Below are 57,671 nucleotides of genomic sequence, written 5' to 3' on the forward strand. Positions count from 1 at the left end.
CAATTGCCAGCACCCAAGTTGTTACTTCGTAATTGGAACATGACAATATCCGCTGTTCATCCACCAGAACACATGGATTATCATCGCTTGAATTTAATTGTATGAGCAGATTTTGTTCAGTATAATCGATCGCATCCCTAACAGCGCCGTGCACGGCAAAAGCTCCTCTGAAGCTTAGCGGATCCTGAAGCGGCCGATTTAAGTGCTGCAACGACAAATAGCTTCCTTCAAGACAAGCCTTTATTAATCCGGCACTTGCTAAATTTCCAGGGAAAGGCCGTATTCTTAAAACAGACTCATCTAAAGGGGAAATATTGCCGTTCAACCCTTCGAGAGAAAGAGCAAATACAATGTCGGACAAGTCGATTAATTGTTTAACTTCATTCAGCAGCAGCGATGCCTTGGCTGCAGCAAAAGCATTAGAGCTGGCAATGGCTAAGCCATCTTTCGGACCGAGAACAATCGATTTTATGCCCGCCTTCTTCAGCGCCTCGCTTGCATTCATTCTTTTTCCCCGATAAATGACTTCTCCCTCGCCGATCATAGCTAATCCGATATGAGCTAGATTTCCCAAATCCGCTGCCCCAACAGAGGCTCTTTCTGGTATGACCGGATGAATTCCCTCATTTAAAAAGCGTTTGTACATTTGTGCTATTTCCGGCTGTACGCCGGTATAACCTAATAACAATGTATTTAAACGAATGAGCATCGCGGCTCTAACCGTCTTCTCATCTGCTTCCGGCTTTACACCAATACAGTGGGAAAAAATTAAACTTCTATTGAATTGCTCATATTGTTTTTCATGCACCTGACGATCTTTATTAATCCCAACCCCTGTATTAAATCCATAAACAGGGGCATGGACCGAATCCCAATTCAACACTAACTCTCTGGCAGCACGAAGCCGTTCCATAGCCTCCTGGCTGATTTCTACTTCAGCCTTTTGTTCAGCAACTTGAGCAACTTGTTGAATCGTGAGTGACTTGCCATCGAGGATAATTGTTTGTTGCCCCATGAAAAACCCTCTCTTTTATGAATGTTTTATAGCTGCCCTTTCGCTTTTAATGCCAAACGGTTCTCAATTCTTAACAAAATATAGTTCGTTATGAGCGCTAAGGTGGAAACGAGTATAGTCCCAATGATAATCTTATGAGTTGAATTTTGGTAAAGACCTTCAAATAAAAGAACTCCTAAGCCGCCGGCGTTTATCCATGCTGCAATCGTTCCAATGCCAATAATCGCAACAGCTGCAATCCGTACGCCGCCAAGAATAATTGGCAACGCTAGAGGCAACTCTATTTTCCAAAATAAATGAAACCAATTAAGCCCCATTCCCTTACCCGCCTCAATAATCGCTTGATCAATTGATTGAAAACCAACCATTACATTACGCACCAAAATCAGCTGACTGTAAGCGACAAGCGCAAAGATAGCCGGCTTCATGCCCAATCCTAAAAAAGGAATGAGCAAAGCAAAAAATGCCATGCTGGGAATAACATAAATAATTCCCAATATTGACAATACCAGTACAGAAAGACTCTTCCAGCGAGTCAAAAGATAACCTACTGGAAGAGCAAATAATAGGGCAATTGCCAGCGCACCAAACGTCAAGCGAAGGTGATCAAGAAACAGCGCCAAAATAGTGTCATAATAATTAGTAATATAATTTACCATAGGCTTCACCTGCTTACCGAATATAAGGAATCCTGATCCTTTATTTTCAATTGCTCCAGACCAATTTGTCCTACAGGTTTGTTTTGATTGTCGACGACAACCACATTGTCTATATCCTTTTTCAGCAACAGAGAAAGAACCGTTTTAAGATTTGTTTCCGTTGAAACTTCCACACTTTTTTCATGCATTTCCCCTTGCAACGGAACCATTGCTTTTTCTGCATTCAAAAAAGAAAGTAATTGGAAAACATCGTCTGATTTCACGAGTTGGCTGACAAATTCATTAGCTGGGTTCATAAGGATGTTAATCGGCGTATCAAATTGCTGGACTTTTCCTTCATTCATCACAATAATTTTGTCCCCTAGCTTGAGCGCCTCCTCAATATCATGAGTCACAAAAAGAATCGTTTTGCGCATCTTTTTTTGAATTGCCAGCAGTTCATCCTGTAAACTGGAACGGGTAATGGCGTCAATTGCACCAAAAGGTTCATCCATTAATAAAATATCTGGATCACTAGCCATCGCTCTGGCAATCCCCACTCGCTGTTGCTGTCCTCCAGACAATTGTCTTGGATATCGATCACGAAAATCCTCAGGCGGCAGATGAACAAGCCTTAAAAGAAAATCTACGCGCTCGTTGATCTTTTCTCCATCCCATTTCAAAATTCTCGGTACTGTTGCTATATTTTCTTTGACAGTCATATGAGGAAACAGACCGATTTGCTGAATGACATACCCTATTTTACGCCTAAGTTGTGTCACTGGAACTTTTGTAATATCTTCTCCTTGAACAAAAATTTTTCCTGATGAAGGCTCATGAATTCTGTTTATCATTTTTAATAATGTCGTCTTTCCTGATCCCGATGTTCCCAAAATGGTGATGAAGCTTCCTTCTTCTATTGATAAGCTAGTTTCATAGACAGAAGGTTTGCTGGCTTTAGGGAACGTCTTGCTCACCTTATCAAACTGAATGATTATGTTTGACACGAAACCACCGCCTTTGAAAGTTCCTGGTTTCACTCGGATTTAGGCATAATTACTTTTTAATAATGCCTTTTTCTTCAAGGAACTCTTTTGCTACTTCAGTGTATTCACGTTTTTGAATATCAACCTCAGCATTCAAATTTTGCACAACCTTATTATTCAAGTGTTTGGAAACTTTATTCAGCACTTCCTCAATTTTCGGATCTTTTTCCAAAGTTTCTTCACGAATGACAGGTGCTACATAATATGGAGGCCAAAACTTTTTGTCGTCCTCAAGCAGTACCAATTCCTCATTAGTCAAATCGCCGTCAGTCGTAAATCCAACTGTCACATCCGCTTCATCATTAAGGATTACGCGATATTTAATTCCGTAGTCAAATAATTGCACCGATTTAAACTGAAACCCGCCGTAAAATTTTTGCAAACCTTTTAAACCGTCATCGCGTTCTTCAAATTCTGGAACAGCCGCCAGTCTTAATTTTGGAGCGACTTCCGCCAATTTCGACAAAGTCGTTACTCCGTACTTTTCTGCTACTTTTTTTGTCGTGACTAAAGCTTGGGAATTGTTTACATCTGTTGGTTCTAGCCAAACAAGATTAAACTTCTCTTTATATTTTTGGGATACAAGATCATATACTTTTTGCGGATCAGACATAGGTTTTTCTTGTAAAACATTGATTAGCCCTGTACCCGTATATTCCGGATACATATCAATTTCTCCCTCTTTCAATGCTGTATGAGCAACCATTGTACCGCCTAAATTTAATTTTCTTTCAACTTTATAACCAGCTTCCTCCAAAGCTAGAGAATAAATCTCTCCTAAAATAAGCGATTCTGTAAAGTTTTTCGATCCAACTTTGATAGTCGTCTCATTTTTATCACTTGTGTTTTCTGATTCTTTTTGACCGCCGCAAGCAGCCGTGGATATTAGTAAAACGACTAAAGTAAATAAAAGAATAAGTCTTTTTTTCATGATAATTCCTCCTATTTTCATAACAGAAAGTAAAATACATAGTATTCAGATCAATCAACTTACGTTTCCTCTAATCCCTTTGATAGCGCGTGACCAAACGCTCTACAGCTGCGAAGCAAACTTCGGAACAGATAGCCAAAAAAGCAACTGGCAATGCTCCGACTAGCAACAGAGGAATGTTATACATTCCCATTCCGTTAACAATGAATGTTCCTAATCCTCCGCCTCCAATAAAGGCAGCTAAGGTTGCGCTAGCAATAATCTCTACTGCAGCTGTTCGACAGCCAGCAATGATGACTGGAAGAGCGAGAGGAATTTCTATTTTGGTCAAAATTTGTTTGCTGTCCATCCCCATACCAGACGCAGCTTCAATAATGGAAGAATCAATTCCTCGAAATCCTAAAAAGGTATTGATCGTAATCGGCGGACATGCCAGAATGATCAAAGCGATTAATGCAGGATAAAATCCCATTCCCATGATTGGCAATATGATCACAATAATAGCCAAGCTAGGAATAACTCGTAAAGAATTGAATACATTCATAATCAATCCTGAAAGCTTTGGCTTTTTGGCACATACGATCCCCAATGGAATACAAATTAACATTGATATCAATAACGCGATAAAACTAAGCCCCAAATGAACCTGCAAAGCCTCCAAAAAACGATCTGAATTTTCAAAAATATAGGTCACGGTGTCTTTTAAGTACTCCATCCCTATCCACACTTTCGTTTTTTCATTTTTTTACCGGCATTTTAGTCCAGCTGCTGGTCAAACAGCAGCAACGCCTTCAACAATGCTTGCACACCTAAAGCTACATCTTCATAATCAGTCCATTCTTCAGGACAGTGGCTTCTGCCGTTTTTACTCGGCACAAAGATCATACCGATTGGAGCAATACGAGCTATTTGATTGGCATCATGGCCGGCACCGCTCGATAAAAACATCGTGGGTGCCACCTCTTTGCATGCCTGCTCAATTACACTGCGGACATTATTTTGTACAAGAATCGGTTCTGATTGTGACAAGCAGTCAAATTGAACAGAAACCCCGCGTCGCTTTGAAATTTGCAAGGCAGCATGATGGAGCTGAGTTATGATCATGTCTTGAATATCTTTATCCAACGAGCGAATCTCTAGTTCGCAAGTCACCTTTCCTGGTATGACATTCGCTGCATTCGGTTCATTCATGAGTTTTCCAACGGTTCCTACAACTTCTTCCGTGTAGGTTTCCTGGCAAAGCTGTTCGAAACAAAGAATGATCTCAGCAGCTGCAGTAAGCGCATCTTTTCTTAGGTTCATAGGTGTTGTTCCAGCATGATTCGGTTCCCCTTCAACAGTGAGGCGATAACGCTGAATACCTGCAATGCCTCGAACAACACCAAGCTGATGGTTTGTCTGCTCAAGCACCGGACCTTGTTCAATGTGCAACTCTAAATATAGAGCTACATCTCCCGGTTTACGCGCTTCAAGCGTCAATCGCTCTGGATTTCCTCCAGATCTCTTTAATGCTTCCCGCAGAGTAATTCCTTGCAAATCTTTCCTAAGCAGCATTGTTTCCGGCAAATTATTCACCATTCCTCGACTGCCGATCGTTGAAATGCCAAACTCACTTGGTTCTTCCGCTGTAAAATCAACCACTTGCAACGGATGACGCAGCTGTATCCCATTTTCTTTAAGCAAACGAACAATCTCTAGACCGGCGACAACCCCGATGATGCCGTCAAATCTTCCGCCGCCTTTGACGGTATCAATATGAGAACCGATCATGATGACAGGAAGATGCTTTTCTTTTCCGGGAAGAGTTCCAATCACATTGGCTGCGGCATCAACATTAACCTCTAAATTTAATGATTTCATTTTATCCTTGAGCCAGCCCCTTGCCTCTTCGTAAAACGGTGTAAAGGCCCTTCTTGTCCAACCAATCTGACTTTTGTCGACAAAATTAGCCAAAGCTTCAATATCTTCTTTCAAACGCTCAGTATTGACTCTCATTGAACAGAGCACCTCACTGTATCGCTTTGCAATGATTTTTTAACCGCATCGTGCTCTGCGTGGATGAACTTGCCATCACCCGGATTTCCGATGACTGTTCCATCATATACAAGCTTTCCTCTTACAAATGTGTTAATAATTTTCCCTTGAACAGTAAAACCATGATAAGGACTCCATCCGGCATGAGAGTGCAACTCAGACTCATTTAATACCCAGCTTTGGTTGGGATCTAATACCACTAAATCAGCATCCATCCCTTCCTCTATCCTTCCTTTACAGTGCGATAAACCAAACGTCTTGGCTGGATTCTCACTAAGTAGATGGACAAGTGTAAGCATAGATATTCTTCCTTTTGCAACCCCTTCGCTGTAAAGCAGCGGCAACAGCGTTTCAACTCCCGGGGCCCCTGATGAGTTTTGGAAAATATCCGCATGATTTTTTCGGTCAATCGTCCAAGGAGCGTGATCTGAAGTGACCAAATCGATCATTCCTTGTGAAAGCTGAATCCATAATTGTTCCACATCTTCCTTTGTCCGCAACGGCGGATTTATTTTTCCCCTTGCGTGCAAGGAAGGCATATCTTCTTCGGATAAAATCAAATAGTGAGTGCACGTCTCTGCGGTCACTTTAGTGCCTTGTTGGCGGAACCATTGAACCAGCTCAAAAATGCGCGGAAACGTACAGTGATATATGTGTAAGTGAACTCCAGTCCAGTAAGCTAGTTCTAACGCCGTTAAAACCGCGGTAGACTCTGCGACTTTCGGACGACTCCAGCAATGAGCGCGTGGGTCTGTCTCTCCTTTTTGTTTGTATTTTTCTATATATTTTCTAACAATTTCGTCCGTTTCTGCATGAACACCAACTGGACAACCGGTTTTCGCTATGAGAGAAAAAGCTTCCAACAGCTCACCGTCATCAATGCGTGGAAAACGGACGGAATCCGTATTAAACATAGAAACTTTGAAGCCGCATGCTCCTTCTTCAGCAAGAAGAGGAATTTGATCAAGCCCGTTTTTCGGTTTAATCGTTGCCAGCATCGCTACATCCACTACTGCCTCTTTGGACAGCTTTTGTTTTTTTGCGGCATATCTTTCTTTTGTGCATATAAGTTGATCAGCATCATATGGCATTTCGATAATCGTGGTTACTCCCCCTGCAGCAGCAGAGCGGGTGGCGGCTGCAAAGCCTTCTGTCAAAGCGCTGTAGCTATGAACATGAGCGTCAATCGCTCCTGGAAGAACATATTTTCCATGAGCTTTCAAAACTTTATGTGATCTCCGTTCATGGCTGATTTTAGAAACAGATGCGATCTTTCCATCTTTGATAGCAACTGAACCATTATATAGCACCCGATCAGGGAGCACGATATTTCCCTCAATTACGAGATCATACACTTTCTGCTCCATTTGCACTCCCTCTTCCTGACCATGATCAAAAAGTAGCTGTTTCGATAAATTTTTGCGATACTTGATGAGCAGCATCCGTTATTACACTAACGATGTTCTCTCTTGCTTCTAAGTCAATCCGTTCAGCAGGCCCTGCGACAGTCAAACTCGCTACAACTCGTCCCTGGTAATTGAAGATAGGCGCTGAAATTCCGCAAATGTCCGAATCTACTTCTCCTATCGTTATACAGTACCCTTGCTTCCTAATTTTTTCTAATTCAGAAATGAGCTGCTTCTTCTCCTGTTCACTCGAAAGTTTTTGCAATACTTGTTCTACTATTTTTTCATTTTCATATGCGAGAATAATTTTTCCAGATGCCCCCCGATGAAGAGGCAGCAATCTTCCATTCTCAATGGCAAATCGAATTAAGCGCGAGCTTGCGATACTTTCTATACAAATTACTTCAATCCCTGAACGAACTGCTAGAATCGATGTTTCATTCGTTTTCTCAGTAATTTTCTCCATTATCGGACGTGCAATTACGTTTAAATAACGATCCATTTGTTGCGTTAGACTGCGGGCTAATTCTAGAATGCGTAACCCAAGAGTTATTTGTCCTTTAGATTTCCTCTCAATAATTCCGTTATTCTCTAACGTTTGCAATAAACGATAGACAGTGCTCTCCGGAATTGAGGCTCGTTGAGCAATTTCACTGACAGATAATGGTGTTTCTGCTTCTCCTAGGACAAATAAAATGTCTAACGCTTTTTTTAACGTTTGCGAACCATTTAGCGACATTCACTACACCTTCCAGCTGGCTTTGTCTTAACTCTCATCAGTTGCCAAAGCATAATCAGCAATGCTGATACCTAATGCTTGCTCAACCTCTGGGTAAACTAAAGGATCCTTCACACTAGAACTCAATGGAATATTTGATTTGTTAATGCTAAATACAATGATGTCCATTCCTTCTTCTACATGTCCAACGCTGACAGGTTCCCCTGTATTTGGATTGAGTGTTGTAATGACGTCTGGATATGTTGTCAACCTGTTGCCTCTTTCGTCATCTACAGCCATATACTCATTCATGACATGAAGGGTGAGTTTTTTCCCCTCTCCTTCAACCAAAATTGTACCGATATCAAAGGCGCCTTTGTAATGGACATCTTTTTTGACCACTTTTCCGCTTCCTACAATATATCCTTTTGTCGTCTGACAAATCGTTTCTATTACCGCTTCAGCACCCTTCGGTTCCGCATTCATAATCGCGTACCCAAGCTCTAACGCTCGGCTTATGCCGCCGATAGCCGCATGCTGCTTCACATAACTAGCAGGTATAGGATGCCGCGCGCAAGCGATAAATCCTCCAGACATATCTGATGCTGTCCGCAAAATATTTGATGTTTTCGCAGGCGTCCCTTTGACTACTAACTCAATGTACGATCCAGTTTCTGGTTTTCCTCCGGCAACGGCCTGCACCGTTTCAAAATCCAAACGTCCAGCAAGCCCCATTGCCCCCATCTTACCAGTCGGATGAGCACGCATATCCCCAGTAGCATCAACCACAACCAAATCAAGTGCTGCGGCTGGAAGCCAACCATTAATGCTGCTGGACATTCCGTTTTGCGGGGTCATCAAACCGACAACTTTTCCATTATAGTTTTCTTGTACAAGCTGCACTGCTTTTATATAATCTTTTCCAAGCATTTGCCAATCAGTTGTTCCCGCTGGAGCACCGATGGCAGTTGCAGTGACAATAATGTCATCATCCTGCAATTCATCGACAGAAACTAACTTCGGCTTTCCTACTGCAATGGCCGCCATGCCAATTTCCAGACCATGATCAACCCAACCGCCGCCGCCGGAAGCAAAGACTGATCCTCCTTTTACAGCGGCCAATACGTCGTCTTTCGTTAATTGACGCACAACCATCATTCCTCCTAATCTATTTATCTGTTGCTGATCACTACTTTATGTCAATTCTCCGCAATCCTTTTTTCTCAACCTCATCCAATGCTTCTTCATATCCTGCATCAGCATAACGTAAAACACCGAGTCCTGTATCATTATCAAGCGTAAGATTTAATCTTATGCTTGCTTGCTCAGTACCGTCGGCTACTATCGTTACACCGGCGCTTGTCATATAACCGGTATAGCCACCTCCGCCTGAATGAATAGCGACTAAATCCGCCATTGAAGAGCAATTCAGCATAGCGTTCAGAAGCGGCCAATCGGCAATTGCATCACTTCCATCTTTCATTCGTTCCGTCATAATATTCGGGTGAGCCATCGATGCAGCATCGAGATGGTCACGAGTAAATGCAATCGGACCGCTCAATTGGCCTTTTTGCACCATTTCATTGACTGCTGTTGCCAGTTTTGTACGATCTCCGTGGCCAAACCAACCGATACGCGCCGGCAATCCTTGAAATGGAACATACTCTTTGGCCAGCCTAATCCAATTGGTCGCAATTTCATTGTCAGGAAAGTGTTCAAGAATATAGTCATCTATTTTGTAAATGTCTTCTGGATCCCCCGACAAAGCAATCCAACGAAATGGTCCAATTGCTCGACTAAATAATGGACGTAAAAATGCTTCGGTGAAAATGTCAATTTCGAACGCATCATGAACACCTTCTTGTGATGCCTGTGTCCGGATGTTATTCCCGTTATCAAAAACAATGGCGCCGCGCCGCTTAAATTCCAGCATAGCCCGAACTTCTTTTGCTATAGATTTGCGAGCATCAGCAGCCAGCTTTTTCGGGTTTAGCTTTCTTGCTTCATGTACTTCCTCGATCGTATAGTTTTCCGGGATATAGCCATACACAAGATCGTGAGCGGATGTTTGATCAGTCACAATATCAGGGATGATTCCCCGTTTTAAAATTTCCGGATAAACTTGGGCGGCATTGCCAACCAATCCAACAGATAAACTCTTTTTATCTCTTTTCGCTTGGTCAATCCATTGCAGCGCTTCATCCAAACTGTGTGTTTTCTTTTGCAAATATCCTGTTTCTATTCGTCTATCAATTCGATCTTCATCCACTTCTACACACAAGATGGCTGCGTTGGCCATTACACCTGCGAGCGGCTGTGCACCTCCCATTCCTCCTAAACCAGCCGTTAAAATAAAGCGGCCAGCCAAACTGCCGTGAAAATACTTGCGAGCAATAGTGGCGAATATTTCATAAGTTCCTTGAATAACCCCTTGAGAACCGATATACTGCCAGGCTCCAGCCGTTAAACCTCCCCAGGCAATCAATCCTTTCTCTTGAAGTTCATAGAAATTTTCGCTATTTGCCCATTTCCCTACTAAATTACAGTTCGCCATAACGACTAGCGGAGCATAAGCATGTGTCTTGAAAATACCAATCGGTTTACCAGACTGAATTACTAAAGTTTCATCTTCCTCTAAATTTTTTAATGCCTCGACAATCGCTTGATATGATCCCCTATTTCGAGCGGCTTTTCCTAATGCGGCATATACGACAAGCTCTTTAGGATTTTCCCCATTCTCTAGCACATTTTCTAATAATCGCAATAGGGCTTCCTGCCGCCATCCTTTACAACGAAGCTGGGGACCCCTTGCAGCTCGTATGGCTTCCATTTTCATCCCCCCTTACTTCATTTGAAACTCGATAATTATCAATAATTGATAATTAATTTTCATTTTTTAATAATATAACAGCAAATACCCATAAAATCAATAGAAATTATAATAATTATTTTAGAAATATTTTAAAGCCGACAGGCTCAAATTGAGAAATAGATTTTTAAAATCATTATGGAAAATAAGATTACAGCCTATCTTGTTGTTGTTAAGAAAACCTAATCAATTGAAAACTATGAATTTATTAAAAACTCTGTTGTTGCTTGAAGCCATTAGAGTAACACTAGTTAATTTAGAGTTTGTAATTTATTTTTCTTTCCAAATGCTAAAAGCGCACTGTACCGTTTTTGACATCATATTTTCTTAATCTCAACTGATGTAAACGCATATGGAAATGGAAATAGATGAGACTAATCGCTCTGCGTATATTTGGGGTTATATTGCAGAGACACTGCAAAAGGGAATCTCGCTTATCTCCAAATTCATATATCGAACGGAGATTAAAATTTTATTAAAAAATAAAAGCTTCTCTCTTACTTAAATTAACTGCTCAGCCTGTATTGAGTTTTTTAGATAAATTAAAACGCCGGACTTCGGATGCTCTAGCCAAACTGCCATAGGCAGCGGCCAGCAAACGAAACCCGGCGCGGGCTTAAAAACAAAAGATTCTATTTTAAATTCAGAATTAACCAGTAAGCGACGAATGATTTTTGTTTAAGGAAAGGAATTTTCGATAGGACGTACTGTAAGGCGTACTATAAAAAAGTTTAAAATGAGCTGGTTCATCACAAAAAATACATTCATGCTCCCAATATTTCTGCGATAATTTTTGTACGTGCGGTGTGTTGAGTAAGTTTATTCCGTTCTTAATATGTTTTTTACAAACGGTGATCATCAGCATCCCCTCGCTAAATTAAACGAATTCTGATTACGTTAAGAAAAGAAAAAATGGTTTTTGCACATATTGAAAGCAGGAAGCAGTACGTAAAAAATCCGCTTATTTATTCAAAAATTCTATTACTTGACCTGCAAAAAATTCTGTTTTTTCGATTTGCACCCAATGGCCGCAATTTGGAAAGACATGAAGTTGGGCGTCAGGAACAATTTGAGATAATTTCCAGCTTGTTTTGTCCAATGGGATCACCCGGTCTTCTCTTCCGTGAATGAGTAAAACCGGAATTTCTATTGCCCGAAATTGTTCCTCTGTAAGCGCCAAAGCATTCACATGTTTTTGTCTAGGCGGCGGAAACATTGCGGAATACGATTCTTGAAAACCTTCCTGAATGCTAGCTTCATAGCGCATTTTGACCAGGTTGTCATTTTCCCCCATGCTTGGATCATTTGACATAATGCCAATGATTTTTTTCATATTTTCAATGCTCGGCGTATATCCCCAAACGGCATCAAGTTCCTCTGTAATTGGAAATTCAATCCCTGCGCTTCCCATCAAAATTAACTTCTTAACAAGATCAGGGCGACGATTTGCAATATGCAGAGCTAAAGCTCCACCCATGGAATTTCCAATGATTGAAACCTTCTCAAGATTCATCGTCTCGACAAAGTTAATCATGTGTTCGACCCATACATTCACGGAATATTGAATATCTTTCGGCCTTTCCGTATAACCAAATCCTACGACATCTGGGGCATAAAGATGAAAATGCTGGGAAAGGAGCGGAAATACTAAACGCCAATTAGCCCATGCAGAAACCCCGGGACCAGAGCCATGAATAAGAAGAAGGGGTTCTCCTTTCCCGTCCTCGTGATAATGTGTTTTGATTCCTTTCACATCAGCATACTTTCCCGTTTCTATCATAATCAACCTCCCCCAATATTATTAAATCGATGCCTTTTATCATGCGAGATTTGTTGTCTTATTTTGACCGTAGTTGTAAGCATCCTGACGCAGCCATGAAACGATGTCTCGTTGATTGTCTTGTGATATTTCATGTCCAGCCGGATAAATGGTATACTTCACAGAAGCTGCATGTTTGCGCAAATAATCATAGTTTTCCTGTCCAATGTTTAAAGGAAAAATATGATCTGATTCTCCTTGAGTTAAAAACACAGACAACCGCTCGATAGACTTCAATGGATATTCTTCCTTCACAAACGATGGTATATATCCATTCATTGCAACAATCCCTTTTATTTTTTCGCCCAATATTAAAGCGAGTGTCATACTTAAGATTGCTCCTTGGCTAAAGCCAATCAAATATACTTTGTCAGAATCAATCGGGTATTTTTTTAGTGCAGCTTCAATAAAGTTCTTTAATTTATTTACACTAATATCGAACAATTCTCGTTCTGGCTTTCCATATTCTTTCAAATAATAATATGCGTATCCATCTTCATATGGAAGATCACCTCTAATGCCTATTAAAATAAATTCCTCTTTTAAATCTTCCACTAATGAAAGCATGTATTGTTCGTCATACCCTATGCCGTGCAATGCGAAAACAACAGGATACTTCTTTCCCTCTTCTGCGGTTGAAGGGAGGTGAATTTCATATTCATATGACAAGACATTATTCATCAAAATTCCTCCTTAAAAATGGAATGTTATTTTATAGATGAAATCTCATATACCGCCAGCAAGGCATCCGCATTCTTATTCTTTTACACTAAACGAAACATCTCCGAGTTGATCTAATTGCCCGATTACTGTATCTCCAGCTGTTAGATTGATCGCCTCAGTGATGCCCCCAGTTAAAATCATGTCGCCCGCTTTTAAACTCTCTCCTTTGCGCGCCAGCATATTAGCCAAAACAGCAGCAGAATTTGCCGGATGATTTAATACCGCTGCACCAGCTCCGCAAGCTTTTAATTCCCCATTTACATAAAGCGCTGCACCTATCAAATCTAAATCAATTTTTAACGTGTGGATTGGAGTCAATGTGCTCCCGATTACAACTCTTGACGAAGAAGCGTTATCTGCAACAACATCCGGCAAAGTAAACTTAAAATCTTTATAGCGGCTATCAATAATTTCTAAGGCCGGTGCGACATATTTTGTTGCCGACAGCACTTGTGTTCTCGTTACATTTGGGCCCTCTAAGTCCTCACCTAAAATAAAAGCAATCTCCACTTCTACCTTCGGATGTATAAATTCGCTCAAATGGACGACTCCGCCGTTTGGAACGAACATATAATCAAAAAGATATCCGTAAATCGGTTCTTTCACATTCATTTGCGTCATTTTCGCTTGACTTGTCAGCCCCATTTTCGAACCAATGATGCGATGACCGCTGTTTATTTTGATTTTGATGAGCTCCTTTTGTATCTTGTATGATTCCTCCACAGAAAGGTCCAAAATATCTTCTGTGATGCGAGTAATCTCCCTTTTTTCATATTCCGCTTCATTTAACAATTCAGCAAATTTTCGATAGTGACGAACTTTTACTGCCATTGCCCCAACACCTCCTTATGAAACTGGCGATTTTTCTCTCTTCTTCGCAATTTCTGTTGCTACGTCTACAATCATGTCTTCTTGACCGCCAACTACTTTGCGTTTGCCGAGTTCAACAAAAATATCGCGCGAGTCAATCCCTAATTTTTGGGCTATCCGCTTGGTGTGGAGCAGAAAGCTTGAATAAACACCGGCATATCCCAGCACAAGGCTGTCTCTTGTAATTTCTTGGGGAGCTGGAAGCATTGGCGCCACAATTTCTTCTGCAAGATCCATCATTTTATAAAGATCAATACCGGTTTCCTTTCCTAATCGATCCAACACAGCTACCAACACTTCCGTCTGGGTATTTCCTGCCCCTGCTCCCAAACATCGAACACTTCCATCAATGCGGGTCGCTCCTTCTTCGATGGCAACCAAGCTGTTCGCCATGGCCAGAGACAGGTTGTTATGGCCATGAAAGCCAATTTCCACTCCTACATGCTGCTTAAGGGCACGAATTCTATCCCTGACTTCATGCGGAAGAAGTGCTCCTGCTGAGTCAACGACATAAACGACATCCGCTCCGTAGCTTTCCATCAGCTTTGCTTGTTCTACCAGTTTTTCAACTGGCGCCATGTGGGCCATCATTAAAAATCCGACTGTTTCCATTCCAAGCTCTTTTGCCAGCCCAATGTGCTGGGCAGAAACGTCTGCTTCTGTTACATGAGTTGCAACCCGCGCCATCTTCGCCCCAAGCTCGGCAGCATGTTTTAAATCTTTCATCGTGCCGATTCCCGGCAGAAGCAAGACGGCGATTTTTGATTGCTTGCAAACCGACACGGCGGCCTCAATCAGCTCGAGCTCATTTGTGCGAGATAATCCATACTGCAAAGAAGAACCGGCCAATCCGTCTCCGTGTGCGACTTCGATGTATGGAACGTTCGCTTCATCTAAAGCTTTGGTGATTTTTGCGACTTGATCGACTGTGTATTGATGGGCAATGGCATGACTCCCGTCTCGCAAAGCTACTTCCGTAATTAATACATCACGTTTTTTTGCCATGCGGTTTTCCTCCTCTACGCCGTTTGTGCTGCTAATTGATGTTTTGCGAATTCTTCCGCAACCTTTACCGCAGCAGCCGTCATAATATCAAGATTTCCAGAATATTTCGGCAAATAATCGCCTGCTCCTTCTACTTCAAGGAAGACAGTGATTTTATTCCCATCAATGATTGGATCGGTACGTATCCGGTATCCCGGTACATACGATTGGACCGTTTCCACCATCTCTAAAATCGATTGAACAATGGCTTTTTCATTCATACTTGCTTCTTCTACTAGAGCATAAACAGTATTTCTCATAATAATAGGCGGCTCCGCCGGATTTAAAATGATGATGGCTTTTCCCTTTTTGGCTCCGCCAATTTTTTCAATGCCGCGTGCCGTCGTTTGTGTAAACTCATCAATGTTTGCCCTTGTTCCCGGTCCCGCACTTTTACTTGCAATGGTTGCGACAATTTCAGCATAATCAACTCGACTCACCCGATTAATTGCGTGGACAATCGGAATGGTCGCCTGGCCGCCGCATGTAATGAGATTCACGTTCCTTTCTTCGAGTTGTTCATGGAGATTTACAGACGGGATGACGAGTGCTCCGACAGCTGCAGGAGTCAAGTCAAGAACCATCTTACCCGCTTCCTTTAACAGCTTTGCATGACGGATATGCGCTTTAGCTGATGTTGCATCAAAGACGATATCAGCAAGTTCCGGATTCTTAAGAAAACCTTCGATTCCTGTGCTGATAACCGTATACCCTTTTTCTTTCGCACGGCGCAAACCATCTGATTCAGGATCAATCCCAATCATAGCTGTTAATTGCAAAATATTGGAACGTTCCAGCTTCAACATTAAATCTGTGCCGATATTTCCTGATCCAAGAATAGCGACGTTTACTTTAGTCATGAATATCACTCCGTTTCTATCACTCTTTTTTAACTGTTGCTAGCAAAAGCGAACGCTTACTTCGCCTAAATGAGCAAAACGGGCTTGAAAAAAATCGTCCGGCTCCGCATCGATGGCGGCGGAAAGAGCACCTGAAAGAATAATCTCTCCTGCATTAAGTGTTATTCCGTATTCAAACAGCTTATTGGCTAGCCAGGCTACACAGGTAGCTGGATTCCCCAAAGCTGCCGCCCCTGCTCCTGTGTTCATGACCTCTCCGTTTTTATATAACACCATTCCTATCCTTGATAAATCTAAAGAATCAACAGCCACTTGCTTGTCACCTAATACAAAAAAACCTGAAGAAGCATTGTCAGCAATCGTATCCTGCAATTTTATATTCCAATCGGCGATGCGGCTATCGACAATTTCTAAGGCTGAAGCTATATAATCTGTTGCTTGAAGTACATCCAGCTCTGTTACTCTTGGACCGATTAAATCTTTCTTTAAAACAAAGGCGATCTCTGCTTCTACTTTTGGCTGGAGAACCTTTTCATAAGGAAGAGCTCCTCTATTTTCCACCTTCATTTCATCCAATAAATGACCGTAGTCCGGTTCATTGACTCCTAACAGCTTTTGCATCGCCAAGGATGTTAATCCTATTTTTTTCCCTACGATTCGTTGTCCAGTGTTAGCTTTCCGTTGAATATTTACTAATTGAACTTTATATGCAGTCTCTACCGTGATTTCTTGATCGAGAGAAGTTAGCGGCTCAACAGCTTTCCTATTTTTTTCCGCTTCCATAAGGCAGTCAGCGAATTGAATCACTTTTTCATCAATAACCTGCATAATGGTATGCACCTCGTTTAGGTTTCTTCTACTTTTGCTAACGATTCGGATATCTGATTTTTCTATTCATGAAGACATATCATATGACAGCTTCTCTTTACATTCCTCTTGACTCGGCAAATCTTGCTGTTAATGGGTTGAAGAAATGTACAGGCATCCATTCGACAAAAATATAATCGTCTTGATTTAGAAAATACCGGCTGATTCCTAGAGAACCAAAAGCAGATGCTTGAAAGAATCATGTTTTTAGCAAGCTTAATATTTAATGATCCATTTATATCCGGAATTTCTCCAATATAGGCAGCTGCTGCAATTTCACGTGCCGTCCCAGTCTCCTTGACCATTTATTTAAAAAGAAAAGCTGTTCATCTTTCAGTCTCCAACAATCTCCTCTTTATCTAAATGCAAATCTAGGTCGATATTTAGTTCCCCCCAGTAGATGAGGAATCGAAGAGACAAAAACATCTGATAGCCTACGCTGGGAGAATTGATATCGATTTGCAAAATTTCATTTATCTTTTGCAGCCGATACCGCAAACCGCTTATAGAAAAATTCATAGCACGCGCTGTTTTATGAACATTGCTGCCGTTGCTCAAGTAATAATAAAGTGTTTTAGTGAATTCCATATTTCTGTTTTTATCTTCTTCAATTAACTTTCCTAATTTTTTATAAATGAACTTTTGAATCGGGTTTATATTTTTCATTTGGAAGATGATTCCTTCAATCCCTAAGGAATCAAAGAAAATAATCTTCTGATGACGGTTGGCGACCCTCAACGCTGACAGGCACTCTTCATACAGTTGAGATGCCTCTTCTATTGAACTGGTGTTTGAGCTGATTCCTACTTTAAATAAATATTGAGGATATTTATTGGAACAGTAATCAATTAATGATTTACAAAAGTTTTCCTTATTCATCTTGTTTTTTAACAACAGACATTCGGATAAAAGAATGATGACCTTTCCAGATTTTTGACCAAATAAAGCATTTAACCCTTGATTTTTCATAAATATGGAAATATCATTTATTAAATCATCGTTAAAGCCCATCTCTTCTTCAACTGATGGTTTTTGAAGCAAAGTATCGATTGCAATCATAAAGTACGGATCATTCAATTGAAAGCCTATATAATAGGCCCGCTTGGTCATTTCTTCAAAAGAAATTTGTTTAGATAAAATATCGTCCAAAAATTTTCTCTTAATCCGTTGCTCCGTATTAAAGCGAGTTCGCTCATTCAACAAATAAAGCGAACAAGCAAGCGCTCCATGTTGTATTATCAACTTATCCACTTCCTGCGGAGCTTTTTCTTCATAAAGAAAAGAGCAATACCCGACAATTTTTCGATCCAGATAGATCGGAGTAATCAGTCTTTTTTGTTTAGAGAAAGATTCTAAAAATAACGTTTGCTTTAAAGTTTTCAAATCTCTTAAGTATTTACTTTTTTGATGAATCCATTTTTTAAAGTTATCGGAAGCAAAAGAAGCATTTTGTTCTGGAAACCCCGCGAAAGCAATTAGATTGAAATTGACATCTTCTATGAGCACAGGTATCTTTGTGATTTGATGAAGAGCGTATGCAATCGAAGATAAGTCATTTTCCTTTAGAACCTCTTCCATCAGCTTTCGATGAACCTCGTACGCTTTACTAAGATTGTCTCTTTCTATTTTTAGCTTCTTAAACGTCTCATCAAGCTCGCCGATAATATTATCTGCCTTATAATATTTGAGCTCGCCATCTATTTCGCCATCCCATTCTTCAACAGTTCGACAGACAGCGTGGCAATATTCATGGCCCATTGCTTTGCATTTAACCTCTTTCGTTATGACTTTTTTGCCAAGAATAGTTGATAAATATCCGCTTGCATAGCCAACAAGTGTATGACAAACAGGCTCGTGAGCAAGCCCAAATCTTTGAAGATGTTCTTCAGCTTCATAAGAATTTTTCCAAATTGCTTCATGGTGCATCGTTCCATTGGAAAAGTCCACTTCTGCCACTAATACATCTACCTCTTCTAGATAGCCATGCAGCGTATGCATTCTCGGACCTACGAATAAAAGCTCCTTTTTGCTATCCCAGTCCATTTCTAACGCTTTTTGCGCATCTTTAACCCCGCAATGCCATCCATGACGCAGAAGGAACCCTTTCGTTCGCTCGTTTCCCAACGTTTCTATCAGCTCGTGGCGCAGCATCCCCATGGCGGCTGTTGGAATCGTAACTATTCGCTCTTGTGGATCGTCTTGATTGGTAAGAGTAGAGATTTTATAAATTTTCGTTAAGTCCAGTTCATCAGCTTTCATGTTTTCACCACCTAAGAAGAGTGAGTGACTTTAGATAGATCAATAAGAATCTTCATATCGGTTTTTGGATACGTCTTGCATGCTAATGTATAATTCACCGCTCTTTCCGTGTCAGGCAACACTGCTTTGGAACTGGTACCTCTTTCAAATTCTCCTTCCTCCACTTTAATTTTGCACATTCCACACCCACCGCCTTTACAAGCATAAGGAATTTTAATGCCCTTTCTATTAGCCGCATCAAGCAAGCTTTCCCGATCATGGCATAGCAATTCGCGGTTTCCTTCGCCATCATCGATCACCTGCACCTTAAACATGATTTTCCCTCCCCTCCTGCTTCTTACGCTTAAATTCTGTTTCATAACCATTAAATTTCCGTCGTTTCTATGACTATACGATGGTTCGGTTCGTAAAAAAGAGAGCTACTCGATCGCCCGTTGTTAGCACTATGATAAAGAAATTGAGCTCCCCTCTTTTCAACGGAATCGTTAACTATGGACGCTTTCTTTTAGAGATTTTAATTCGCGGTATTTTCCTTGGAAAAATATTAACGGTTCAGCATCTTCCTGAAAATGAACATCTGTAACTTCTCCAATAAACAATGTATGATCTCCTGCTTCATATTCTGCAACCACATTGCATGTCAAGGAAGCGATCGCTCCTTTTATCACAGGCATACCGTTCAACCAATCAAATTCAGCTTCACGATTTTCCTTGATTTGTCCGGCAAATTGCATAGATATTTCCTTTTGATTTTCAGCCAAAAAGCTCACGGCATATGTTTTAGATTTTTTAATGCGGTCAAGCATCTTAGCTTTTTCACCAATCGAAATAAGCACTAATTTTGGATTTAACGATACGGACATAAACGCATTTGCAGTCATACCGTGTATACTCCCATCGATCTCCGTCGTTATGACTGTCACCCCTGTTGCAAATTTCCCCATTACGTTGCGAAACAAACGATCATCCATCGGTATCAGTATCCTTTCCTTTTTCGGTAGTTTTCTGTTAAAATTCCCCATAATTGAACCATAAATATTGTGCTGGTCCCTCACAACTGTTAAGAATTGAATAACAACCATCCAGCTGGTTTTATTGGTCCGAGCTTTATGCGAAGTTGAACTCCCTCTACCTAAAACATTTCACACTCATAAAGAGTGATTTTAACTCCAATTACACACTCTGCCGCTCTCTTTACCAGACTGGATCACCCGGTAAACCAAATAATGTCCTTCCGTATGCAGCCATAGCGTCCTCCCACAGGGAGTTTGGATGAGCCGCCACAGCTAACAAATCTCGCGTGAACAGTTCGACCGGATCTCCTTTAAAGATCGAATTGCCTCCAAGTGTCAGCATTGTTCTCACAGCGATATTAGCTGACGTCTTTGCCACATATCCTCGCCATGCAAACAGTTGTTCTCTTTCCATATCGTTCATCACGGTCTTTCCTTCTTTTTGACAAGCCTCTAGCTGGCGAATATATTGTTCAACAATGCCCTCCATTGCATTTAATTCTGTTTTCATTTCAGCCAGTAACCGCTGACTGGCCGCAGAGTCCTTTTCCTTCGCACCGGCCTTGAAGACACGAATACGTTTCTCGGTGCGCTCTTGAAATAGTGACACCAGCCGTTCTGCCCCGCCCAAAGATACTAAAGGGAATCCCAGCAAGAAAAGCGGCATAAACGGTATACGATATACCGGATCATTCTCATCATAATCGCCCCCGACCGGTTTTCCATCAGCCATCACTCGACCAGCTGGTAGGATTCTATGCAATGGCACATAGGCGCCTTCGACAAGTACTCCATTGCTTCCAGAAGCACGGAGACCAATCGTATTCCAATTTTCTACGATTTTGACATCAGACTTGGGCAACGCCAACAGACAGTACTCTGGACCATTGCTGTCAGGCAGTTCCATCATGGCACCGAGAGCGATCCAATCACTATGGAGGACACCGCTGCAGAAGTTCCACTGCCCATAGAGACGGTAGCCTTCACCATCTTTCTCTACTCGGCCTACAGGGGCCACCACGTCAGCCAGCAATCCTCCTTGCCCAAAGATTTCTTCTCTGCCTTTTGGATCCAGATATGCAGCCCAAACTTCATGCATGGAGTAAAAGTATGTCAGCCAAGCACCGGCCACACTGTGGCGAGCCACTGTGCGGATAATCTCTCTATAAGTCCTTAAGTCTACTAAAAGCCCTCCGTACCGCTTGGGACGCAAAAGCTTGTGAAACTCTGCATCTTTAATGGCCTTAGCCACCCGATCAGAAAAACGGGCATTTCGATCAGCTTCGCTAGCTTCTTCCTCAGCAAGACGCCCTACCTCTTCTGCTTTGGCAAGAAGAGTAGCGATGTCCGGTTTATTCTCTAACAAAATTCTATTTTTTTCCATTCTAATTTTCCTCCCCCGACCTGTCATTTAAGGAGATTCAGCGTCTCCCTACATATCATTTAAGGTAAGGCAAACCGCTATTCGGTCTGCCTATTTCCATAAAAGATTAAAAATTTCTTGATAACGCTTACAAAATACACTTTTTAGTTTAAACACTGCGAAATCTGTTCCACACAGATATGAAAGAATCGTGAAAATTCTTTAAAAATACAAGAATTTCGATTATTTTCCTTTAGTTTGACTGAGTTTCTTTTGTGCTGATTCTCCGGAAATTCCCCAGTTTTCCGCAGGAAGCTCTTGAATCAGTACACGAATGGTGCTTAATGGCACATTTAAGGCATGGGCTGCTGCGTCCGATGTTTCTTTTATTAACGTCTCTTTTTGTTCTACTGTAAGACTTCCAAACAATTGAATTTGAATAATCGGCATGTTTTTATCCTCGCTTATGATCAGTTGTGCTTTTTCTTACGTCAATGCCTTGGCGAATGACTCCGTCAACTCTCTTCTGTGATAAAAAATTCCTTGACCGATTTTGTCTTCAGTCCATGTTATAGTTGGAAAATCAGGATAAGTAATGTAACCGCTCGCAAAAGCTTCATTGCGATTGCCTGAAGGATCAAAGAAATAAGTTGTTTGTCCTCGCGTAATGCCATGGCGTGTCGGTGTAACATCGAATTGGACATTATTTTTTGATAAAATATCTGCTGCCTTTAGCACATCATACCAATTGTCAACATAGAACGCGACATGGTGCATCTTCTTGTCCGGTCCTTTAATAAAGGCAACATCATGCGGTTTTCCATTTCTAGCATAAATAAAGCTCCCCACCATTTGTTCTCCATCTACTGTTGTAATTTTTTCACTAACGAACATATCCAGGACTTCAGTGAAAAATCTCGTTACAGTGTCTATATCATCTCCTGTTAATGCTAGGTGATCGAGACGATGCGGCGCAATTCCCCGCAGTCCATCCGGCCATGGGTGAGGATTCCAATCTCCTGTTTTCGTACCGACACGCTCGATTTTATGATACAATTCAACTTGGTGGCCTGTTGGAAGTTCAAAACGAATTGCTTCTCCTTCCGCAATTCTTGTTCCTTTTGAAACCCGTTTTAATGTACACCCGAATTGTTCAATCTTCTTTTCGTACTTGGCTAAATCTTCTTCGTTTTCTACTTTAAAAGCAATGTGATCAAGGCCAGGAGAGTCAGCCTCCTGAAGAATAAGGCTATGATGATCGAATTCATCCCACGCCTTTAAATAAACTCTCCCTTCACTTCTTCTCATCTCTTCAAGACCAATTACATTTGTGTAATACTTGACTGATTCTTCAAGATCCATGACTCTTATTTCAGCCTTGCCAACCCGCATAATAGCCATTTCAACCACTCCTTATATTTGATTTAATTTATGGAATAATTTTAACAATTTTTATTTTCTGATTATACAAACAATTGTGCTGTTTTACCTTTAAATTCTTTGCCATTTTCGCAATAATGTACTAAATTTTCATGTGGAGCTTCGAGAAATACTGAAAAACATATACTTATATGGTAAGAACGAAATCATTGATGATATGTTTGATAAATCCCTGCTGCTTTCAGTTCCTAATCGAAATTAATAAAAACGAAAAATATAATCGAAGTTTAAATTTGTAAAATATATGAAAATATTGGAATTTTTTATAATAGTGTGATATACTACTGAATGTTTGGAAATTTTGAATTTGTATAAAGTGGGGTAGAAAAATAATTTAAAAGTATTTGTTTGTTCTTCCAAGTATTTTTTTCATATTAGTCTTATTTCCGGTTTATGGTTCTGCCGAATCAAACAATACTGTAGAAAAAAATAATTCTCTAGAAAACTACACATATTTATTAAAAAGTCCTAAACAGGCTAAAGAAGTTTTAGAAATTATGAAAAACCAATACCCGTCTTTGAATGTAACAGCAATCGAAGATATTGGATTAATATATGTAGAGAATTCTAAAAATATAGATGTAAATAAAATTGAAAATAAAATAATAGAATATATAGATGTACAAGGGGAATTACCAGATCTCATTTCCCCTTACGAAGATGCCGTTACACCAAATAGAATTCTAAACGAAGTGAAGCAATTAACACTCGATGAGTTTAAAGAATCTAATCAATTTGACACTAATATCGAGTTTCCATCACTAAATTCTGAAACATTTACGCCTTTTAATTGGTATTTAAAAGATGTGACAAGTGATTATAAGAATTTATCTATTGATACAGGGGAACATTCCACAATTGCTTTAATAGATAGTGGAGTAGATATAGAACACCCATTGATAAAAGAAAATATTGATTTAACATTAGCAAAAAATTATGTCACAAATGACATGGATATTACTGATGAATTAGGTCATGGCACAACTATTGCTGGGATAATGTCAAGTATTGCTCCAGATACAACAATTGTTCCTTACAAAGTTATTGGAAATGAGGTAGGGAAATCAGTATGGGTGATAGAAGCTATTATTGATGCAGCTAATAATGATAATGATGTGATCAACTTAAGCGTCGGTACTTATTTTATTAAGTCAGAAAAAGAAGATAAGTTACTGATTAAGGCATATAAAAAAGCTGTAAAATATGCAGAAAGTAAAGGGGCTTGGAATTCCTCAAGGATACACACTAACTAAAGGAACAAGTTATACCGTAGCACAAGTCAGTGCTACGGCAGCTCTTATTATTTCAGAGTATACAGAACGAACAGGTAATAAGCCTTCTGTTAATAAAGTGCTTAAATATCTAGAGAAGGGAAGTTCTGATATCGGTAAGCCTGGTAGAGACAATTATTTTGGAGAAGGAAAAGTGAATGCATATAGTTCCTTAATGATGATAAATAAATAAAATTAGAAAAGAGACTTTCTCAAGTTCTTTATATATATAAATCATTTTTACTAATAATTGGTAATGATAATTACCTGTTCTAATTTAAAATATTGAGAAAAATAATTGAAGGAGGCAGTTCATATCAATAAATTTAAAACTGTAGGTATCTCTATTTCTATCGTACTGATAATATTACTCTTTATTGCTTTTTTTGAATACATCATTTTAAGAATAATAGGTTTCCAATATAATTCATTATTGGATTTAGTATTGTTCTTTATTTTGTATTTATTCCTTGAAATACCTCTTGCTTTTATTACAGATGCAATACCAAAAGCTTTAAAATCTGTTGGCATACTTCAAACGAGTAAAGGATGGCTACCATTTATTTTGAATACAACTCTTACCTTTTTATTGATTGAAGTAATAGATAATTTTATGGCAAATATTGAAATCGAATGGCAAGGTTCACTCATATTTGCGATGGTTACTGGATTTATTGGTTGGAAATTAAGAAAAGATGAGGATGAACCACCAGATATTGATAGTGAGGAATTTAAAGAAATAGATAATAAATTTAAACCCAAAAAATAAATCATTAAACATATGTGAATGCTTTATACAAATCTAGGTAACATAAAGCCAACTATGGGAAGTAATGAAAACCGCCAACCCCTTGATACGCAAGGAATTGGCGGTTTTCTGTTTTGACTCGTTTATGCAGGATTTTATACATCCTTGATGGATCAAGGGTTTTCCCCTTTTATGAAGCTCTAAATCTTGCATAAAAAAGGCGGATTTTATGCAGTCCTTCTCTCCCTTTTCCTCCTTACAGAACAGGTAAATGAATTATATCTGTCGAATGCTTCTAAAACGGATAGGAGAACGCTCTATATCCCGTCCCATCCCACTAGGAGGTTGAACGAATGAAATCGCAAGAACGAGCTTACAGTACCAAAGAAGTGAGCCATACCTTAGAAATTGGTGATAGTACATTACGAAAATGGTACCTAGCTTTGGAAAAGAACGGTTATACCTTCATCAAAAATGACCGAGCACAGCGATTATTTATTGAAAGCGACCTAGTCAAACTAAGACACTTCCAAACCCTTGTTCAACAACACAACATGCAGTTAGAGAACGCCGCGATCGTTGTCGTTGACCGGTTTGGGAAAGGGGCGTTCGAAGAAGTAACGGGCCACGTTCCAGCTGAAAAACCAAACGAAAATCGTTCGTTCCCTCATTCGGATGATCACATTTCTAAATTATTGAAACACATCGAGCAGCAAGAAACATTCAATCAAGAATTATCCTTCCAAGCTAGAAATATTTCCATAGCCTCTCACTCCTCGTATACTAAGTTTCAGAAAGTTTTTTTTATCGAATTTCCAGTCCATGCAACAAAAATAGAGTATGAACTTTTCAATTTAAAACATTTATTAATTTCTAAATTATATAAAAAAGATAATTTATATAAATGAATCTTAGTCTAATTCCAATAAAGAAGCGGCCAGCTCTTACTTCTAAAATAAAAAGGATGCCCTAAAGTTTTACTTTTTGGGACACCCCTAACTAATTGACTCGACCATTAAACTGTCATTTTCGCATGACTATTTTTTTAGATGCAATATTTCCCTTCATCTACAGTGTCTCTCCTATTTTAGCAATTAAAGTATTTTCAGGACGTTTTAGCCCTAAATGTTCTCGTAAAGTATTGCCCTCATATTCCGTGCGGAACAATCCCCGTTTTTGCAGTTCAGGTATCACTAAGTCAACGAAGTCTTCAAGTCCTCCGGGCAAATATGGCGGCATAATATTGAAGCCATCAGCTGCCCCATTTTCAAACCATTCTTGCAGTTGATCGGCAATTTGTTCAGGTGTTCCCTTAATTTCTCTATGCCCTCGTGCTCCTGCTATCCGTTGATATAGCTTACGAATCGTTAATCCTTCACGCTCAGCAAGGTCTTTTAACAGCTTAAAACGGCTTTTCCCTCCATTTATTTGTTCCAAATGAGGCAAATCAGGCAAGGGACCGTCGACAGGATACCCTGATAAATCAACACTTAACATTCCAGATAAAAGAGCAACTCCTGCTTCTTCAGGAATAAGTTCTTCCAGCAGCTTCTTATTCTTCTCAGCTACTTCTTCAGTACTTCCGATAACAGGAAAAACACCTGGCATAATCTTCAATTCATCTGGTGAACGCCCATATTTTTTCATTCTTCCTTTCACATCAGCATAAAAAGCTTGAGCCTCTTCAAGCGTCTGCCACGCTGTAAAAATAACCTCCGCGGTACGTGCGGCCAGCTCTTTTCCAGCTTCAGACGAACCTGCTTGGATCACAACCGGATGGCCTTGAACAGGACGGGAAACGTTTAAAGGTCCTTCTACAGAAAACCACTTTCCTTTATGATGAATGGCCTGTATTTTTGAGCCGTCCACAAATTGAGCCGATTCCTTATTAATCACTAAAGCGTCATCTTCCCAACTATCCCATAGCTTTTTCACTATATCTACAAATTCTTCAGCACGATCATAACGCTGTTCATGCGGAAGATGTTGCTCTAAGCTAAAGTTATGAGCTTCTGCTTCCGTATTGGATGTGACGACATTCCATGCTGCCCGGCCTTTGCTCAAATGATCAAGCGAGGCAAATCTTCGCGCTACATTAAAGGGTTCATTAAATGTGGTCGACACGGTAGCTGCAAGCCCAATGCGTTCGGTCACAGATGAAAGGGCTGATAACAGAGTAAATGGTTCAAAAAGTGTATTCACTGTCTGCTCAAATGCCTTGTGATTGCCTGTTCTTACTGCATACGTGTCCGCCAGAAAGATCATATCGAACTTTCCTCGTTCAGCCGTTTGCGCAAGCCTTTTGATAAAATCAAAGTTCATGACATTATGAGCTTCTGCATCAGGATGCCGCCAAGCTGCGACATGATGCCCCGGGATCATGAAAAATGCACCTAATTTCATTTCGCGCTTATTTGCCATCATTTTAATTTTCCCCTCTTTCCTTTATTATTGATTTGTCTTCCAAGCAGAGAACCGTTTTTCCAAAGATACTAAAATATAATTTAATACAAAGCCAAGTATGGCAATGGTAATAATACCGGCATACATTTCGGGAATTTGAAAATTCATTTGAGTATAATTAATTAAGTATCCTAATCCTTCTTTAGCCCCTACCATTTCAGCAGCAATTAATACGAGAATGGAAGCTGTTCCCGCCATACGTATTCCGGTAAAAATAGTCGGAATAGATGCAGGCAAAATAACTTGATAAAACAATTTATATGGCGGTAATCCCATTGATCTTGCCGATTTAATAAGTAACGGATCGACATTTCGAACGGCACTAATAGTATTTAGCAGAACAGGAAATGTACAAGCGAATAAGACAATCGCTACTTTCGATGTTTCACCAATGCCAAACACTAATATAAATACAGGCAATAACGCTAATGCAGCTGTGTTTCGGAATAATTCCAGCACCGGGTTTAACAAATCGCTAACGATCGGGTACCAGCCAATCAATAATCCGAGAGGAATAGCAATAAGCAGCGCAATTCCAAATCCAATAAATGAACGTACAATACTCGCTTGAAAGTGAGCCAATAATTCACCTGAGACAACTAATCCCCACCAGCCTTCAACTACTTTTGAAAAAGGCGGAAAGAACGTCGGATCGGTCACTCCAATGCGAGGCGCCACTTCCCAAAATAAAAGCAGCAGGATAATAACGGCTGTTTGCTTCACAAGTTTTTGAATCCAGTGAAAAGAAAAACGGATATGTTTTCTCGTTTCATATGTAGTTTGAATGGATTTGCTAACACTAGCCAATGTCATCACTCCTTTTATTAAATTTCCTAAGCTGAATGCTCTTTTTTATGATCATTTTGCGATTTACTGACCTCATCCCGCAGTAAATCCCAAATTTGATGGCGAGTCTTTACAAATTCCGGCGTGGAACGCGCATCGTCTTCCTTTGCTTGGGAATGAGCTGAGTTTGTAATAATTTGTTTTATCGTCCCCGGACGTGAAGTCATTACAGCGATACGCTGTCCTAAGTACACGGCTTCATCAATTCCATGAGTAATGAACACGATCGTCTTCTTTGTTTTTTCCCAGATACGAAGCAATTCGTTTTGCAATGTTTCGCGTGTTTGAGCATCCAAGGCCGCAAACGGTTCATCCATTAATAAAACGTCAGGGTCAAAAGCCAAACTTCTAGCAATAGCTACACGCTGCTTCATCCCGCCTGATAGTTCGTGGGGATAACGTTCTTCAAAGCCGGACAAGCCGACTAGCTCCAAAAAATGACGGGCGATTTCCGAACGTTCCTTTTTTGGCACACCTTTCGCTTTTAAACCAAACTCAATATTTCCCTTAGCTGTTTTCCAAGGAAACAAGGCGTACTGTTGAAAGACAATTGCTCGATCTAAACCGGGGCCGTCGATTTGCTTCCCATCTATTAAAATTTTCCCAGATGTTGGTTGAGACAATCCGCCGAGAAGATCAAGCAAAGTTGATTTTCCGCATCCTGACGGCCCGACTAACGTTAGAAATTCTCCATTTTTAACGGAAAAATGAACGTTCCTCAATGCGGTAAACTCTTTAAAGCTTCCTTTTCCCTTTTCAACATCCCGAATTTTAAAAATTTTTGTGACATGGTCAAATTGAATTTTATCTGTCACCTGTTGAACACCTCCTAAACATTTTTGTTCAAGCTTCCTTTAGTAAGGGTTGAATTCATTTGTGTATAAGTCATCCAGCCCAATTTCGCCTTTTTTCAACTCACCACTTTTTATTAGCCAATCGATCCACACTTGAAAATCTTTCTCCTGTATATAACCTCCTTTCGAGCCGATTCCTGTACTTTTCCAAAATTTAACTGTTTCACCATCTTCTTTTCGTTTTCTTTTTTCAATAATTGCTTCATAACGGGCAATGACTTCTTCTCTAGGGGTTGAACGCGCCCATTCAATTGCTTTCGCTGTTGCTTCAACGAATTTTCTCACAGTATTCGGATTTTCTTTAATGAATTTCTCAGTAAAAACATAACTGCCCGCATTAAAAGCACCAAACAAATCATAATCACTAAAGAGCTTCCGAATCCCGCCCCTTTCTAATGCCCGGTCTCGCAGCATTCCGCCTAACACAGCTACATCAATTTGTTTACTACGCAATGCTTGTTCTGCATTGACTGGCGGAATCACCACTATCGTTACTTTTTTAATTTCTTCCTCTGTTAATCCATTTTGACGCAAGTATTCTTTTAACACGAATTCATGGTGTGCACCGAGAGTATTCATCCCGACTTTTTTGCCAATTAAATCTCGCGCCTCTTTAATCGGACTATCCTCTAATGTATAAAACCCACTGAACGTATCTTCATCGCTGCCGTAATAACTGATCACGGCTTTAATCGGGGCGCCGCTGGCTTTTAATTTAATAATTGCTCCATTAAATGCACCGCCAAAATGAATTTCCCCTGTTGCAGCTGTTTGGATATCCTGTGGTCCACTCGTTGTATTTCCAACCCATTCAAGTTTGATTGGATCTAAATAACCTAAATCTTCCGCCAATTCCGGGAAAGTGACTTGTCCAGGAGATCCTTGATAGCGCAGTGTCAGCGTCTCATATTTGCCATCACCTCCGGCTTTGCCTTCTTTTTCAGCAACTGTTTTGTTCTGACAGCCAGCAGATAAAACAACTGTCCCTACTAACAATAAAATTCCTATCACTCTGCAATTCTTCAACAACTTCATCTTACTCCTCCCTTTTGATTTCAATTGAATAGGAAGAGGTGACTAACCCCCGACCTCTCACACAACCGTACGTACCGTTCGGTATACGGCAGTTCAATTAAGTCCATGCCAGCCCGCATAAAAAAGGTCTTTACATTTTCTGTAAAGACCTCCAGTGTACTGGTCGGCATATTCATCTATTAAAAAAATACCGGAGACATTTTGCAGCAATGTCTCCGGTTGACCGGTGGGAACAATCAATTAACCGATATTTCCTATTGAATTAGTATACATTAGTTATCCTTAATGTTACTGAGCAAATGAAAAATAGTCAAGCTAAAATTTACTGTAAAATATTAATTTTTTATAAATAAAAAATTTTTAAAATTTAATATTGACATTTTTTTCTTGTGAATCTAATATTTTTACTAAACCGATATGAATTCATCGGATTTACAACCTGGAATAAAAAGCTGACCAGCCATCTGGAAGCCGGAGCTCATCTGCTCTGGCTTTCTTGCTTATTATCGGTTTATTAAAATGGCTCACTCAACGAGCAAGGAGGTGGGGCTTCTATTAAGTGCCGATGAAATTTTGAGAAAGATGAATATTCCGTAGAATCATAAACTTTCTTGAGGAGGCGATCTCTATGACTGATGTCAAACAAGTACAAAATGAATCAGAGATTATTGTCAAACCAGTTGCCGGACGAATTGGCGCTGAAATATCAGGCATCAAACTTTCCGATAAACTAGATGCTGAAACAATTCAATTTATTCGCGAAGCGATCTTAAAGTACAAGGTAGTTTTCTTCCGAAATCAGCATCATCTAGATGATGCGGGGCAGGAAGCCTTTGCACAGCTGCTTGGCAATCCTGTTGTTCATCCAACTGTTCCAGCAAAAGACGGCTCCAATTATATTTTTGAGCTAGACTCTGATCGTGGCGACCGGGCCAATTCATGGCATACAGATGTTACATTTGTAGATGCATTTCCGAAATTCTCCATTTTACGGGGGGTTGTGATCCCTGAAGCAGGAGGGGATACTGTTTGGGCGAACACAGCTGCTGCCTATGAAACTCTGCCAACAGAACTGCGGAATCTTGCTGATCAATTGTGGGCAATCCATACAAATGCCTATGATTATGCAGCACTGCGATATAATATATCTCCTGAAGCAAAAAAGCACTATGACGAAGTATTCACTTCCACTTTATATGAAACCGAGCACCCCGTTGTCCATATACATCCTGAAACCGGTGAACGCAATCTTTTACTTGGTCATTTTGTCAAAAAATTTGTCGGACTTTCCACCTTCGATTCAGCCCAATTGTTCACTGTCCTGCAGCAGCATATTATACAATTAGAAAATACAGTTCGCTGGAAATGGAGTGCAGGAGATGTTGTGATTTGGGATAACCGTGCAACCCAGCATTATGCAATAAATGACTATGGCGACGAACAAAGAGTTGTGAGAAGAATTACAATTGCAGGAGATGTTCCTGTTAGTATAGACGGCCGCCGCAGCATTACACGAAAAATAGAAAAATAGTCCCATCAGGATTTTTCTAACCAATAATTTATAAAAGCCTTTCAGTTAAAAAGTTAAACTTCAAAAATTTTTATAACCAAATAAAAGCGGCATCTCCCTTATGTGAATATCAAGCTATATAAGATCGGAACCGTTTTACGCAGAATCGTCATCCTCTGATGCGAACACTGCCTTTTATCTAATAACCTTGGAATCGTTTTTATCGCTAATGACTTTTGAAAATTGGGCATCCCCCCTATTGCCCGGAAAAGAAAGTTTATTTGCAATTGGTCGACCATAAAAAGAAATGGATTTCACAATCTATTCAACAATCGTTTGCGGCATCAAAGAATACGGAAGAATCCGTTCACCACGTGAAACAGCGATGCCGCAATTTTACCTTATTATGGAATTTTTAAGACATAAAACTTAAACAGTAGAATAACGATCTAACAGCTTCTTTTTATGTGAATGAAATACTTCTTCCAAAGGAATATTGTATTTGTTTGCAATCACTATGATGTTTCCTAACACATCTCCCAGCTCTTCGATTAATGCCTGTTTATTTTCCTCAACTGAACCTGTTGATTCGTCTGGTCTGTCTCTGCCAATTTCAAGCGCTCTTATAGCTCGGGCAACTTCCCCTGTTTCTTCGGCTAAAAATCCAATGCGGACAAAAATATCTAATTCAGCCCAGCCCCTGCTGTCATAATACTCCTTCACCCATTGTTGAAACTCATTGATATCCATTTTGTTCACCTGCCCTTTCTCTCTTAAAAAGAGTCACATGAAAACTCTTTTCTTGTCAATATTCAAATTAGAGAATTCAAATGACTTTTGAAAAGATGGTAATTATGACCATTTTATATTGTGGTACTGTCAAGAATTTTGTATAATCTAAAATGAATCAGTGAATAAACGGTAAATTTTTTTGAGTTAAGTTAGTTATATGAATAACTAATAAGGAGTGATCATATGGCAAAGCCGAATGTTATTAGTAAAAATGAATTAATTCGTTCCGCGAAGAAGTGTTTAGTCAAAAACGGAATTGAAAAGTTCACATTGAGGGCAGTCGCCGAAACGGCAGGGGTTACGCAGGGGACTGTTTATTATCATTTTCGAACAAAAGAACAATTATTATTGGATATTGTAAAAGATATTTGCGACAGTTCTTGGGACGAATTATCGAAAAGTGACGGCAACATCATTAAACAAGCGATTGAGACAGCGAAAAGCCGTTGTTCTCATGATTCTTTTTTTCATAAATTGTTCTTAACGCTCGTCGTTTCAGGTTTTCATAATGATAAAATCAGGGAACAGCTTGAGGGGATTATTTTACAAGAAAATAAAGCTCTAGCGGAAAATTTATTAAAAATATGGCCTTCATCACCAATTAAAGGAATTTCGCTTGACACATGGGCGATCATTTTAAACGCTGTTGTAGACGGAATCGCCTTACAGGCTCTATTGTCAAAAAATTTTCCGGTAGAGAAAACATACGCAGAACTTGAGAAATTATTTATAGCATTGAGCGGCTTACAAGAGGTGGAGAACAAATGAAAGGATATTTGTACACAGCATGCTGGAGCGTTTTTGTTTGGTTTTTTGCCACAATGTTTTTTGTTATGTTTGGGGACAGCGTTCTTTTCAGACCGGGTACAGCGGAGTTTGCTGTCAGCCTCTCTTTGCTAATAGCTGGAACAGGGGTGTTATTGGCAGGAGCCACGTATTTATATGTATTGTTTGACAAAGCCGAAAATGCACCGCTGAAATTTGGATTCATCGGCACGATCGTTGGTTTAATTTTAGATACTTTTTCTTTATCCAACCACCAGCTGATTTTTCCTAAGCTTGATGAGCCGCAGGTTATCGCTTTTGCAGCATGGATGTCTTTTGCCTACGCATTGTATTTATTAATACCTGCCATAATAAATGAATTAATGAAAAAGAAGCTTAAAACCGAATGAATTAAAATGCAATCACAAAATGTGGGTGTCTAATAAGTCGTTTTTACGGCTTATTGACGCCCCCATTAATGTTTTAGAAATGTTGATATATCGTGGTTATCAATGACGATTTGACTTTCTAAGACAGCCCCTTTAGGGCATTGTATGACTGTTCGAATTTAAAGGGATTTCACCTTATCAAAACGTGAGTCTTTTCTTTTCCTTATTTAAGTAATCCATGCTGCCGCCTGCCTAATAACCGAATCAACATTTAGAAGAAAGCAAGATAGATGTTGAGGACGTCTTTCTCATTAAAAAGAATTTCAAAATGTCCTTTTACGCTATTTATAAGCTGCCGTCTACCTGATAAAACTCCGAAGAACCTTTTATTTTAACTTATACGTTTTGATCATCAATTTTATCATTGAAGCTAGACAAACTGTTCCAAATAAAACAACATATAAGAAGGCCGATTACTAAAATCATTCGTATTTAGAACAGCAAAAATTAAAACTGTAAAAGTGAGAGCCAGCAAAAAATACAAACTATATTTACCCAATAATTTTGAAATGAATCCTATTCCAACAACTAACAATAAGAATATGCCAATCTGGCAAAAAAAAATTCCAAGCTCCTCACTTCTCGCATAAAGTTTAGAATTCCAGCTGATGGCACTTTTCTAATCTTTAAATTGTTTTTCTTTTACAGGAAAACCAAGTGCACGGATTAAGATATTTTTTGTACTTGGCAGCGACTTCCCGACCTGCGATTGCCAGCCCGGCCCACCAAACGATTTCGCCAATTGCAATCAGCGCCGGAACAGCCGCCGCTTTTTGAGTAAGAGTGAGCGGAAGCAATGGGACAACGGCGGCTAGTCCATACAAAATAAACGAGGCGATAATAAGAATGACAGCAATCTTGCGGAGATAGCCTCTTTTATGCCTACTCGGCTTTTGCTGTCCGCCATCCTCTGTCCTGTAAAAAAATTGTTGAAGCATTTTTCCATATTTTCTCATCATGATAGCATCAGCCAGCTTCGGTGATATGGAGTTAAGCTTGGCAAAAAGGATCGTGGACATCCCTCCCATAATTCGTACTGTCTTCTTTTTTTCAATTGTTTTAAGCAAATCCTCTGCCACTTTTTCAACAGGCATAATGGAAACACCCATTTTCCTCCAAAGCGGATGAAATGGTCTTTCAGCTTCAGTATCTGCAGGACTTGGCGAAAAATAGGCAACCCTTGCTTGACTGCCTTCCAATTCCAATTCACGGTTTACAGCTTCAATAAATGTGAACAGCCCTGCACGTGATGCAGCATCGACACTATAATAAGGAAAAGCCAAGCGGCCATCTGCAAATCCCCCGATATGCACAATCGTGCTGCCTTTTTGTTCTCTCATATGCGGCAGGAATGCCTTCGTTATAAGAATCGCTCCTAAAAGATTGATATCAAGCGTGTTCTTCGCTTCTTCATAACTATGCTCAGCTAAAGACTTTCTCACGTCATAACCCGAAGCATTGACGACAATATCAATATGGGCCGACCACCTTTTTACAATATCTTTCAGTTCTTCAATCGATTGTAAATCAGTAATGTCAAAAACGGCTGTTGTTATATCTCCAGTTATTTGCTCTGCTGTCTTTTTAACCTTTTCTTCATTCCTTCCAACTAAAAGAAGCCTTGCACCTTTATCGGCAAAAGCTTTTGCAAAGCTTGAACCTAATCCCCCTGAAGCGCCTATGACAATAACGGATTTACCCTCAAAACTCCTTTTCATGAACAGCTCCTCCATGTAAGAATGTATATGATGCATTAGCGATCTGTTTTTTGCAAATAACGAACGATTTCTGCCAATAAAGTTTCCAGAAATTCATATTTATGATCGCTTCCTAAACACTCTTTTATTTGCAAGTCAATTTTCTTGTAGAGCTTTTCATCACCTTCGACAATGTTCTTTCCTTTTTCTGTAACACTTACATAATAAACTCGTTTGTCCTCCTGCGATTGTATTTTTTCTATAAGGCCCATTTTTGACAGCTTTCTAATCATCGCTGAAACAGCCGGCTTCGTGAGGTTCAAAGCTTCTGCCACCTGAGAAAAATTGGGTTTCCCCATATAGTAAATAGTCGTTAAATAATAGTAGTCATTGCTGCTGAATTTTTTAATCTCTGCCTCCGTCAAATGCATATGTAAATTTTTAATCGATTCCCTCCACAAATAATTTGCAATAAACGCAATGCTGTCTTTAACCATAAAATCCCCCAATAAATAGTTAAATATATTTAATTAAATATATTTAACTATTTACCATTATTTTTTGTCAATCACAAAAAAAATTTCCCCAAACATAAGCGTGGGGAATAGCACTTGACAAAATTTGAATTCGTTTCTCGTTTTAAAACATTATCTCATTCGGTTTCATATGCGCACAGTGATTGCATGATTCTTTGGCGGAGACCGAAAATTGGCTGGATAAAATTTCAGCTAGGAAAAAACTGTCTAAAACAAATTTTTTTTCATCACAATTCGATTGCTATTCACAGCATAACCATTTTTTCTGTAGAAGCTTTCTGCGAGTCCTCCAGTGGATGTTAAGAGGTAAATGCTTTTAACTTGTTTCTTTTGTAAATCTTTCTCTAAATATTGGAGAAGCTTAGAGCCATAGCCTTTACCTTGAATTTCATGATTGATGCATAATTCCGCTAAATAAAAAGTTATTCCTTGATATGTTTTCTTGCTGTTCCCTGCTATAAAACCAATGGGAGTTCCATCGATTTCCCAAAAAAATCCTGTAAATTTCGGAGTATGCAGCAAATCTGTAAGCCTTTCTTTAGCCGTTTCATATGTCCAGCTTTCATTCCAAGGGTCACGATTAAAAACTTTCATATATAGTTCAATACATTGTTCCAAATGTTTTGCCGTCATTGGTGCAATTGTTTCTGCCACAAAAATTTCCCCCTATAGTAAATAGCTGGGGAGTGCATCCTGACTCCCGTCTGTTCGAAAACACTCCCCATTAAACTATTCGATTTGGTGTTGCCAGCACAGAAAACTTTCTCTGTTGTTTTTGCTTACCATTTTCTATCTATTTTAAATCTTAAAATCATTTTAATAGAAAATGGCCTTCATGTCATTTGCGAATTCTAGTCTTTTCGGCTAATTTTGTTTATGCTTCCGTTTCATTTTGTACATCTTTCGTAAAATCTTCAGAATTTAAATAGCCTGGTTCTAGGATAAGTTCCTCATCATCATAAAAAAATCCAGCGAACGGATACCGCTGACGGACTGGCTGCACAGCCTATGCTCATAATTAAGAAGCTTAATAAAGAAGGTGAGGCGAATTTTTCCTGCTGGCAGCTCTGCCTTTTTCCTTTCAAAACACAGCCAATTCCAAATAGCACAAGAAATATCTCAATGAATCTCGGAAAAAATGGCGCCTGACAATATATTTTTGCTATAAAAATCAGGGAAATGGCAAGCGTCGGCGCTAAGGCACATCAGCTCATATATAAGGGTGATAGAGTTTTGCTTTCATTTACCGATAAGAGGCCGAACAATACAGTGGTGAACCCGTCGATTTTTTCTCGGAAATAAACTTAAATGTCATATGTTAGCCGTTATCCCTCTTTGCGTTTTCTAAAGTCTGCTCGACACTTTGTAAATGCTTCTCCATGCTTTTCCTTGACCTAATTATGTCGCGCTTTTTGATCATTTCGACAATTTCTAAGTGCTCCAGCCACGAATGGTGCATCCGATCAGGTATTTTAGATGTCTCCACCCTGATATTGTTAAAAAGGCTAGTGAGACTGTTCATTATCCGATAAGCAATTGCGTTCTTGGAAAGCTCCGCAATTCTAATATGAAATTTGTGATCTCGTTCAGACAATATCTTTTCATTCACTTTATTTTCGCTGATTAATTGTACAGTCTCTTTCACAAACTGATACAAAACGTCAATTTCCGAATCGGATGCCCGTTCAACAGTCCATACTACCGCTTGCGTTTCAATGAGCATTCTTATTTCAAATAAATCTGCAAATTGGTCGCTTTTGACAAAGTAATGATTGGCTAATTGAGCTAAATTATTCGTTCCATCCGCTACAAAAACGCCATTCCCCTGTTTAATTTCAATAAATCCGAGCGTAGAGAGAACTTTGTAAGCTTCCCTTATTGTATTTCGACTCACATTTAATTTAAGAGAAAGCTCTCTTTCTGACGGCAGCTTTTCCCCGGGTTTCAACTTATTTTCTTGAATAAGTGATTTCAATTCTTCAACAATCTTATTCGGAACAGTGGAACGATCAAAACGAATATTTTCAAACATAATGATCACCTGTGGTAGGAAATTCCAAATGCAACTGATTAGCCAGCTGCACTAAATCCTTTTCAACTTCCTGAGATAAATGAATACCACAATGTAATTTATGAATATAAGATTGTTCTCTTCGTTCCCCAGGGTACAAAATTGTATGGACTTCTTCTTTTTTAGGAACAGCTTTCATTTCCAAAAGCATTTTTTGCAGAAGAGAGGTAAATTGATCGACAGGCATAAATTTTTCTATATCGATTAAAATAAAAAAATGCCCTACATTTGCTATTTGGCCGTTATCGTCATATATATTTTCGACATATGGGCCGTAAGCAGCACCTGTTAATATCCCTGTTAATATTTCCACTGCCAAAGCCCAGCCATACCCCTTTACTCCTCCCGAAGGAAGAACGGCTCCGTTTAATGCTGCTGCAGGATCTTCCGTATCATTGCCTCTTTGATCGATTGCCCAGCCTTTTGGAATGGCTTTTCCTTCCTTTGCCGCTTCTATAATTTTGCCTCTTGCAACGACGCTTGCAGACATATCGATAATAACATCCGGTCCGTTTTTGACTGGAAAGCCAAATGCTATCGGATTCGTTCCAAAGAAAGCTTTTTTGCCTCCCCAAGGCGGAATCCCAGGCGGAGAATTTGTCATCACAATTGCTGCAAGATTTTCATCGCAAGCTGCCTTGCAATAATATGATGCACATCCAAAATGGTTGCTTTTTCGAATGGCGATGGCAGCAACTCCCGTTTCTCTTGCTGTTTTGATTCCCTCTTTAATGCCATAATATGATGCAATCTGGCCCAATCCGTTATCTCCATCGACAGTTAAAATGGATAACCCTTTTTTTTGTATTTTTATGGACGGGGTCGGATTAATCCGCCCCTCTTTTAAACGTTTTGAATAGATCGGCAATCTGCTGATTCCGTGGCTTGTGATACCTTCAAGATCTGCCCTTATTAATGAATCTGCTACAACTTCAGCATTCTCTTTTTTAACGTTTTGCTTCACCAAAACATCTTCAACAAATTTTTTTAGAGCTTTCGCATCATAAACAGTCAAACTTCACTCACCCTTTAAAAATCAGATGAAACTAAAAATAGTGATTCTTTTCCCTCAAGTACTTTCATAATTTCATCTGAAATAATGTTAGTGATTCGTTCTTGGGACTCTTCTGTTAATCCAGCAATATGCGGAGTTACAGTAATCTTGCTGCTGTTTAATAGAAAATAGTCTTTTTCGACCGGCTCATTCTCAAGTACATCTAAGTAAGCACCAGCTATTTGCCCGGATTCCACCGCCTTGAATAAGGCGGATTCATCAACAATTCCCCCGCGAGAAGTGTTGATAATAATTGCATTTTTTTTCATTAAGTTAAATTCTTTCGTACTAAGTAAATTTCTTGTTTCATTCGTTAGCGGAACATGAATGCTTACAAAGTCGGACTCTTTTAAGACCTCTGCTAATTCAACCTTTGTAATCCCCGTTTCAGAAAAAGGATAATCGAATTCTCTTATATAAGGATCATAGCCGATCACTTTCATTCCAAATGCAATGGCTCTTTTAGCAAGCCTGTGGCCAATCTCTCCCGTTCCGATTAATCCCAATGTTTTCCCGTATATCTCATTTCCCGTAAATAATTTCCTATTCCAATTTCCTTTTTTAACGTCTTCTCCGGCTTGTATGATAGGCCTCGATGCCGTTAAAATAACGGCCATAACATATTCTGCTACTGAAACCGAATTGGCATTTTTGGCGGAGACGATTTTTACATTACGTTGTTTTGCTGCAAGTAAATTTATATTATCAAGCCCGACTCCTAATCTGCCGATTACCTTTAATTTTTTCCCTGCATCCAGTATTTCCTGATCAACAATTGTCTGGTTTCGAACGACTAATGCGTCTGCATCTATTATTTTGTTTATTAATTCCTGTTTATTTCTCCATAAATCCGGATTGTATTCGACCTCCGCTATTTTCCTCATCCTGTTAATCCCGGATTCAGGCATATATTCAGAGATTAGTATTTTCATTACTTTCCTCCGCTCATGCACTGCGATAAAGTTTCGTCAAAACAAATTCTCTATGCCCTAATGTTTCCGCTGCAGTTAAACGTCCGTTTATTGTTCGGATCAAAATGTCGAGCAGCAAATCGCCAGCCTGCTGGAGATTATATTCCCGTTTCAATAATCCTGTAACGTCTACATCGATATGCTCTGACATAGTAGAAACTGTAATTGGATTTGCCGAAAGCTTAATAACGGGTACTATTGGATGACCAATTATATTGCCTTGACCGGTAGGAAAGAAATGTACGACTGCCCCTCCAGCTGCCATTAAAGTAATGCATTCAGCTGCTGCAGAGGAGGTATCCATAAAATTCAATCCCGCTTTTACTGGAGCCTCCGCAGGTCCTAAAGCATCAACCACCGGTTTTGTGCCCGTTTTTTCGATATTGCCGAGCGCCTTTTCCTCAATTGTTGTGAGGCCGCCTCTTATATTTCCTTCCGTCGGCTGGCTGCCAAGCAGATCAACACCTTTTGATGCGATTTCTTCAACATAGTTTTGATAAAGGCTTAAAAATTTTTGTTTTACTTCTGGAGTGGCACAACGCTCTGCAATTATATGTTCGCCGCCAGTTAATTCGGAGGTTTCACCGAACAAAACAGTTCCGCCTTCGTCAATTAAACGATCAACTACATTTCCTACCGTAGGGCATGATCCTAACCCGGTTGTCGTATCCGACTCTCCGCATTTAATACTCACTAAAATTTCTGATAATTCCACAGGCTCTCTGCGAATTTCAGAAGCATTCTGCAAAAATTTTTGTGCTGTTCGAGCTGCTTTTTCAATCGTAGACAAATCGCCATAACGTTCAATTGAAAATCCAGCTACCGGCTTGCCTGTTTTTTGTACCTCCTCAACAATTCGATTTGTCCAGTTAGGCTCAATACCAATCACAACAACAGCTGCTACATTTGGATTAGAACAGTTGCCGATAATCGTTTTAAAAAACAAGTCTAAATCCGGCCCATATTGTAATCGCCCGTATGCATGCGGGATCGCTAAAGTACCAAGGAACAATTTTAGCAACCGCTTCTGCTGCCGCATTAGAAATGTCATCGACAGGCATGATCACTACATGATTCCGAATACCAACTCTTCCGTTCTCTCTGCGATAACCCCAAATTTTATTCTCCATATTTCCACCTCGCCGTTTTTAAATTATGAGTATGAACATAGCTCCCTTTATAGATTTTTTTTGTAGCTACACCAATCGGTACGCGATATTCAATTACTTTGCTGTTTTCATCCAAATCCACTAAAGCAATCTTATGACCAAGAGGAATAAAATCTCTAGACTCTACTGAAACAACTGAATCGTCTTCCAAGATGACCCCTTGGATTTGCTCGCCTGCTTCAATGTCTTCTATTGCGACTCCCACAGAATCGCCGACATTATGTACTAAAAACTTGTGTGACACTATGAACCACCCCTCCATTTCCTTTTTTACAACGCATTTGGTTCAGACATTCAATGGTCCAACCAATTTCTTTAAATTAAATAAAAACAGGCCTTGCATGCCTGAAAATATATTATTTCCAAGCATTGCAAGGCCCTTCAGTCGTCTGATCGAACCTAAATTATTCCTATTGATTTACTGCGTTTTAAATATTACCATGGATTGAATTTTTTGTCAATATTTTTTCAAAAAAAATCAATTAAATTATGTTCAAGATTGGCTTCGTTCCGGGAATAATCATTCAAAAATTCCACTCTTGCAATCTTTTCAACAACTCGAGAGCCATTTATGGCGAATCATTAAGTTATGATTTTCATAAAATGGCGAAAAATCGTTACCGTTCCAGAGCCCGTTCCGCCTTGCCCAGCCGCCTTATATGCTTGATTCCGATGGAAGTAATGAAAATCAACTGATAGAAAAGGTTCAGGAATAACAACAACGGAGCAGGCTGTAAAAAGAATAAAAGAACGTCTTCAAACGGCCTTGTGAATATGATAGCTGACCACAAAAAAATGAAATACGTATATAAAATCCAAATAAAGATATGAAAGGCAATCCGCACAAAAGCATAGAAGGAAAGCCAATTAATTTTCAATTTCTTTAGTTGATCTATTGCATTTTTCCACAAATTCGGCTGATTCAATAGATCAACGATCATCCAGTAGCCGTCTCCAGGAAGCAGCGGGAAAATCGCAAACAGCATTCTAAACATATGAACAATAAGAAAGGACCAAATCCATGGTGAAAGCTGTGCAAAGCATAAGCCGATCACTGATGTTAATCCGCATACAATCAAATCTGCCGTAAAGCCCGCGATGTTGATCCGCATGCGCTGCCATTTTGATAGCTTCCAAGCTTCATTGCAAACAATGCTAAATAACGGGACAGGCCCGGACCATTGAACAGAAATGGAAATGTTCCCTGTACGCGGCATTGTTAATAAGTGCCCAAGCTCATGGATGAGGACTGAAAATGTTAAAACTCCGGCGATGATCCATTGACCTTTTAGATCAGTGACGAGAAAAAATGGAGTGTTGATCATGAACAAAACGGTGCTGATGATCGAAATCAAAACAGCACCTGCGGTAATCCAGTTAAACCATTTACGCTCCAGCCAAGGATTGTAATAGGTTATGAGCGGCTTTTGATCCGGCTCAAAATCAGATTGTTTTTCTTCAATAAGGGAAAAGGCTGCATCCTTATCGATGCCTAACTTTTCAAGAAATAGTAAAATTTCCTTCTCCGATACTTCCATTTTATCTGCAATAGAAGATATAGGCTCTTTGTTTGCCAACTGCTCCAACAATTTTTTTGAATAGTTATCTATTTGCAATAAAAGTCCATCCGGTCGTTCAATCCAGTACCGATCTTCTTTTATCTTTCCTATTTTGTATACTAACGGTTTTTGAAATGACTGTGAGTAATTCACAAATACTCCCTCTCCAAACGTCAGTTTCTCACTTTCAGTTTATTTTCCTCTTTAAGAATGGCTTGTTTGATCAAGTATGAAGCCAGCTGGGAAACAATTGAAACAGGGGCAACCCGATCGAATCCTTCGAACATTGGGCTTGGATTACATTCAATGCATATAACAGAACCGTCTGGACGTAGTTTTAAATCAATTCCGCTGAAAATAAGCCCTAATGTTTCGCATGCCTCTATACATAACTGAGCGATCTCTGGCGTTATCTCAAAGGGTTTGACTTGATGGGCGCCTTCACGATAATCAATTCCTTCTCCCTCAATGATAAATGATGCGATGACTTTTCCGTCCAGGACAAATACACGTACATCCTGGCCTTGTATGTATTCTTGGAATTGCACCGGTGCTGTGCTCAATGCTTCTAATCTTTCAGGTTTTTTATCTTCCTCTGTCAATAGACGGCACAATGCTCCTCCAGCAACGGGTTTATAGATGACATCGCAGTTATGGCTGAATTCCAAAACTTTTTCCGGATTGCTGGTTACTAACGTTTTAGGAACGGGAATACCTGCTCTTCTTAGACACTCAAGGTGATAAGGCTTTGCAAAATGAATGAGCAGTGTATCAACAGGATTGACGATGAGTCTGCCGAAGTAAGAGGAAGATTTTAACCAAGACAGCCAAGCAGCATATCTCTCCCGCTCCGCCGCATATGCCAAAAATCCATTCTCCTTGATTTGTTCCTTTATTTGAGAAGTATCGAATGCAGGAGTAGGAACAAATAATGCTCTCAAAAAGTAAACGTTCGTTTCCGATAAATCACGGTTTTCATAATGGCTGTCTTCACCGCCAAAGCTTAAGGGGTAGGGGACATCCGGCGAATTATCTAAAATGAATGCTTGGGCGCCTTGTCGAACCAATTCCTTTTGTAAATAAAGACAATGCCTTTCAAATTGTGAACCGATAATACCAACAGATACTTCCGCCATTTCGCACCTCCGATGAAATAAATGAGAATTTTCCGAATTTTAGCGCCCCAGAAAACATTCTCTGGGGCGCTTGTCCAACTTTTGCAAAACCTATTTTATAAAACCGCCTTCTTCGCCAAGTGCATATGTGGTAACAATTGGTCCGCCTTCTTCCCCGATAGCTTGAGTTGTATATCCTCCTTCTTCGCCTAAAGCTAACGTTGTGGCATATCCCGGATCCACAATAGGGCTCACAAATAACGGAGAGCTAGATTGCCTTACTTCCAATTCTTCAATAAACAATTTCTTTTTCATTTTTGATTCCTCCTATTCAAAATATTAAAAAAATTTTCTGTTTAAAAATAACATATTTACCTTTATCTTCCTATAGATAAAATGTCCTATTCTGAATAGTGCTTAAGAATGAAATTGAGAGAACAAATAGGTCTTTTTGCTAAATCCTCCACCTGGAAAAGTCAAGTTTATACATTTCGGCTTTAAAAAATAAGAGAATCACTATGTTTGATAGACACTCTCACACACGGTACAGCGGTTTTGTTGTTTAAAGCGCAATTGAGTTCAGACACAATATCTATGTCTTGAATACCTACATGCTGGAATGTAGGCTTCCGATTTGGACAAAATATATCGATTTTAAATAGTTTTTAATAGTCCTAGTTTTATTCCTTTTACCACTGCACCAACTCTTGAGTACACATTCAGCTTTTTAATAATTGATGAAACATGGTGTTCGACCGTTCTTCTGCTTACCATCAAAATATCACTGATCTCTGCGTTCGTTTTATCTTCAGAAATCAGCTTTAAAATTTCTAACTCAGTTTTGGTTAAATAGTGATTCTGATATTCTATTTTTTTTCTAGGAATGATATTGTTGCCCAAAAAACTTTGTCTGATCGCATTTGCAAGTTCTGTAGCAGAGTTTTCCTTCGTAATGAACGCATAAGCACCGGCATGATAAGATGCGTCAATATATTCATCATCGTTATAAGCTGATAATATGACAATCTTCAGATTCGGATAGCTTTCGATTAATTTCTTTGTCAACTCAATTCCATTGTAGCCTTTCATTCTTATGTCCATTACCACAACATCCGGATGATTTTTTGATATTGCTGCATTGATGCCGGCAGGGTCGCAAATGGTATTTACAACTTCAAGATCTGATTCGTGTTCTAATAATTGTTTGATTCCTAACAAGACTAGTAAGTGATCATCTACCAGTAGTACTTTAATTTTCATTTCAATCATCCTAATCTCGGCAAAGTTATCAGGAAGTTACCATGCCCAGTTCTGACTGCATTTAAGCGTAGCCATCTTCTTCGAAGATTTTAGATCGTCACTCACCCTAATTGATTTCTCGGAAAACTCAATATAAACCCTTTTATTTTTAAAGCATTTTATAAGTCTAAAAAACATTGAAGAGAACAGATGTGAGAATAATTCACAAAATTTCCATTAAAAGAATTTCAATTAGAACAGAATGTATTTAGACTAGCTTCACTAAAATCAGATGAAAAAATTAGCGATTATAGACTAAAAGCGTATACACATCTCGAAAAAAATAATCTTCGTTTCCAAATCATTTTCCTCTAAAGGCGCAACAGTTTAAAGATGCCTTTTTTCAAGCTTAGAGCTAAACAAGTGTTTTTCCAAAAACTCATTTACTTTTCCGTTAACTGTCCGTCTGTTTTTCATATATACACAAGTGATGAGAACACATCCAAATCCAATCTTTTCTTTTGCGAATGCAAAGTTCAGTGCATCCTATCGATTCTCGCTTTTTATCCCTCCTTCAACTAGTATTTATAGTAAAAATTTTACACTAAATGACAGTTTTTTTTCATTGTTTTTTCTAAAAATAGGTATTTTCCACATCATTTTTTGTGGAAAATACCGATGTTTTTTTAGAAGATTTGTAATATATTTTGAATTAAGAAGAAGAAATTGTAAATTCTACCAAAAATATATCAATTCTTCTCTTCTCTCTAAAACTTTAAACAACAAGCCGGAGCATTGTGATCATATGAAATATTGACATTGTTTTTTAGCAAATAAATATCGAAAACTCATTAAATTATGTAAGCAGGTGATTTGATAATGCGTCTTGAAGAGCAAGAGCAATTGGTAAGAAACCCTAGTCATGTTTTTATCAAAAGGATATTTTATCCATTTAAAATCATTTATTCGCCGCAAAAAACTTTATTGAACATACATAATGAAAAAAAACTAGGAATACTAGCTACTTTGACATTAGTTATATTGTTTGCCGCAATAAGTATTGTTATAAGTCAAAATTTATTAGAATCCGAATATATAGCAGATCTTTTAGGAAACAATCCATCACAATCGTTTAAAAATGCTCTTACTATTTTTGCTGCAATTATGCAAGTCTTCTTATTTTTCGTTAATATTCTTTTACTTACAGCCTTAATAAAAATAGTTCTCTCCATCGTAAAATTGAAAGTAAAATTCAGGGAATTATTGAGATTTGTCATCATCGCTCAATCCCCTGTTGTTTTGGGGCTCGGTATAAAATACGTGTTATCTGATCCGTCTCAATATCATATTCCTGTCACCAGCTTGGCCTACCTATTTTCAGGATTAAACATGAATCAATTTCTGCAAATATTTTTATCGAAAATTGAATTATTTAATTTGTGGTCATTATTTCTAATTTGTTTAAGCTTAACAATTGTTACAAAGCAGTCTTTAACAAAGATAGTTTCCATATTATTTCCAGTAACAATTATATTTAACACACTAATTGAACTTATTTGAAAGGAGGTGAATTATAATGTTGGAACTTGATCTTTTAGTTGCTTATGGCATTAATGAAACTACTGCAAATACTATTGCTGCATTTTTGGACGCCGGTTTAGGAATAGCTTCATTCTTGACATTGATAACCGGAGCAGGTCTCACATTAAAAGCCTTGCAGATAGCTCTAAGAGCCGGAGGCAAAAAAGCTGTAGTAGCATAATGTTTTTAGGATAGGATAGAGAGCCGTTAGTCTTTCTCTATCCTACCTTCTATTTAATTTAAGAAAAAGTTAGCGAGTGAGTGATGTTGAACTATTTTTCCCGTCTACGAAACACTTTTATCCTTTCTGCCATTGTATTTGGCATAGGTTTAATTATTGGGGTCATGATAATTTTTTCGACTTCGCCTCAAATGGAGGAGGCAGCTGAGCTCCAAAGAACTTATAAAGCTGGCTGGTACTCAGTGTATTCTATTTTTTTAAATAATATACTTGTTTGTCTAGTTTTAATGCTGGGTTTATTTACATTTGGGATTCCTACGTTTATTTATTTACTCTTTAATGGCATATCTATCGGAGCAGGTCTAACTCATCTTATTTTATCTGATCAACCTTTATTAAATATATTTTTAAAGGTTATACCTCATGGAATATTTGAAATCCCCTTTTTTTTATTAGCAGGAGCTATCGGCTTTTTAGGATTTACATTTTATTTTAATAGAAAATATGGGTTGAAATTTTTATTAAAACATGTCGTAATGGTAATTATAGGAATCCTTCTAGCTTCCATTGTAGAGGGATTGATTACATTAAATTTATGAAAGTCGGGAGTCAAAATGAGAGCAGCATGGATTAAATGGAAGATTTATATAAGATGGAAAAATCAATGGGGTAAATTTTTAAATAGAAGAGGGTATTCAGGATATATATTTGCGATCACAGCTTTTTTTCTTGATGTCATAGAGGCTATTTTTTATTTTTTTTCTGCATATGCTGTATTAAAACTGGTAATTATGAATGAATTTTTACATACAGCAACGACAGGTGCGCCATTTTTGGACTTTTTATTGCAAAAAATTTCCCAAATTAACAACAATGTTTATATTCTCTGGCAGTTTTATTTTGTATATGTAATAGTTTTCTCTGTTATTGCTGGCATAAAAGCTTCCAAGTGGAATTTAAGCTCAATGGACAAGGAGTGGCTGCTGTCACATTTTAAATTGAGTTTAAGTAAAGCCAACTCTATGGTTATTTTCGAAACAATCTGCTGGAACATAAGAAGTTTCATCATACATATTTTAACATTGCTTTTTAGCTTATCATACGCAATCGGTTTAAACATATCTATGGTAATTGGATTAACACTGCTCAGCTTTTCTTTATATTTGTTTGTCAGCATTGCTGTCTCTTTTTCGCACACATTTTATGTATACAAGTTTATAATAGAAAAACCTTTCGTAAACAAAGTAGCCAAAATTGTCATATCAAGAATGATCATATTTTCAATAGGCTATTTTTTCGCTGCAAAGTTTACAGGATGGCTTATTGATATTCCCTTTATTAAAGAAAATCCCACATCCGAGTCATTTGAAAAATGGTCTAACAAAGGTTGGGAAATTCTGTTTGACAGTGTAACGACGCTCAAAATCAATTTAAGCTTTTTTGATATTTTCACTGCTAATTCTCTATATACATATATTGGCACGATATTGATGTGTATGTTTACTATGGTATTTTACTTGTTATTTATCATTCTTTTTAAAGAAAACCCCAACAGGCGATCAGCGGAGTATTTTGATCGGCTGCCTTCCCCGTTATTAAAAGTGCCGTTTTTAAAGAAAAAAGCTTTTACGATTCTTTTATTTATTAGATCGAGCTTTTTTCAAAAGAGGCTTCCGTATATGTTTGGCGATTTCGTTTATTGGTTTTCTGTTGGCATATTTAGCGGATTGCTCGCCAATTTAGATGATGAGTACAAAGTGCAGCAATTAGTACTTTCATTTTTTATTTTGTACCATATTTATTTTTTGGCGGAACGTCATTATCAGCATTTCATAGGGGGAATGGCCTTAGAAAGTGATGGCACCAATGTCTTAATTTATTTAAATGCTGGAAAAAATCTTTGGTATGTATTTAAACAAAAGTTTTTTGTTTACATCATCACGTTAATTCCTTTAATCATAATAGGTGATTTCATTGTTTATATACTCACTCCCATTTCATTAACTACTATTATATGGTTGCTCTCAATGCAAATTTTAGCTTTAAATGCTTTTGGCGCTTTAAATTATATTTCCAGCGCCTTCTATCCTCATTTTGAATTTCGAAACGCTGAAGAATTGAATGAATTTGGCGATAAAAAAATGGTCGATTCTATCTTAGATGCAATGTCTTTATTTATCATACTTCCTAGTATGACAATCCCCATGGTTTTATTTATCATGGGTTATTTAACAAAATCACAATATTTGTTCATCAATCCTATTTTTCTTGCTATTTATCTATTCGGAATGCTCTTTATATCACTTTTATTAGTAAAAAGAAAGCTAAATAAAAAACAATTTATTTATTAGGAGTGAAAATCCAGTGGGAGCAGCATCTTCTGATTATTTATTGAAAGTCCATAATCTGACCAAAATTGAAAATGGGAAAAAAATATTAGATCAAGCAACGTTTGAAATTGCTGAAAATAAAATTGTCGGATTTCTCGGACCAAATGGAGCGGGGAAAACCACAACCTTTAGAATTTTATCTGAATTGACCGGCTACGATGATGGAGAAATTTACGTCAATGGTGTAAAACTGTCAGATCTGGATCGAAAAGAAATCATGTTACTTCCTGATGCCCCATTATTATTTTCCGTGCTGACCGGAAAAGAATATTTAAAATTCATGAGCGAGTTATTAAATTTTGATATAGACAGTCCGGAAATTAAAGAAATGCTCCAGTTATTGGGATTATTAAATTCCTTAAATAAGCAAATTTTCAATTATTCGCTTGGGATGAAAAAGAAACTCAATCTTATTCCATTATTAATGAAAAAACCGAAGCTGCTTTTGCTAGATGAGTATTTATCAGGAATTGACCCTGTCAGTATGAAAGATATTAAAAACATCTTAATTCAATACGCACAAAATGGATGCAGTATTTTTATGTCTACACACCAACTAGAGGTTTGTGAAAGATATTGTGATTCAATTATTTTAATTTCCAATGGGAAAATATTAAAAAATAATATATCTATTTCCGAGATCAAAGAGACAGCTAGCAGTCTTGAGGAATATTATTTAAATGTATTTTCAACTGAGGAAGGATGAGGAATGTGTTCAAATATATTGGGGATATACTTCTCTTTATACTTTTTGCATTTGCCTTTTATTACGCAATTAAGGGATGGAAAGAAAACCGAAGCGAAAGTATATGGTATCTCATATTTAGTTTATTTATTTTGGGAGGAATCATCGTTAGATTTATATTTTAAATCACTACCATTGCAAATAAATCCGATGATTCCACCACACTAACAATGTTCAAAAATGATAAAGTACATAACCCTTGGAAAAGGTGGTTCCTATTCGAAAAGTTACACTTAATCGAACAATAAAATGAAGTTCTTATCAAGTTAAGAAAACCATGGGGAAAAATCTTTCATGCACCACCGATCAAACGAAAAACTTTACGTTGAGTGGTAGGTAAGCTAACAAGGTTGAATTAGCTAACTGTCTTCCTGGCAAAAAAAGCATACATAGTGGCTCAAAATCAAATCGCAGTATGTTCCCGTCTGCTTCACCTTAATTCATTAAGGAGACGATACAAGTCAAGTTTCAATGACTTTCGGGACAATCCCATTGTGGAAAAAGAATCCTTATTTTAGTCATAAATATTCACTATGATTCGGCAAGGAAATAATACTGTTTTGTTCATATCATAATTCAGAAACTTTCAATCTCCCTGGGGTTCTTCCTGCGAGAAATAAATTACTTAATAGTGCCAAAATGATTGTTCCAATTGTTAAAAAAACGACACCATGCCATCCGTAATTTTCCCATAAAAGGCCGGGAATCCAACCGCCAAGGCTTCCTCCTAAATAGAAAAACACCAAATATAAAGACGTAGCAGCTCCCCGTGAATCGGCGGCCATATCTGTCACATAAGCTGTTGTTGCTGATTGAGAAGCAAAATTTCCGAGCGTCAACAATGATGATCCCACAACAAGCGCAGGAATCGTTGGCCAAAGCGTTATGAAAATACCGATTCCGCCAAGAATATGCCCCATACTCATTGTCCAACGCCGGCCAATCTTATCAGATATCATGCCGGCTATAGGAGCGGAGAAAATGCCGAACGCATATGTAGCATAAAGCAACGAAATTTGTGTATTGCTTAACTGAAAAGGAGGTTGAGCAACATAAAAAGGAATATATGTGAAAAAGCTAATAAATGCGAAGAATTGCGAAAAACCTATAGTGAATGTACCTATCAGAGCAGGATTTTTAAAATGTATGCCAAAACTTTGTTTCTTCCTTTCTCTTTGATAGTTAGGTTTAGGGAGATATTTCCAAACTAAAAAAGCAACGACCATGGAATACACCGCGATTATTGAAAAAACAGTCCTCCAGGAAAATGTGTCGGCTATCGGTCCAGAAATAACCCGTCCCAGCAATCCGCCCGCCACATTAGCACTTACATATACTCCCATCACTCTTCCACGTTGATTTAGAGGAAATTCTTCAGATACATATGCCATCATCACAGCCAAGATGCCAGGTATGATGAGACCATACATACATCTCCAAAATAAAATTGATGAAAATGATTCACTAATGTAAATCATCATACTCGGAAAAATTAATAATATACTTGCAAAAAGAATAACTTTTTTTCGATCCCATTGGTCCAATAATTGAGCAAATACAAAAGATGACACGGCTAATGAAATAATGGTAATCGAAATAGCTGAGCTTGCCGTTGCTATCGATATATTAAATTCTTGAGTCCACAACGGGAGTAGAGGCTGTGGTGCATAAAGAACAATGAACGCATTTGCTGTAGCTACAAAAATAATGAATAAACGTAACATATAGTGACTACTCCTCCGCTATCTTTTATTGTTGAAGTCATCTTTTTAAATGTTTACTGAGAGCATCGGCCGGTTCATATTCAATAATGCAGCCTATACAATGAATGACATCCTTATATGGAAAACAAATTACCGAGGATGAGAAGAGTTCTTTTCGTTTAACAAAAAAGTAACTCTTTTAAATAATTCGAGATACGAAAGAAATATCCTTCATTTTTTTATCCTCACGCCTCTTTCAATCTATAATCGTTCCAAATATATAGAAAAAAGAACAGCCAACCATATGAATGCGGCTGCACTTTCGAATCCTATTTAATAGAATCTACTTTTTTCGAAAATACAAATTCAGAGTCGCCAACGCCACTTATTCTATAAATCGTATCATTTTCCTCAAGAACAATATTGTCTCAGCCAATTCACTTGAAATAACCGTTACTATCAGAGCCTGTATCAACCAATATCCGATTGTATTTGATAATTGAATTTTGAGCCACTCCGATCTAACTTTGCAACTGGTAAATCTGCATAAATCTTGATGTCAAAAAAGCTTCCTTGTCTTATAATAGGCATAGGGGGTCAACCTTAAGTCGATAGATTGTTTGGCCGCTTACTTATTTCGACATTTTCGGGAGTACTTCTTATTTAGTGCTTAGAAATCTTTGAGTCTGGAGGAATAATATTTATAAAATTCATTCAATTTATTATTTTTAGTATTGTTCAAAATTAATGTAATATTAATGATGAAGAGAAAAGTAAAATTACAATACTAAACTCTACACTTGCTTAAATGCCTTGAACAAGAAACTTATTACAAAGCTTTGACCGTATCCTTCTTCCTCCATCATCCCCCGTTTTCGCTTCGTTTTTTGTCTGACCGAAATGTCTCCATCCGCATATTTCTTGACTGTTCTTCAGTTAAATCCCGTCCTGCGGACAATTTCGGAAAGCGATAACCCTTTCTTTTCACGCAAATGTTTGATATGATGAATTTCAGGCTTTGCTAGCATCCTTTCATTACCTCTACTGTTTGTTCTTCACAACCTTAAACAGTAGAGGGTATTTTAGGAGCTGGCAAGCCTTTTTTTATGCCATGAAGCTCTGCACTTTTTTGTTGCAGAACTCTGTACTTTCATTTTGCACTAAACACCCGGTGGAGTACAAAGAGAAACACCTCAAAAAATTGTCTAGTTTAGTGTTGACATACCAACTTTTATACATCGTTTTAATCGTTATTATGGAAAGGGTTTATATCCAATGGGTTTGATCGTGCGAGTCGAAATGGTAGCAGTATATAGCCGTTTGAAAGAAGTTTATTATAAACCAATAGTATATTTTTTGTCACTATGTAAAAATAAAGTGCGTACTTTCTAAAGAAAATCATACATAGTATACTGGTTGCTGTATAAGCGGTAAACAGATACGGAGATACGTTCGCTTGTACGACAAATAACAAATTTTTGTTAGGGGGGAAGAATTCATGCAGTTACAATTAGCATTGGATCTTGTAAATATTCCTGAAGCGAAAGAGCTTGTGAAAGAAGTTGAGGAGTATGTGGATATTGTAGAAATCGGTACTCCTGTTATTATTAATGAAGGTCTTAGAGCTGTTAAGGAAATCAAAGAGGCATTCCCTAATTTAACCGTTCTAGCTGACTTAAAAATCATGGATGCAGCTGCGTATGAAGTGATGAAATCATCCGAAGCTGGCGCGGATATTATCACGATACTTGGAGTTGCTGAAGATATGTCAATCAAAGGGGCTGTTGAAGAAGCGAGAAAACAAGGTAAAAAAATCTTGGTTGACATGATCGGTGTTAAAAATTTAGAAGAACGTGCTAAAGAAGTGGATGAATTTGGCGTAGACTATATTTGTGTACACACAGGATACGATCTTCAAGCAGTCGGAAAAAATTCTCTTGAAGACCTTCTGACTATTAAACGTGTCGTGAAAAATGCGAAAACGGCCATTGCAGGCGGCATTAAATTAAACACGTTGCCAGAAGTCATTAAAGCAAAACCGGATCTTGTAATTGTAGGTGGCGGTATTACTGGACAAGAAGATAAGCGAGCTGTAGCTGCTGAAATGAAAAAAATGATCCAGCAAGGTGAATAAAATCATGCAGACTACACAATATTTAGCGGAAATCATAAAAGAATTGAATCGCACAGTAGATATAATCGCTGATGAAGAAGCTGAAAAATTGGTAAAGGGGATTCTTGAGGCAAAGAAAATCTTTGTAGCTGGTGCAGGCAGATCTGGATTTATATCCAAATCTTTTGCGATGCGAATGATGCACATGGAGCTAGATGCCTACGTTGTAGGTGAAACCATCACTCCTAACTTGGAAAAAGATGATATTTTAATCATCGGATCCGGTTCAGGAGAAACGAAAACGTTGGTTTCCATGGCTGAGAAAGCAAAACGATTAGGAGCAGCAGTAGCGCTTGTTACGATTTTCCCTGAATCGACCATTGGACAACTAGCAGATTTCACTGTTAAATTACCGGGTTCACCTAAAGATCAATCGGATAATGGATACAAAACTATACAGCCAATGGGATCACTATTTGAGCAAACCCTCTTATTATTTTATGATGCGATCATATTGAGATGTATGGAGAAAAAGGGATTGGACTCCAATACGATGTTTAAAAGGCATGCCAACCTTGAATAGCCTTAAGGAGTCCTAAACAAAATTTTAAACTAATTCAAGTCATTGATCAAACTAATTTTTAAAGAACAAAAAGACCGCAAAGAGCTCCCTTTAAGGAAAACTTTGCGGTCTTTTTTCTTTGTTTTTTGAAAGATATTGATGCGAATACCACCTATAGTCCATATACTGAGAAATAAAAAGTCGATTTTTCCTACGCTGAGGAAGAATCGACTTTTGATCTATCTTTTATCTATCTTAGCTCTATATTGGCTTTGTGAGAGTTTAAGCTATAAAAATGGGTAAGTCTCTCTGTTTAATTCATTAAATGTTTAAAAGCAGCACAGTATCCTTATGTTCGAGATTTTCAATCATTTCAAACCAGGACTTCGGTTTGTTTGATAAGACGGAATAATAACGTTTCAAAAACTTCACAACAAGATCCGCTGGAAGTTCATTCACGTTATCGTCCATCGGAAGGAAACAAAGGTCGAGCCCTGTTACGGCCTCGCCATCATTGTTCCAAGATGGATGGACATAAGGGAAGTCAAGTCGCTTATAGCCAAGATGGGATAATACTTCACGGCGAACATATGGATCCATCGGCTTAATTCCGCCAAATTCATAATGTTCTACTCGATAAGGATCATAAATTTCAGCAAACATGCCAAATAACTGCTTTCCGTTTGCTGCTGCCCAAGCGTTCAAATCCTCTAATCTCTTTTGCGCTAAAAATCGCCCGATCCCAAGTCCTGCTTGGCCGATGATCGTGAAATCTGTCATGGCGACATTTAAATCTTCATAATAGCGATACTCTGTCGCACCTACGACATTCCCTTCATGAACTGCAACACACACACGAATCCCTGGATCCTCAAGAGGCTCTTTCCAGAGATCGAATTCTAATACTTCTTCAGGAGGAAATACATCTTGCATCAATTGGTGCATTTTTTTAAATAAAGGGGCTTCAATACTCGTAATTCTGCGATATTCCATTTCATCATTCTCCTTGTGAAGATTTTGATGTATAAAAAGGATTTTTCCATTCCATTGGGGTGTTTGTAAAGGACAAATGGCATCGGTTAACCATCAGTCTCGGGATAAAGCTGGTTTGTTTACCACTTTTTCATAACACTTTTGACACTACCTAGAGCAGCTTATTTCCAATCCGGATAGAGATCTGTACGGCGATCACGCCATGTAGTCACCGATCCTCTTTCACGAACTTGGTATAATAATTCTAAATCAATATCAGCAGTTACAACCATATCATGATTGATTTCCCCTTCGACTAAGATGCCGCGCGGAGGAAATGGAATATCGTTCGGTGTAATCATCGCCGCTTGCCCAAAATTCGCCCTCATAAAATCAACCGTAGGAAGAGAACCAACTGTACCAGTGGTAACGACATATACTTGATTTTCGACTGCTCTCGCATGGCTTGTGTAGCGGACACGATGGAATCCATGTCGATCATCGGTGCAAGAAGGACAGAAAATAACATCCGCACCTTTCGCCTTTGCCATTCGAACGATTTCTGGAAATTCGATGTCATAGCAGGTCAACATCGCAATCGTTCCTTTGTCGGTCTCGAACACTTGTAAGCCATCGCCAGGTGACATGTTCCATTCCTTTACTTCCGTAGGCGTAATATGAAGCTTTGCCTGCTCTGCGACTCTTCCGTCTGGGCAGAACAAATGAGCAACGTTGTACAATCGGTCGCCTTTACGAATAACATGGGTTCCCCCAATAATATGCATCTTTGTTTGCTTAGCCAAATTTATAAACAAAGAACGATACTGTTCTGTAAAATCTGGAAGATCTTGAATAGTCAAAGGCTGTCCTTGTTCATTGCCAATCGACATGAGCTGAGTTGTAAAAAATTCTGGGAATAAAACAAAATCTGCATCAAATTCTTGAGCCGTTTTAATATAATGCTCGACTTGATTGGCAAATTCCTCAAAAGAATTTATAGTATGGAGATGATATTGAACAGCTGAGACTCTTAGCTTCATAAAGTCTCCTCCTTGGACTGATTTTGACGTATTACGTCAATTATGGGATGTCTTCCCGAAAAACAGCGAGCATCATGAAGGATGTATATGGTCTGTCGATTTCGCATCAGACGGTCATCAACTATGCAATCAGTGTCGCGCTTATGATCAAACCTTTTGTTGATCGATTCCCATACGAGTTGTCTGGCTCTTTCTGTGGGGATGAGACGTACATTCGGGTGAAAGGACGTTGGCATTATTGGTTCTTTATGTTTGATTTGTTGCCGTAAAAAAAGTCGTGTTGTATTATCGTGTCTCCCCCAACCGAGATACGATATCGGCGATTCGCGCCATCGATGACGTCCTGCAGAAACTGTCTTCCATCTCAGGTGATTTGACACTTGTCGTCGATGGGAACCCGATTTACTTATTGGCTCAACACTTTTTTGCGCAACACGGCATTCGTTTCGATGTCCACCAAGTGATTGGGCTCACCAATGACGATCCTGTATCGGAAGAGTTCCGCCCACTCAAACAGATCATCAAACGATTCAACCGAACGTTTAAAGGCAACTATCGACCGACCCATGCCTTCGGCGCAGAAGAAGGATCTGTTTCTTTCGTCACTTTATTTGTGGCGTATTTTAACTTCTTGCGCCCTCATGGTGCACTCGAAAACCGAGTTCCAATCGTCATTCCAGAGTTAGACAGCCTCCCACATATGCCAGCGCGATGGGGCAAACTCATTGCCATGGCTAAAGGTTTCCTTCAGCAAAAGGCTGCCGAACAGAAACGGATTCAACGGAGCGAACCCTTGACCATCCGAACCTCGCCATAGGTTTAATCAGGAATGGGCAAGGGCTGCTTTCCTATGCCCTTTTTTCCTGCTCTTGCCCTTACTGACCTCTTCTCTCCTTTGGCGAGTGTTGGTCAAGGGCGAAGCCAACCGCACATTTCCCTTCATTTTCCTACAAAAGGTAGCTGTTTTTTGCAAAATAAAGTGCAGAGAATTGCAAAATCCTTATGCAGTGATATGCAATGGGGCTTTATATGGCGGAGCCATGATAACCTTTTTTGGTTTTGCCAAAACTGTTGAAGCTGGCGCTTGGCTAAAGAAATCATGGCTACAGAGGATCCATGTCAAGCCCTTGATGGATAGATCACATATATGTATATTTATACAAAATTTTGACAAAGATATACTGCAACACTCTGTATTTTTTTCTTGCAAAAAAACAGTAGCTCGAGATCACTTTTCATAGAATTAGAAAATTATACCTATTCATGTTATGATAAGTGATACGGTTATTATAAGTGAAAAAATTTTGCTCTATTCATGTTATGGA

The 57,671-nt window shown here is 38.8% G+C and carries 58 protein-coding genes and 2 pseudogenes (1 of these 60 running past the window's edge); 15 read left to right on the top strand and 45 right to left on the bottom strand.

Annotated elements, in window-relative coordinates; genetic code table 11:
• From NSQ84_RS14955 to NSQ84_RS15060, 22 genes are all read right to left on the bottom strand, one after another.
• Positions 1 to 1,015, bottom strand: the 5' portion of a protein-coding gene (locus NSQ84_RS14955) for an aromatic amino acid ammonia-lyase (protein WP_327873243.1). The gene continues 539 nt to the left of window position 1, outside the view; 1,015 of the gene's 1,554 nt are visible here — the first part of the coding sequence; its start codon is at positions 1,013 to 1,015; its stop codon lies beyond the left edge, outside the window.
• A gap of 26 nt (positions 1,016 to 1,041) precedes the next feature.
• Positions 1,042 to 1,674 (bottom strand): ABC transporter permease, encoded by a 633-nt coding sequence (locus NSQ84_RS14960; protein ID WP_327873244.1) that lies wholly within the window; start codon positions 1,672 to 1,674, stop codon positions 1,042 to 1,044.
• Between the two features lie 5 nt (positions 1,675 to 1,679).
• Positions 1,680 to 2,660: an ABC transporter ATP-binding protein gene (locus NSQ84_RS14965; protein WP_327856725.1), complete on the bottom strand. Its 981-nt coding sequence runs from the start codon at positions 2,658 to 2,660 to the stop codon at positions 1,680 to 1,682.
• A 49-nt stretch (positions 2,661 to 2,709) separates the two neighbouring features.
• Positions 2,710 to 3,630 carry a glycine betaine ABC transporter substrate-binding protein gene (locus NSQ84_RS14970; RefSeq protein ID WP_144598160.1) on the bottom strand — a complete coding sequence of 307 codons (921 nt, stop codon included), beginning with the start codon at positions 3,628 to 3,630 and terminating at the stop codon, positions 2,710 to 2,712.
• 70 nt (positions 3,631 to 3,700) lie between these two features.
• The gene (locus NSQ84_RS14975; RefSeq protein ID WP_130157397.1) at positions 3,701 to 4,345 is read right to left on the bottom strand and encodes an ABC transporter permease; all 645 of its coding nucleotides are present in this window, start codon (positions 4,343 to 4,345) and stop codon (positions 3,701 to 3,703) included.
• Positions 4,346 to 4,386: 41 nt separating this feature from the next.
• Positions 4,387 to 5,625 (bottom strand): Zn-dependent hydrolase, encoded by a 1,239-nt coding sequence (locus tag NSQ84_RS14980; protein ID WP_144598161.1) that lies wholly within the window; start codon positions 5,623 to 5,625, stop codon positions 4,387 to 4,389.
• A complete protein-coding gene (locus NSQ84_RS14985; RefSeq protein ID WP_339212034.1) occupies positions 5,622 to 7,031 on the bottom strand; it encodes a dihydroorotase family protein in 1,410 nt (469 codons plus the stop codon). The genes NSQ84_RS14980 and NSQ84_RS14985 overlap by 4 nt, the downstream gene beginning before the upstream one ends.
• A 25-nt stretch (positions 7,032 to 7,056) precedes the next feature.
• Entirely contained in the window at positions 7,057 to 7,809 is a 753-nt protein-coding gene (locus NSQ84_RS14990; RefSeq protein WP_327848678.1) for an IclR family transcriptional regulator, read from the bottom strand.
• 27 nt (positions 7,810 to 7,836) lie between these two features.
• The gene (locus tag NSQ84_RS14995) at positions 7,837 to 8,937 is read right to left on the bottom strand and encodes a DUF917 domain-containing protein (RefSeq protein WP_327856722.1); all 1,101 of its coding nucleotides are present in this window, start codon (positions 8,935 to 8,937) and stop codon (positions 7,837 to 7,839) included.
• 40 nt (positions 8,938 to 8,977) lie between these two features.
• The gene (locus tag NSQ84_RS15000; protein ID WP_339212036.1) at positions 8,978 to 10,624 is read right to left on the bottom strand and encodes a urocanate hydratase; all 1,647 of its coding nucleotides are present in this window, start codon (positions 10,622 to 10,624) and stop codon (positions 8,978 to 8,980) included.
• Between the two features lie 994 nt (positions 10,625 to 11,618).
• A complete protein-coding gene (locus NSQ84_RS15005) occupies positions 11,619 to 12,437 on the bottom strand; it encodes an alpha/beta hydrolase (RefSeq protein WP_339212038.1) in 819 nt (272 codons plus the stop codon).
• Between the two features lie 39 nt (positions 12,438 to 12,476).
• Positions 12,477 to 13,157 carry an alpha/beta hydrolase-fold protein gene (locus tag NSQ84_RS15010; protein WP_339212040.1) on the bottom strand — a complete coding sequence of 227 codons (681 nt, stop codon included), beginning with the start codon at positions 13,155 to 13,157 and terminating at the stop codon, positions 12,477 to 12,479.
• Positions 13,158 to 13,232: 75 nt separating this feature from the next.
• Entirely contained in the window at positions 13,233 to 14,030 is a 798-nt protein-coding gene (locus tag NSQ84_RS15015) for a fumarylacetoacetate hydrolase family protein (RefSeq protein ID WP_339212042.1), read from the bottom strand.
• 15 nt (positions 14,031 to 14,045) lie between these two features.
• Positions 14,046 to 15,074: a 4-hydroxy-2-oxovalerate aldolase gene (gene dmpG / locus NSQ84_RS15020; protein ID WP_339212044.1), complete on the bottom strand. Its 1,029-nt coding sequence runs from the start codon at positions 15,072 to 15,074 to the stop codon at positions 14,046 to 14,048.
• 14 nt (positions 15,075 to 15,088) lie between these two features.
• On the bottom strand, positions 15,089 to 15,973 hold the full coding sequence (locus NSQ84_RS15025) for an acetaldehyde dehydrogenase (acetylating) (RefSeq protein WP_339212046.1): 885 nt from the start codon (positions 15,971 to 15,973) through the stop codon (positions 15,089 to 15,091).
• A 39-nt stretch (positions 15,974 to 16,012) separates the two neighbouring features.
• On the bottom strand, positions 16,013 to 16,801 hold the full coding sequence (locus tag NSQ84_RS15030) for a 2-keto-4-pentenoate hydratase (RefSeq protein ID WP_339212047.1): 789 nt from the start codon (positions 16,799 to 16,801) through the stop codon (positions 16,013 to 16,015).
• 372 nt (positions 16,802 to 17,173) lie between these two features.
• Positions 17,174 to 19,099 carry a XylR N-terminal domain-containing protein gene (locus NSQ84_RS15035; protein WP_339212049.1) on the bottom strand — a complete coding sequence of 642 codons (1,926 nt, stop codon included), beginning with the start codon at positions 19,097 to 19,099 and terminating at the stop codon, positions 17,174 to 17,176.
• An 11-nt stretch (positions 19,100 to 19,110) separates the two neighbouring features.
• Positions 19,111 to 19,413, bottom strand: coding sequence for a 2Fe-2S iron-sulfur cluster binding domain-containing protein (locus tag NSQ84_RS15040; RefSeq protein ID WP_130157373.1), 303 nt, complete (start codon positions 19,411 to 19,413; stop codon positions 19,111 to 19,113).
• A gap of 171 nt (positions 19,414 to 19,584) precedes the next feature.
• Complete coding sequence (locus NSQ84_RS15045; RefSeq protein ID WP_327873250.1) at positions 19,585 to 20,070, bottom strand: flavin reductase family protein; 486 nt, start codon at positions 20,068 to 20,070, stop codon at positions 19,585 to 19,587.
• Between the two features lie 223 nt (positions 20,071 to 20,293).
• Positions 20,294 to 21,496: a flavin-dependent monooxygenase gene (locus NSQ84_RS15050; RefSeq protein ID WP_327873251.1), complete on the bottom strand. Its 1,203-nt coding sequence runs from the start codon at positions 21,494 to 21,496 to the stop codon at positions 20,294 to 20,296.
• Between the two features lie 222 nt (positions 21,497 to 21,718).
• Positions 21,719 to 21,925 carry a 2-hydroxymuconate tautomerase family protein gene (locus tag NSQ84_RS15055; protein ID WP_063388368.1) on the bottom strand — a complete coding sequence of 69 codons (207 nt, stop codon included), beginning with the start codon at positions 21,923 to 21,925 and terminating at the stop codon, positions 21,719 to 21,721.
• A gap of 36 nt (positions 21,926 to 21,961) precedes the next feature.
• On the bottom strand, positions 21,962 to 22,876 hold the full coding sequence (locus NSQ84_RS15060; RefSeq protein ID WP_063388369.1) for a catechol 2,3-dioxygenase: 915 nt from the start codon (positions 22,874 to 22,876) through the stop codon (positions 21,962 to 21,964).
• A gap of 383 nt (positions 22,877 to 23,259) precedes the next feature.
• Here NSQ84_RS15060 and NSQ84_RS15065 point away from each other — a divergent pair, with 383 nt between their 5' ends.
• The 4 genes from NSQ84_RS15065 (at position 23,260) to NSQ84_RS15080 (ending at position 25,842) form a co-directional block, all read left to right on the top strand.
• Complete coding sequence (locus tag NSQ84_RS15065) at positions 23,260 to 24,168, top strand: S8 family serine peptidase (RefSeq protein ID WP_339212051.1); 909 nt, start codon at positions 23,260 to 23,262, stop codon at positions 24,166 to 24,168.
• A complete protein-coding gene (locus NSQ84_RS15070; RefSeq protein WP_130157363.1) occupies positions 24,119 to 24,379 on the top strand; it encodes a hypothetical protein in 261 nt (86 codons plus the stop codon). Before NSQ84_RS15065 ends, NSQ84_RS15070 begins: the two co-directional genes overlap by 50 nt.
• Before the next feature lie 105 nt (positions 24,380 to 24,484).
• Positions 24,485 to 24,955 carry a YrvL family regulatory protein gene (locus NSQ84_RS15075; RefSeq protein WP_235600456.1) on the top strand — a complete coding sequence of 157 codons (471 nt, stop codon included), beginning with the start codon at positions 24,485 to 24,487 and terminating at the stop codon, positions 24,953 to 24,955.
• Between the two features lie 332 nt (positions 24,956 to 25,287).
• On the top strand, positions 25,288 to 25,842 hold the full coding sequence (locus tag NSQ84_RS15080; protein WP_339210336.1) for a hypothetical protein: 555 nt from the start codon (positions 25,288 to 25,290) through the stop codon (positions 25,840 to 25,842).
• Positions 25,843 to 26,002: 160 nt separating this feature from the next.
• Here NSQ84_RS15080 and NSQ84_RS15085 read toward each other — a convergent pair whose 3' ends face one another.
• From NSQ84_RS15085 to NSQ84_RS15100, 4 genes are read right to left on the bottom strand one after another with little or no spacing between them, the layout of a single operon-like run.
• A complete protein-coding gene (locus NSQ84_RS15085) occupies positions 26,003 to 27,358 on the bottom strand; it encodes an LLM class flavin-dependent oxidoreductase (RefSeq protein WP_339210338.1) in 1,356 nt (451 codons plus the stop codon).
• Between the two features lie 24 nt (positions 27,359 to 27,382).
• Positions 27,383 to 28,204 (bottom strand): ABC transporter permease, encoded by an 822-nt coding sequence (locus NSQ84_RS15090; protein WP_232515604.1) that lies wholly within the window; start codon positions 28,202 to 28,204, stop codon positions 27,383 to 27,385.
• 26 nt (positions 28,205 to 28,230) lie between these two features.
• Positions 28,231 to 29,058 (bottom strand): ABC transporter ATP-binding protein, encoded by an 828-nt coding sequence (locus NSQ84_RS15095; RefSeq protein ID WP_063388411.1) that lies wholly within the window; start codon positions 29,056 to 29,058, stop codon positions 28,231 to 28,233.
• Positions 29,059 to 29,097: 39 nt separating this feature from the next.
• On the bottom strand, positions 29,098 to 30,132 hold the full coding sequence (locus NSQ84_RS15100) for an ABC transporter substrate-binding protein (RefSeq protein ID WP_130158721.1): 1,035 nt from the start codon (positions 30,130 to 30,132) through the stop codon (positions 29,098 to 29,100).
• Positions 30,133 to 30,760: 628 nt separating this feature from the next.
• Here NSQ84_RS15100 and NSQ84_RS15105 point away from each other — a divergent pair.
• Positions 30,761 to 31,663 (top strand): TauD/TfdA family dioxygenase, encoded by a 903-nt coding sequence (locus NSQ84_RS15105; protein ID WP_199757346.1) that lies wholly within the window; start codon positions 30,761 to 30,763, stop codon positions 31,661 to 31,663.
• Positions 31,664 to 32,071: 408 nt separating this feature from the next.
• On the opposite strand, the gene NSQ84_RS15110 is transcribed toward NSQ84_RS15105, so the two are convergent.
• On the bottom strand, positions 32,072 to 32,392 hold the full coding sequence (locus NSQ84_RS15110; protein WP_063388408.1) for a MazG-like family protein: 321 nt from the start codon (positions 32,390 to 32,392) through the stop codon (positions 32,072 to 32,074).
• A 225-nt stretch (positions 32,393 to 32,617) separates the two neighbouring features.
• On the opposite strand from NSQ84_RS15110, the gene NSQ84_RS15115 reads away from it, so the two are divergent.
• Both NSQ84_RS15115 and NSQ84_RS15120 read left to right on the top strand, forming a co-directional pair.
• Positions 32,618 to 33,202, top strand: coding sequence for a TetR/AcrR family transcriptional regulator (locus NSQ84_RS15115; protein WP_063388407.1), 585 nt, complete (start codon positions 32,618 to 32,620; stop codon positions 33,200 to 33,202).
• Positions 33,199 to 33,609: a DUF5367 family protein gene (locus NSQ84_RS15120; protein ID WP_063388406.1), complete on the top strand. Its 411-nt coding sequence runs from the start codon at positions 33,199 to 33,201 to the stop codon at positions 33,607 to 33,609. The genes NSQ84_RS15115 and NSQ84_RS15120 overlap by 4 nt, the downstream gene beginning before the upstream one ends.
• 665 nt (positions 33,610 to 34,274) lie before the next feature.
• On the opposite strand, the gene NSQ84_RS15125 is transcribed toward NSQ84_RS15120, so the two are convergent.
• From NSQ84_RS15125 to NSQ84_RS15190, 14 genes are all read right to left on the bottom strand, one after another.
• Positions 34,275 to 35,366 carry an SDR family NAD(P)-dependent oxidoreductase gene (locus NSQ84_RS15125; RefSeq protein ID WP_063388405.1) on the bottom strand — a complete coding sequence of 364 codons (1,092 nt, stop codon included), beginning with the start codon at positions 35,364 to 35,366 and terminating at the stop codon, positions 34,275 to 34,277.
• A gap of 35 nt (positions 35,367 to 35,401) precedes the next feature.
• Complete coding sequence (locus tag NSQ84_RS15130; protein WP_063388404.1) at positions 35,402 to 35,842, bottom strand: MarR family winged helix-turn-helix transcriptional regulator; 441 nt, start codon at positions 35,840 to 35,842, stop codon at positions 35,402 to 35,404.
• 246 nt (positions 35,843 to 36,088) lie between these two features.
• Positions 36,089 to 36,535 carry a GNAT family N-acetyltransferase gene (locus tag NSQ84_RS15135; RefSeq protein WP_063388403.1) on the bottom strand — a complete coding sequence of 149 codons (447 nt, stop codon included), beginning with the start codon at positions 36,533 to 36,535 and terminating at the stop codon, positions 36,089 to 36,091.
• A 220-nt stretch (positions 36,536 to 36,755) separates the two neighbouring features.
• Positions 36,756 to 36,884 (bottom strand): hypothetical protein, encoded by a 129-nt coding sequence (locus NSQ84_RS15140; RefSeq protein ID WP_261308733.1) that lies wholly within the window; start codon positions 36,882 to 36,884, stop codon positions 36,756 to 36,758.
• A 315-nt stretch (positions 36,885 to 37,199) separates the two neighbouring features.
• Complete coding sequence (locus tag NSQ84_RS15145) at positions 37,200 to 37,913, bottom strand: FadR/GntR family transcriptional regulator (protein ID WP_063388402.1); 714 nt, start codon at positions 37,911 to 37,913, stop codon at positions 37,200 to 37,202.
• Entirely contained in the window at positions 37,906 to 38,967 is a 1,062-nt protein-coding gene (locus tag NSQ84_RS15150) for an Ldh family oxidoreductase (RefSeq protein ID WP_063388401.1), read from the bottom strand. Before NSQ84_RS15150 ends, NSQ84_RS15145 begins: the two co-directional genes overlap by 8 nt.
• Positions 38,968 to 38,981: 14 nt before the next feature.
• A complete protein-coding gene (locus tag NSQ84_RS15155; RefSeq protein ID WP_063388400.1) occupies positions 38,982 to 39,938 on the bottom strand; it encodes a hydroxyacid dehydrogenase in 957 nt (318 codons plus the stop codon).
• A 13-nt stretch (positions 39,939 to 39,951) separates the two neighbouring features.
• On the bottom strand, positions 39,952 to 40,923 hold the full coding sequence (locus NSQ84_RS15160) for a UxaA family hydrolase (RefSeq protein ID WP_339212054.1): 972 nt from the start codon (positions 40,921 to 40,923) through the stop codon (positions 39,952 to 39,954).
• Positions 40,913 to 41,107: a UxaA family hydrolase gene (locus NSQ84_RS15165; RefSeq protein WP_339212056.1), complete on the bottom strand. Its 195-nt coding sequence runs from the start codon at positions 41,105 to 41,107 to the stop codon at positions 40,913 to 40,915. The genes NSQ84_RS15160 and NSQ84_RS15165 overlap by 11 nt, the downstream gene beginning before the upstream one ends.
• Complete coding sequence (locus tag NSQ84_RS15170) at positions 41,097 to 41,390, bottom strand: UxaA family hydrolase (RefSeq protein ID WP_232515603.1); 294 nt, start codon at positions 41,388 to 41,390, stop codon at positions 41,097 to 41,099. The genes NSQ84_RS15165 and NSQ84_RS15170 overlap by 11 nt, the downstream gene beginning before the upstream one ends.
• A gap of 373 nt (positions 41,391 to 41,763) precedes the next feature.
• A complete protein-coding gene (locus tag NSQ84_RS15175) occupies positions 41,764 to 42,858 on the bottom strand; it encodes a hypothetical protein (RefSeq protein WP_339212057.1) in 1,095 nt (364 codons plus the stop codon).
• 20 nt (positions 42,859 to 42,878) lie between these two features.
• Complete coding sequence (locus NSQ84_RS15180; RefSeq protein ID WP_063388396.1) at positions 42,879 to 43,841, bottom strand: ATP-grasp domain-containing protein; 963 nt, start codon at positions 43,839 to 43,841, stop codon at positions 42,879 to 42,881.
• Between the two features lie 90 nt (positions 43,842 to 43,931).
• Positions 43,932 to 44,135: a hypothetical protein gene (locus NSQ84_RS15185; protein ID WP_063388395.1), complete on the bottom strand. Its 204-nt coding sequence runs from the start codon at positions 44,133 to 44,135 to the stop codon at positions 43,932 to 43,934.
• Positions 44,136 to 44,474: 339 nt separating this feature from the next.
• The gene (locus tag NSQ84_RS15190; RefSeq protein ID WP_063388394.1) at positions 44,475 to 45,080 is read right to left on the bottom strand and encodes a response regulator transcription factor; all 606 of its coding nucleotides are present in this window, start codon (positions 45,078 to 45,080) and stop codon (positions 44,475 to 44,477) included.
• 858 nt (positions 45,081 to 45,938) lie between these two features.
• Here NSQ84_RS15190 and NSQ84_RS15195 point away from each other — a divergent pair.
• The 5 genes from NSQ84_RS15195 to NSQ84_RS15215 all read left to right on the top strand — a co-directional run bounded on the left by NSQ84_RS15195 (position 45,939) and on the right by NSQ84_RS15215 (position 49,917).
• Entirely contained in the window at positions 45,939 to 46,619 is a 681-nt protein-coding gene (locus NSQ84_RS15195) for a YIP1 family protein (RefSeq protein ID WP_063388393.1), read from the top strand.
• A 16-nt stretch (positions 46,620 to 46,635) separates the two neighbouring features.
• Positions 46,636 to 46,821, top strand: coding sequence for a hypothetical protein (locus tag NSQ84_RS15200; RefSeq protein WP_063388392.1), 186 nt, complete (start codon positions 46,636 to 46,638; stop codon positions 46,819 to 46,821).
• A gap of 86 nt (positions 46,822 to 46,907) precedes the next feature.
• Positions 46,908 to 47,420 carry a stage II sporulation protein M gene (locus tag NSQ84_RS15205; protein ID WP_158640200.1) on the top strand — a complete coding sequence of 171 codons (513 nt, stop codon included), beginning with the start codon at positions 46,908 to 46,910 and terminating at the stop codon, positions 47,418 to 47,420.
• 15 nt (positions 47,421 to 47,435) lie between these two features.
• A complete protein-coding gene (locus NSQ84_RS15210; protein ID WP_339212058.1) occupies positions 47,436 to 49,172 on the top strand; it encodes a hypothetical protein in 1,737 nt (578 codons plus the stop codon).
• A 13-nt stretch (positions 49,173 to 49,185) separates the two neighbouring features.
• Positions 49,186 to 49,917, top strand: a complete 732-nt coding sequence (locus NSQ84_RS15215) for an ABC transporter ATP-binding protein (RefSeq protein ID WP_063387816.1) — start codon at positions 49,186 to 49,188, stop codon at positions 49,915 to 49,917.
• Between the two features lie 608 nt (positions 49,918 to 50,525).
• Here NSQ84_RS15215 and NSQ84_RS15220 read toward each other — a convergent pair.
• Both NSQ84_RS15220 and NSQ84_RS15225 read right to left on the bottom strand, forming a co-directional pair.
• Positions 50,526 to 51,680 carry an MFS transporter gene (locus NSQ84_RS15220; RefSeq protein ID WP_066248068.1) on the bottom strand — a complete coding sequence of 385 codons (1,155 nt, stop codon included), beginning with the start codon at positions 51,678 to 51,680 and terminating at the stop codon, positions 50,526 to 50,528.
• Positions 51,681 to 52,498: 818 nt separating this feature from the next.
• Positions 52,499 to 52,687, bottom strand: a pseudogene (locus tag NSQ84_RS15225) (IS21 family transposase); the annotation flags it as partial.
• Positions 52,688 to 53,157: 470 nt separating this feature from the next.
• On the opposite strand from NSQ84_RS15225, the gene hxlA reads away from it, so the two are divergent.
• Together hxlA and hxlB are read left to right on the top strand one after the other, a co-directional pair.
• Positions 53,158 to 53,793: a 3-hexulose-6-phosphate synthase gene (hxlA, locus tag NSQ84_RS15230; RefSeq protein ID WP_327873415.1), complete on the top strand. Its 636-nt coding sequence runs from the start codon at positions 53,158 to 53,160 to the stop codon at positions 53,791 to 53,793.
• Positions 53,794 to 53,797: 4 nt separating this feature from the next.
• Positions 53,798 to 54,355, top strand: coding sequence for a 6-phospho-3-hexuloisomerase (gene hxlB, locus NSQ84_RS15235; protein ID WP_327873416.1), 558 nt, complete (start codon positions 53,798 to 53,800; stop codon positions 54,353 to 54,355).
• Between the two features lie 300 nt (positions 54,356 to 54,655).
• Here hxlB and NSQ84_RS15240 read toward each other — a convergent pair whose 3' ends face one another.
• Both NSQ84_RS15240 and NSQ84_RS15245 read right to left on the bottom strand, forming a co-directional pair.
• Positions 54,656 to 55,327, bottom strand: a complete 672-nt coding sequence (locus tag NSQ84_RS15240) for a hypothetical protein (protein ID WP_063387821.1) — start codon at positions 55,325 to 55,327, stop codon at positions 54,656 to 54,658.
• A 161-nt stretch (positions 55,328 to 55,488) separates the two neighbouring features.
• A complete protein-coding gene (locus tag NSQ84_RS15245) occupies positions 55,489 to 56,346 on the bottom strand; it encodes a carbon-nitrogen hydrolase family protein (protein ID WP_063387822.1) in 858 nt (285 codons plus the stop codon).
• An 8-nt stretch (positions 56,347 to 56,354) separates the two neighbouring features.
• Between NSQ84_RS15245 and NSQ84_RS15250 the strand changes: the two are divergent.
• Positions 56,355 to 57,163: pseudogene (locus NSQ84_RS15250) on the top strand (DDE-type integrase/transposase/recombinase); the annotation flags it as partial.
• Between the last annotated feature and the right edge of the window lie 508 nt (positions 57,164 to 57,671).

Origin of the sequence: Aeribacillus sp. FSL K6-3256 (assembly GCF_037965805.1) — a bacterium.
Classification (GTDB): Bacteria; Bacillota; Bacilli; order Bacillales; family Aeribacillaceae; genus Aeribacillus; species Aeribacillus composti.

Coding starts and splice junctions, on each gene's coding strand:
- NSQ84_RS15245 (WP_063387822.1), bottom strand. CDS start 56,346: ATGAAGCTAAGAGTCTCAGCTGTTCAATATCATCTCCATACTATAAAT.
- NSQ84_RS15035 (WP_339212049.1), bottom strand. CDS start 19,099: ATGAAAGCTGATGAACTGGACTTAACGAAAATTTATAAAATCTCTACT.
- NSQ84_RS15070 (WP_130157363.1), top strand. CDS start 24,119: ATGCAGAAAGTAAAGGGGCTTGGAATTCCTCAAGGATACACACTAACT.
- NSQ84_RS15045 (WP_327873250.1), bottom strand. CDS start 20,070: ATGGATGATCGTTTGTTTCGCAACGTAATGGGGAAATTTGCAACAGGG.
- NSQ84_RS14960 (WP_327873244.1), bottom strand. CDS start 1,674: ATGGTAAATTATATTACTAATTATTATGACACTATTTTGGCGCTGTTT.
- NSQ84_RS15195 (WP_063388393.1), top strand. CDS start 45,939: ATGCGTCTTGAAGAGCAAGAGCAATTGGTAAGAAACCCTAGTCATGTT.
- NSQ84_RS15060 (WP_063388369.1), bottom strand. CDS start 22,876: ATGGCTATTATGCGGGTTGGCAAGGCTGAAATAAGAGTCATGGATCTT.
- NSQ84_RS14985 (WP_339212034.1), bottom strand. CDS start 7,031: ATGGAGCAGAAAGTGTATGATCTCGTAATTGAGGGAAATATCGTGCTC.
- NSQ84_RS15010 (WP_339212040.1), bottom strand. CDS start 13,157: ATGAATAATGTCTTGTCATATGAATATGAAATTCACCTCCCTTCAACC.
- NSQ84_RS15185 (WP_063388395.1), bottom strand. CDS start 44,135: ATGAAAAAGAAATTGTTTATTGAAGAATTGGAAGTAAGGCAATCTAGC.
- NSQ84_RS15050 (WP_327873251.1), bottom strand. CDS start 21,496: ATGGAAAAAAATAGAATTTTGTTAGAGAATAAACCGGACATCGCTACT.
- NSQ84_RS15105 (WP_199757346.1), top strand. CDS start 30,761: ATGACTGATGTCAAACAAGTACAAAATGAATCAGAGATTATTGTCAAA.
- NSQ84_RS14990 (WP_327848678.1), bottom strand. CDS start 7,809: ATGTCGCTAAATGGTTCGCAAACGTTAAAAAAAGCGTTAGACATTTTA.
- NSQ84_RS15115 (WP_063388407.1), top strand. CDS start 32,618: ATGGCAAAGCCGAATGTTATTAGTAAAAATGAATTAATTCGTTCCGCG.
- NSQ84_RS15080 (WP_339210336.1), top strand. CDS start 25,288: ATGAAATCGCAAGAACGAGCTTACAGTACCAAAGAAGTGAGCCATACC.
- hxlB (WP_327873416.1), top strand. CDS start 53,798: ATGCAGACTACACAATATTTAGCGGAAATCATAAAAGAATTGAATCGC.
- NSQ84_RS15165 (WP_339212056.1), bottom strand. CDS start 41,107: ATGGAGAATAAAATTTGGGGTTATCGCAGAGAGAACGGAAGAGTTGGT.
- NSQ84_RS15000 (WP_339212036.1), bottom strand. CDS start 10,624: ATGAAAATGGAAGCCATACGAGCTGCAAGGGGTCCCCAGCTTCGTTGT.
- NSQ84_RS14970 (WP_144598160.1), bottom strand. CDS start 3,630: ATGAAAAAAAGACTTATTCTTTTATTTACTTTAGTCGTTTTACTAATA.
- NSQ84_RS15015 (WP_339212042.1), bottom strand. CDS start 14,030: ATGGCAGTAAAAGTTCGTCACTATCGAAAATTTGCTGAATTGTTAAAT.
- NSQ84_RS15130 (WP_063388404.1), bottom strand. CDS start 35,842: ATGGTTAAAGACAGCATTGCGTTTATTGCAAATTATTTGTGGAGGGAA.
- NSQ84_RS14980 (WP_144598161.1), bottom strand. CDS start 5,625: ATGAGAGTCAATACTGAGCGTTTGAAAGAAGATATTGAAGCTTTGGCT.
- NSQ84_RS15240 (WP_063387821.1), bottom strand. CDS start 55,327: ATGGAATATCGCAGAATTACGAGTATTGAAGCCCCTTTATTTAAAAAA.
- NSQ84_RS15220 (WP_066248068.1), bottom strand. CDS start 51,680: ATGTTACGTTTATTCATTATTTTTGTAGCTACAGCAAATGCGTTCATT.
- NSQ84_RS14975 (WP_130157397.1), bottom strand. CDS start 4,345: ATGGAGTACTTAAAAGACACCGTGACCTATATTTTTGAAAATTCAGAT.
- NSQ84_RS15030 (WP_339212047.1), bottom strand. CDS start 16,801: ATGCAGGTTATTGATGAAAAAGTGATTCAATTCGCTGACTGCCTTATG.
- NSQ84_RS15055 (WP_063388368.1), bottom strand. CDS start 21,925: ATGCCGATTATTCAAATTCAATTGTTTGGAAGTCTTACAGTAGAACAA.
- NSQ84_RS15005 (WP_339212038.1), bottom strand. CDS start 12,437: ATGATAGAAACGGGAAAGTATGCTGATGTGAAAGGAATCAAAACACAT.
- NSQ84_RS15120 (WP_063388406.1), top strand. CDS start 33,199: ATGAAAGGATATTTGTACACAGCATGCTGGAGCGTTTTTGTTTGGTTT.
- NSQ84_RS15200 (WP_063388392.1), top strand. CDS start 46,636: ATGTTGGAACTTGATCTTTTAGTTGCTTATGGCATTAATGAAACTACT.
- NSQ84_RS15125 (WP_063388405.1), bottom strand. CDS start 35,366: ATGAAAAGGAGTTTTGAGGGTAAATCCGTTATTGTCATAGGCGCTTCA.
- NSQ84_RS15145 (WP_063388402.1), bottom strand. CDS start 37,913: ATGTTTGAAAATATTCGTTTTGATCGTTCCACTGTTCCGAATAAGATT.
- NSQ84_RS15100 (WP_130158721.1), bottom strand. CDS start 30,132: ATGAAGTTGTTGAAGAATTGCAGAGTGATAGGAATTTTATTGTTAGTA.
- hxlA (WP_327873415.1), top strand. CDS start 53,158: ATGCAGTTACAATTAGCATTGGATCTTGTAAATATTCCTGAAGCGAAA.
- NSQ84_RS15180 (WP_063388396.1), bottom strand. CDS start 43,841: ATGGCGGAAGTATCTGTTGGTATTATCGGTTCACAATTTGAAAGGCAT.
- NSQ84_RS15210 (WP_339212058.1), top strand. CDS start 47,436: ATGAGAGCAGCATGGATTAAATGGAAGATTTATATAAGATGGAAAAAT.
- NSQ84_RS15155 (WP_063388400.1), bottom strand. CDS start 39,938: ATGAAAATACTAATCTCTGAATATATGCCTGAATCCGGGATTAACAGG.
- NSQ84_RS15190 (WP_063388394.1), bottom strand. CDS start 45,080: ATGAAAATTAAAGTACTACTGGTAGATGATCACTTACTAGTCTTGTTA.
- NSQ84_RS15085 (WP_339210338.1), bottom strand. CDS start 27,358: ATGATGGCAAATAAGCGCGAAATGAAATTAGGTGCATTTTTCATGATC.
- dmpG (WP_339212044.1), bottom strand. CDS start 15,074: ATGGCAAAAAAACGTGATGTATTAATTACGGAAGTAGCTTTGCGAGAC.
- NSQ84_RS15040 (WP_130157373.1), bottom strand. CDS start 19,413: ATGTTTAAGGTGCAGGTGATCGATGATGGCGAAGGAAACCGCGAATTG.
- NSQ84_RS15110 (WP_063388408.1), bottom strand. CDS start 32,392: ATGGATATCAATGAGTTTCAACAATGGGTGAAGGAGTATTATGACAGC.
- NSQ84_RS15025 (WP_339212046.1), bottom strand. CDS start 15,973: ATGACTAAAGTAAACGTCGCTATTCTTGGATCAGGAAATATCGGCACA.